65 protein-coding genes and 1 tRNA gene (1 of these 66 running past the window's edge) are annotated in these 52,997 nt (G+C 67.3%); 18 read left to right on the top strand and 48 right to left on the bottom strand.

Going from position 1 to position 52,997, the window contains the following annotated elements:
- A protein-coding gene (locus AC07ZS_RS15585; protein WP_494799437.1) for a pilin crosses the window boundary here: on the bottom strand, positions 1-177 show its 5' end (the start). Its footprint begins 789 nt before the window's first position; the window shows 177 of its 966 coding nt (coding positions 1-177); it begins with the start codon at positions 175-177; its stop codon lies beyond the left edge, outside the window.
- Positions 178-632: 455 nt separating this feature from the next.
- Here AC07ZS_RS15585 and AC07ZS_RS15580 point away from each other — a divergent pair, with 455 nt between their 5' ends.
- On the top strand, positions 633-1,598 hold the full coding sequence (locus AC07ZS_RS15580; RefSeq protein ID WP_494799436.1) for an AraC family transcriptional regulator: 966 nt from the start codon (positions 633-635) through the stop codon (positions 1,596-1,598).
- Between the two features lie 66 nt (positions 1,599-1,664).
- Positions 1,665-1,868 carry a putative motility protein gene (locus tag AC07ZS_RS15575; RefSeq protein ID WP_494799435.1) on the top strand — a complete coding sequence of 68 codons (204 nt, stop codon included), beginning with the start codon at positions 1,665-1,667 and terminating at the stop codon, positions 1,866-1,868.
- Between the two features lie 6 nt (positions 1,869-1,874).
- On the opposite strand, the gene AC07ZS_RS15570 is transcribed toward AC07ZS_RS15575, so the two are convergent.
- Entirely contained in the window at positions 1,875-2,774 is a 900-nt protein-coding gene (locus AC07ZS_RS15570; protein WP_494799434.1) for a LysR family transcriptional regulator, read from the bottom strand.
- A gap of 121 nt (positions 2,775-2,895) precedes the next feature.
- On the opposite strand from AC07ZS_RS15570, the gene AC07ZS_RS15565 reads away from it, so the two are divergent.
- On the top strand, positions 2,896-3,333 hold the full coding sequence (locus AC07ZS_RS15565; protein ID WP_494799433.1) for a PACE efflux transporter: 438 nt from the start codon (positions 2,896-2,898) through the stop codon (positions 3,331-3,333).
- Positions 3,334-3,347: 14 nt separating this feature from the next.
- Here the strand turns inward: AC07ZS_RS15565 and AC07ZS_RS15560 are convergent, their stop codons facing one another.
- The 6 genes from AC07ZS_RS15560 to AC07ZS_RS15535 form a co-directional block, all read right to left on the bottom strand.
- A complete protein-coding gene (locus AC07ZS_RS15560) occupies positions 3,348-4,163 on the bottom strand; it encodes a crotonase/enoyl-CoA hydratase family protein (RefSeq protein ID WP_494799432.1) in 816 nt (271 codons plus the stop codon).
- A gap of 3 nt (positions 4,164-4,166) precedes the next feature.
- The gene (locus tag AC07ZS_RS15555; RefSeq protein WP_494799431.1) at positions 4,167-4,796 is read right to left on the bottom strand and encodes a TetR/AcrR family transcriptional regulator; all 630 of its coding nucleotides are present in this window, start codon (positions 4,794-4,796) and stop codon (positions 4,167-4,169) included.
- 83 nt (positions 4,797-4,879) lie between these two features.
- Positions 4,880-5,851 carry a PDR/VanB family oxidoreductase gene (locus AC07ZS_RS15550; protein WP_494799430.1) on the bottom strand — a complete coding sequence of 324 codons (972 nt, stop codon included), beginning with the start codon at positions 5,849-5,851 and terminating at the stop codon, positions 4,880-4,882.
- A gap of 12 nt (positions 5,852-5,863) precedes the next feature.
- Complete coding sequence (locus AC07ZS_RS15545) at positions 5,864-6,655, bottom strand: SDR family NAD(P)-dependent oxidoreductase (RefSeq protein WP_494799429.1); 792 nt, start codon at positions 6,653-6,655, stop codon at positions 5,864-5,866.
- A gap of 6 nt (positions 6,656-6,661) precedes the next feature.
- A complete protein-coding gene (locus tag AC07ZS_RS15540) occupies positions 6,662-7,639 on the bottom strand; it encodes a Bug family tripartite tricarboxylate transporter substrate binding protein (RefSeq protein ID WP_494799428.1) in 978 nt (325 codons plus the stop codon).
- Between the two features lie 45 nt (positions 7,640-7,684).
- Positions 7,685-8,959, bottom strand: a complete 1,275-nt coding sequence (locus AC07ZS_RS15535; protein ID WP_494799427.1) for a Rieske 2Fe-2S domain-containing protein — start codon at positions 8,957-8,959, stop codon at positions 7,685-7,687.
- Between the two features lie 152 nt (positions 8,960-9,111).
- On the opposite strand from AC07ZS_RS15535, the gene AC07ZS_RS15530 reads away from it, so the two are divergent.
- Together AC07ZS_RS15530 and AC07ZS_RS15525 are read left to right on the top strand one after the other, a co-directional pair.
- Positions 9,112-9,861, top strand: a complete 750-nt coding sequence (locus tag AC07ZS_RS15530; RefSeq protein WP_494799426.1) for an IclR family transcriptional regulator — start codon at positions 9,112-9,114, stop codon at positions 9,859-9,861.
- A 47-nt stretch (positions 9,862-9,908) separates the two neighbouring features.
- Complete coding sequence (locus AC07ZS_RS15525) at positions 9,909-10,295, top strand: DUF1090 domain-containing protein (protein ID WP_494799425.1); 387 nt, start codon at positions 9,909-9,911, stop codon at positions 10,293-10,295.
- Between the two features lie 19 nt (positions 10,296-10,314).
- Here the strand turns inward: AC07ZS_RS15525 and AC07ZS_RS15520 are convergent, their stop codons facing one another.
- Together AC07ZS_RS15520 and AC07ZS_RS15515 are read right to left on the bottom strand one after the other, a co-directional pair.
- Positions 10,315-11,904: an MFS transporter gene (locus AC07ZS_RS15520; RefSeq protein WP_494799424.1), complete on the bottom strand. Its 1,590-nt coding sequence runs from the start codon at positions 11,902-11,904 to the stop codon at positions 10,315-10,317.
- A 52-nt stretch (positions 11,905-11,956) separates the two neighbouring features.
- Positions 11,957-12,862 (bottom strand): 3'-5' exonuclease, encoded by a 906-nt coding sequence (locus tag AC07ZS_RS15515; protein WP_494799423.1) that lies wholly within the window; start codon positions 12,860-12,862, stop codon positions 11,957-11,959.
- Here AC07ZS_RS15515 and AC07ZS_RS15510 point away from each other — a divergent pair.
- Positions 12,861-13,076, top strand: coding sequence for a hypothetical protein (locus AC07ZS_RS15510; protein WP_494799422.1), 216 nt, complete (start codon positions 12,861-12,863; stop codon positions 13,074-13,076). The genes AC07ZS_RS15515 and AC07ZS_RS15510 overlap by 2 nt on opposite strands.
- On the opposite strand, the gene AC07ZS_RS15505 is transcribed toward AC07ZS_RS15510, so the two are convergent.
- The 26 genes from AC07ZS_RS15505 to AC07ZS_RS15380 form a co-directional block, all read right to left on the bottom strand.
- A tRNA-Met gene (locus tag AC07ZS_RS15505) sits at positions 13,055-13,131 on the bottom strand. The two genes, AC07ZS_RS15510 and AC07ZS_RS15505, sit on opposite strands and share 22 nt — an antisense overlap.
- A 17-nt stretch (positions 13,132-13,148) precedes the next feature.
- Complete coding sequence (gene rplQ, locus AC07ZS_RS15500) at positions 13,149-13,544, bottom strand: 50S ribosomal protein L17 (protein WP_494799421.1); 396 nt, start codon at positions 13,542-13,544, stop codon at positions 13,149-13,151.
- Between the two features lie 88 nt (positions 13,545-13,632).
- Positions 13,633-14,619 carry a DNA-directed RNA polymerase subunit alpha gene (locus AC07ZS_RS15495; RefSeq protein ID WP_494799420.1) on the bottom strand — a complete coding sequence of 329 codons (987 nt, stop codon included), beginning with the start codon at positions 14,617-14,619 and terminating at the stop codon, positions 13,633-13,635.
- A 93-nt stretch (positions 14,620-14,712) separates the two neighbouring features.
- Positions 14,713-15,336, bottom strand: a complete 624-nt coding sequence (gene rpsD, locus AC07ZS_RS15490; protein WP_297396134.1) for a 30S ribosomal protein S4 — start codon at positions 15,334-15,336, stop codon at positions 14,713-14,715.
- Between the two features lie 150 nt (positions 15,337-15,486).
- Complete coding sequence (rpsK, locus tag AC07ZS_RS15485) at positions 15,487-15,891, bottom strand: 30S ribosomal protein S11 (RefSeq protein WP_159589453.1); 405 nt, start codon at positions 15,889-15,891, stop codon at positions 15,487-15,489.
- A gap of 18 nt (positions 15,892-15,909) precedes the next feature.
- Positions 15,910-16,275 (bottom strand): 30S ribosomal protein S13, encoded by a 366-nt coding sequence (rpsM, locus tag AC07ZS_RS15480; protein WP_137917294.1) that lies wholly within the window; start codon positions 16,273-16,275, stop codon positions 15,910-15,912.
- Between the two features lie 23 nt (positions 16,276-16,298).
- A complete protein-coding gene (rpmJ, locus tag AC07ZS_RS15475; RefSeq protein ID WP_009514917.1) occupies positions 16,299-16,412 on the bottom strand; it encodes a 50S ribosomal protein L36 in 114 nt (37 codons plus the stop codon).
- A 43-nt stretch (positions 16,413-16,455) separates the two neighbouring features.
- Entirely contained in the window at positions 16,456-16,674 is a 219-nt protein-coding gene (gene infA, locus AC07ZS_RS15470) for a translation initiation factor IF-1 (RefSeq protein WP_086118896.1), read from the bottom strand.
- A 7-nt stretch (positions 16,675-16,681) separates the two neighbouring features.
- The gene (gene secY, locus AC07ZS_RS15465) at positions 16,682-17,995 is read right to left on the bottom strand and encodes a preprotein translocase subunit SecY (protein WP_494799419.1); all 1,314 of its coding nucleotides are present in this window, start codon (positions 17,993-17,995) and stop codon (positions 16,682-16,684) included.
- A 23-nt stretch (positions 17,996-18,018) separates the two neighbouring features.
- A complete protein-coding gene (gene rplO / locus AC07ZS_RS15460) occupies positions 18,019-18,453 on the bottom strand; it encodes a 50S ribosomal protein L15 (RefSeq protein WP_488929435.1) in 435 nt (144 codons plus the stop codon).
- A 14-nt stretch (positions 18,454-18,467) separates the two neighbouring features.
- Positions 18,468-18,650, bottom strand: a complete 183-nt coding sequence (rpmD, locus tag AC07ZS_RS15455) for a 50S ribosomal protein L30 (protein ID WP_159589446.1) — start codon at positions 18,648-18,650, stop codon at positions 18,468-18,470.
- A gap of 11 nt (positions 18,651-18,661) precedes the next feature.
- Positions 18,662-19,180, bottom strand: coding sequence for a 30S ribosomal protein S5 (rpsE, locus tag AC07ZS_RS15450; protein WP_494799418.1), 519 nt, complete (start codon positions 19,178-19,180; stop codon positions 18,662-18,664).
- 18 nt (positions 19,181-19,198) lie between these two features.
- A complete protein-coding gene (rplR, locus tag AC07ZS_RS15445; RefSeq protein WP_204735156.1) occupies positions 19,199-19,564 on the bottom strand; it encodes a 50S ribosomal protein L18 in 366 nt (121 codons plus the stop codon).
- Between the two features lie 11 nt (positions 19,565-19,575).
- A complete protein-coding gene (gene rplF / locus AC07ZS_RS15440; protein ID WP_494799417.1) occupies positions 19,576-20,109 on the bottom strand; it encodes a 50S ribosomal protein L6 in 534 nt (177 codons plus the stop codon).
- 22 nt (positions 20,110-20,131) lie between these two features.
- Positions 20,132-20,527: a 30S ribosomal protein S8 gene (rpsH, locus tag AC07ZS_RS15435; RefSeq protein ID WP_494799416.1), complete on the bottom strand. Its 396-nt coding sequence runs from the start codon at positions 20,525-20,527 to the stop codon at positions 20,132-20,134.
- Positions 20,528-20,545: 18 nt separating this feature from the next.
- Entirely contained in the window at positions 20,546-20,851 is a 306-nt protein-coding gene (gene rpsN, locus AC07ZS_RS15430) for a 30S ribosomal protein S14 (protein WP_382153736.1), read from the bottom strand.
- Positions 20,852-20,859: 8 nt separating this feature from the next.
- Positions 20,860-21,399 carry a 50S ribosomal protein L5 gene (gene rplE / locus AC07ZS_RS15425; RefSeq protein ID WP_494799415.1) on the bottom strand — a complete coding sequence of 180 codons (540 nt, stop codon included), beginning with the start codon at positions 21,397-21,399 and terminating at the stop codon, positions 20,860-20,862.
- Between the two features lie 2 nt (positions 21,400-21,401).
- Positions 21,402-21,722: a 50S ribosomal protein L24 gene (gene rplX, locus AC07ZS_RS15420; RefSeq protein WP_066267894.1), complete on the bottom strand. Its 321-nt coding sequence runs from the start codon at positions 21,720-21,722 to the stop codon at positions 21,402-21,404.
- Between the two features lie 9 nt (positions 21,723-21,731).
- Positions 21,732-22,100, bottom strand: a complete 369-nt coding sequence (gene rplN / locus AC07ZS_RS15415) for a 50S ribosomal protein L14 (protein ID WP_009514936.1) — start codon at positions 22,098-22,100, stop codon at positions 21,732-21,734.
- Between the two features lie 175 nt (positions 22,101-22,275).
- Positions 22,276-23,871, bottom strand: coding sequence for a glycerol-3-phosphate dehydrogenase/oxidase (locus AC07ZS_RS15410; protein ID WP_494799414.1), 1,596 nt, complete (start codon positions 23,869-23,871; stop codon positions 22,276-22,278).
- Positions 23,872-23,940: 69 nt separating this feature from the next.
- A complete protein-coding gene (locus AC07ZS_RS15405; protein WP_494799413.1) occupies positions 23,941-25,674 on the bottom strand; it encodes an ABC transporter substrate-binding protein in 1,734 nt (577 codons plus the stop codon).
- A 92-nt stretch (positions 25,675-25,766) separates the two neighbouring features.
- A complete protein-coding gene (locus AC07ZS_RS15400) occupies positions 25,767-26,075 on the bottom strand; it encodes a DUF2160 domain-containing protein (protein WP_382153727.1) in 309 nt (102 codons plus the stop codon).
- 10 nt (positions 26,076-26,085) lie between these two features.
- Positions 26,086-26,898, bottom strand: a complete 813-nt coding sequence (locus AC07ZS_RS15395) for a carbohydrate ABC transporter permease (RefSeq protein WP_494799412.1) — start codon at positions 26,896-26,898, stop codon at positions 26,086-26,088.
- Positions 26,891-27,784, bottom strand: coding sequence for a carbohydrate ABC transporter permease (locus AC07ZS_RS15390; RefSeq protein WP_382153722.1), 894 nt, complete (start codon positions 27,782-27,784; stop codon positions 26,891-26,893). The genes AC07ZS_RS15395 and AC07ZS_RS15390 overlap by 8 nt, the downstream gene beginning before the upstream one ends.
- Positions 27,781-28,857, bottom strand: a complete 1,077-nt coding sequence (locus tag AC07ZS_RS15385) for an ABC transporter ATP-binding protein (protein WP_494799411.1) — start codon at positions 28,855-28,857, stop codon at positions 27,781-27,783. The genes AC07ZS_RS15390 and AC07ZS_RS15385 overlap by 4 nt, the downstream gene beginning before the upstream one ends.
- Positions 28,857-29,933: an ABC transporter ATP-binding protein gene (locus tag AC07ZS_RS15380; protein WP_494799410.1), complete on the bottom strand. Its 1,077-nt coding sequence runs from the start codon at positions 29,931-29,933 to the stop codon at positions 28,857-28,859. Before AC07ZS_RS15380 ends, AC07ZS_RS15385 begins: the two co-directional genes overlap by 1 nt.
- Before the next feature lie 165 nt (positions 29,934-30,098).
- On the opposite strand from AC07ZS_RS15380, the gene AC07ZS_RS15375 reads away from it, so the two are divergent.
- Genes AC07ZS_RS15375 through proC form a run of 3 tightly spaced genes read left to right on the top strand, consistent with a single transcriptional unit; the run spans position 30,099 to position 33,254 of the window.
- Positions 30,099-30,881: a DeoR/GlpR family DNA-binding transcription regulator gene (locus tag AC07ZS_RS15375; protein ID WP_494799409.1), complete on the top strand. Its 783-nt coding sequence runs from the start codon at positions 30,099-30,101 to the stop codon at positions 30,879-30,881.
- 26 nt (positions 30,882-30,907) lie between these two features.
- Positions 30,908-32,401 carry a glycerol kinase GlpK gene (gene glpK, locus AC07ZS_RS15370; protein ID WP_494799408.1) on the top strand — a complete coding sequence of 498 codons (1,494 nt, stop codon included), beginning with the start codon at positions 30,908-30,910 and terminating at the stop codon, positions 32,399-32,401.
- A gap of 22 nt (positions 32,402-32,423) precedes the next feature.
- The gene (gene proC, locus AC07ZS_RS15365; RefSeq protein WP_494799407.1) at positions 32,424-33,254 is read left to right on the top strand and encodes a pyrroline-5-carboxylate reductase; all 831 of its coding nucleotides are present in this window, start codon (positions 32,424-32,426) and stop codon (positions 33,252-33,254) included.
- A 147-nt stretch (positions 33,255-33,401) separates the two neighbouring features.
- On the opposite strand, the gene ubiA is transcribed toward proC, so the two are convergent.
- The 4 genes from ubiA to recG are packed head-to-tail and all read right to left on the bottom strand — an operon-like array spanning position 33,402 to position 37,905.
- Positions 33,402-34,256, bottom strand: a complete 855-nt coding sequence (gene ubiA / locus AC07ZS_RS15360) for a 4-hydroxybenzoate octaprenyltransferase (RefSeq protein ID WP_494799406.1) — start codon at positions 34,254-34,256, stop codon at positions 33,402-33,404.
- Positions 34,253-34,759 carry a Dps family protein gene (locus AC07ZS_RS15355; RefSeq protein WP_494799405.1) on the bottom strand — a complete coding sequence of 169 codons (507 nt, stop codon included), beginning with the start codon at positions 34,757-34,759 and terminating at the stop codon, positions 34,253-34,255. The genes ubiA and AC07ZS_RS15355 overlap by 4 nt, the downstream gene beginning before the upstream one ends.
- A 34-nt stretch (positions 34,760-34,793) precedes the next feature.
- Entirely contained in the window at positions 34,794-35,753 is a 960-nt protein-coding gene (locus AC07ZS_RS15350) for a hydrogen peroxide-inducible genes activator (RefSeq protein ID WP_494799404.1), read from the bottom strand.
- Between the two features lie 55 nt (positions 35,754-35,808).
- Positions 35,809-37,905 carry an ATP-dependent DNA helicase RecG gene (gene recG / locus AC07ZS_RS15345; RefSeq protein WP_494799403.1) on the bottom strand — a complete coding sequence of 699 codons (2,097 nt, stop codon included), beginning with the start codon at positions 37,903-37,905 and terminating at the stop codon, positions 35,809-35,811.
- 71 nt (positions 37,906-37,976) lie between these two features.
- On the opposite strand from recG, the gene queA reads away from it, so the two are divergent.
- Both queA and AC07ZS_RS15335 read left to right on the top strand, forming a co-directional pair.
- Positions 37,977-39,080, top strand: coding sequence for a tRNA preQ1(34) S-adenosylmethionine ribosyltransferase-isomerase QueA (queA, locus tag AC07ZS_RS15340; protein WP_494799402.1), 1,104 nt, complete (start codon positions 37,977-37,979; stop codon positions 39,078-39,080).
- A gap of 10 nt (positions 39,081-39,090) precedes the next feature.
- Positions 39,091-40,302 (top strand): PQQ-dependent sugar dehydrogenase, encoded by a 1,212-nt coding sequence (locus AC07ZS_RS15335; RefSeq protein WP_494799401.1) that lies wholly within the window; start codon positions 39,091-39,093, stop codon positions 40,300-40,302.
- Positions 40,303-40,315: 13 nt separating this feature from the next.
- Here the strand turns inward: AC07ZS_RS15335 and AC07ZS_RS15330 are convergent, their stop codons facing one another.
- Complete coding sequence (locus AC07ZS_RS15330; protein ID WP_494799400.1) at positions 40,316-41,584, bottom strand: MFS transporter; 1,269 nt, start codon at positions 41,582-41,584, stop codon at positions 40,316-40,318.
- A 188-nt stretch (positions 41,585-41,772) separates the two neighbouring features.
- Here AC07ZS_RS15330 and tgt point away from each other — a divergent pair, with 188 nt between their 5' ends.
- On the top strand, positions 41,773-42,939 hold the full coding sequence (gene tgt, locus AC07ZS_RS15325; protein ID WP_494799399.1) for a tRNA guanosine(34) transglycosylase Tgt: 1,167 nt from the start codon (positions 41,773-41,775) through the stop codon (positions 42,937-42,939).
- Here tgt and ygiD read toward each other — a convergent pair.
- From ygiD to AC07ZS_RS15300, 5 genes are all read right to left on the bottom strand, one after another.
- Entirely contained in the window at positions 42,936-43,826 is an 891-nt protein-coding gene (ygiD, locus tag AC07ZS_RS15320) for a 4,5-DOPA-extradiol-dioxygenase (protein ID WP_494799398.1), read from the bottom strand. The genes tgt and ygiD overlap by 4 nt on opposite strands.
- A gap of 103 nt (positions 43,827-43,929) precedes the next feature.
- A complete protein-coding gene (locus tag AC07ZS_RS15315) occupies positions 43,930-44,973 on the bottom strand; it encodes a double zinc ribbon domain-containing protein (RefSeq protein ID WP_494799397.1) in 1,044 nt (347 codons plus the stop codon).
- Between the two features lie 28 nt (positions 44,974-45,001).
- Positions 45,002-45,802, bottom strand: a complete 801-nt coding sequence (locus AC07ZS_RS15310) for a DUF2145 domain-containing protein (RefSeq protein WP_494799396.1) — start codon at positions 45,800-45,802, stop codon at positions 45,002-45,004.
- Positions 45,799-45,999, bottom strand: a complete 201-nt coding sequence (locus AC07ZS_RS15305; RefSeq protein WP_494799455.1) for a hypothetical protein — start codon at positions 45,997-45,999, stop codon at positions 45,799-45,801. The genes AC07ZS_RS15310 and AC07ZS_RS15305 overlap by 4 nt, the downstream gene beginning before the upstream one ends.
- A 127-nt stretch (positions 46,000-46,126) precedes the next feature.
- Positions 46,127-48,082, bottom strand: coding sequence for an MFS transporter (locus AC07ZS_RS15300; RefSeq protein ID WP_494799395.1), 1,956 nt, complete (start codon positions 48,080-48,082; stop codon positions 46,127-46,129).
- Positions 48,083-48,223: 141 nt separating this feature from the next.
- Here AC07ZS_RS15300 and AC07ZS_RS15295 point away from each other — a divergent pair, with 141 nt between their 5' ends.
- Positions 48,224-48,955 carry a helix-turn-helix domain-containing protein gene (locus tag AC07ZS_RS15295; protein ID WP_494799394.1) on the top strand — a complete coding sequence of 244 codons (732 nt, stop codon included), beginning with the start codon at positions 48,224-48,226 and terminating at the stop codon, positions 48,953-48,955.
- Positions 48,956-48,962: 7 nt separating this feature from the next.
- Positions 48,963-50,141: an MFS transporter gene (locus tag AC07ZS_RS15290; RefSeq protein ID WP_494799393.1), complete on the top strand. Its 1,179-nt coding sequence runs from the start codon at positions 48,963-48,965 to the stop codon at positions 50,139-50,141.
- 8 nt (positions 50,142-50,149) lie between these two features.
- On the opposite strand, the gene AC07ZS_RS15285 is transcribed toward AC07ZS_RS15290, so the two are convergent.
- Together AC07ZS_RS15285 and AC07ZS_RS15280 are read right to left on the bottom strand one after the other, a co-directional pair.
- The gene (locus tag AC07ZS_RS15285; RefSeq protein WP_494799392.1) at positions 50,150-50,314 is read right to left on the bottom strand and encodes a DUF1328 domain-containing protein; all 165 of its coding nucleotides are present in this window, start codon (positions 50,312-50,314) and stop codon (positions 50,150-50,152) included.
- A 109-nt stretch (positions 50,315-50,423) separates the two neighbouring features.
- Positions 50,424-51,056: a response regulator gene (locus AC07ZS_RS15280; RefSeq protein WP_494799391.1), complete on the bottom strand. Its 633-nt coding sequence runs from the start codon at positions 51,054-51,056 to the stop codon at positions 50,424-50,426.
- A 216-nt stretch (positions 51,057-51,272) separates the two neighbouring features.
- Here AC07ZS_RS15280 and AC07ZS_RS15275 point away from each other — a divergent pair, with 216 nt between their 5' ends.
- The 4 genes from AC07ZS_RS15275 (at position 51,273) to AC07ZS_RS15260 (ending at position 52,957) form a co-directional block, all read left to right on the top strand.
- Positions 51,273-51,512: a CsbD family protein gene (locus AC07ZS_RS15275; protein WP_494799390.1), complete on the top strand. Its 240-nt coding sequence runs from the start codon at positions 51,273-51,275 to the stop codon at positions 51,510-51,512.
- A gap of 20 nt (positions 51,513-51,532) precedes the next feature.
- Entirely contained in the window at positions 51,533-51,976 is a 444-nt protein-coding gene (locus AC07ZS_RS15270) for a BON domain-containing protein (RefSeq protein WP_494799389.1), read from the top strand.
- A gap of 105 nt (positions 51,977-52,081) precedes the next feature.
- Positions 52,082-52,393, top strand: a complete 312-nt coding sequence (locus AC07ZS_RS15265) for a BON domain-containing protein (protein WP_494799388.1) — start codon at positions 52,082-52,084, stop codon at positions 52,391-52,393.
- A gap of 162 nt (positions 52,394-52,555) precedes the next feature.
- Positions 52,556-52,957, top strand: coding sequence for a response regulator transcription factor (locus AC07ZS_RS15260; protein ID WP_494799454.1), 402 nt, complete (start codon positions 52,556-52,558; stop codon positions 52,955-52,957).
- The last annotated feature ends 40 nt before the right edge of the window (positions 52,958-52,997 follow it).

The raw sequence follows: 52,997 nt of genomic DNA, 5'->3' as shown, positions 1-52,997 counted from the left end.
GTCGGCCTTCTTGGGGCCGATGGCCGCGCGCCACAGGGGTTCGTCGGCTTTGAATGCCCCCACGGGATTGCTGCGGCCGATGTCGGGCGCTGTGGCCTTCGGTTCAATGCTGACACCACAGTGCCCGCAAAACCTGGCCGTGCTGTTGTTTTCCTTGCCGCATGCGATACAGAACATGAATCCCCCTCTTGTTTGTGGACTGGCGAATTTAAGGGGTTTTCAGGGGCCTCGTTCCCTCGCACCTATTCAGACGTGTGGACTTAGTGACAAATTGCCAGCGCATTTCTCCGGGCCTCGCCTATGCGATTTGCTTTGCCCTGAGTTTCATTCCAGGTCTCAACCTGATCGTGCTCATTCCATTGATCGTGCTCTTCATCCTTCACTGGGTGCAGGTCAACGCTGCGCGTCGCCTGGTCGCCGGATAAAGCCCGATTGCGCCATGTCCGATTCTCAATTCCGCTGGCTTCTGGCTCTGTGCCTCGCCATTCAATGCGACCGCGCTGGCCGACGCCTTTGAGCAGGAACCGGATGCTTGGCTATCGATTCGATTTCGTTCATATTCACGCGATATTGTTCGTTTTAACCAAACCCCCTGATACTGGCAGCCGTCCCAACCCGGAGGCAGTCCCATCATGGTCACGGAATGGTCCACCGACAGCGTGCCGGCCGCCACGCGCTTTGACGAATGGCGCGAGGCCTGCTGCGAGCACGTGTATGCGCTGACGCCCCAGCGCCAGCAGGAGGCCCAGCGCCAGCCCTTCCATGGCGCGATCGCGCGGCGCCAGCTCGGCGCGCTGGACGTGACCGACATCGTGTGCGATGGCCACCTGGTACAGCGCCGCGAGCAGGACATCGAGGAGCGCCCGAGCGACACCTACTACGTCTATCTGCAGCGCCAGGGCCGCGCGTGGTTCGAGCAGCAGGGCCAGCCCCGCTGCGTGGCCGAGGCGGGCGACATCGTGATCGCCGACCCGAACCTGCCCTTTCGCACCGGCACCGACGACGCGGTTTTCGACTTCCGACTCTGGCGCATCGCGCGCGAGCGCCTGCAGCCGCTGCTGGCCCTGTGCTCGGGCGAGCCGCTCCCCATGCGCCACATCGACCGCGCGCTGGCCGAGCGCGAGTTGATCGCAAGCTGGCTCGACGGCCTGTTGCGGCACCACGCAGGCCTGTCACCGACCAGCCGGGACATGGCGCTGGGCACGTTGTGCGCACTGGTGGCGGGCGCGGTGGGCGCCGGCGCCGATGCGCACGAGCCCACGCGGCTGGCGCGGCGCCGCGCGCTGTTGCTGCGCGTGCAGCAGCAGGTGGAGCAGCGTGCGACCGAGATGGACCTGACGCCCGAGCGCGTGGCACGGGCGTTCGGCGTGTCGCTGCGCACGCTGCACCAGCTGTTCTCGCTGTCGGACAGCAGTTTCCACGAGTACCTCACGCGTGCCCGGCTGGCGCGCGCGCACGCGCTGCTGCGCGACCCGGCGTCGCGCCACCTGGGCACGGCCGAGATCGGGTTCGCGGCGGGCTTCGGCGAGGTGTCGACCTTCTACCGGCGCTTCCGGCAGCGCTACGACATGGCACCGGGGGAGTTCCGCGCAGGCTGAGCGCGGGTCAAGTTCGGCGCGGCGCGGTCGATACAAGGGGCATCTCTTTTGACCCCTGGAAGCACCATGGACGTTTCTCCCGCCGCCCTTGTTCACGCCGTCGCCGACATGAAGCGCGACCAGGTGAGCAGCGAAGTCCAGATCCAGGTGCTCAAGAAGGCCCAGGACATCCAGTCGTCCAGCGCCATGGCGATGCTCAATGCCTTGCCCGCCGCCCTGCCGCTGGCCACGGACGGCGCGCTGGGCACCCAGGTCAACACCCTGGTCTGACGCTCGTCAGGCCGACCCGCTCGCGGCTTCCTGCCGCATCAGCTCGATGAAGCGTTTGGCGCCGAGGCCCATGGGCCGGTCGGTGTGCCAGACCACGTCCACCCACACGCGCAGCTGGTTGCTGATGTTGTTGAAGCGGATTTCCGTCAGCGTGCCCGCGGCCACCATGGGCCCGATGAGGCTGCGCGGCAGGTAGGCCCAGCCCAGGCCGGCCTGCACCAGGCTGAGCGTGGCGAGGTGGCTGTCGGTGCGCCAGATGTGGCGCGCCAACAGCAGGCGCGGATCGCGCCCGCGCGGGTCACGGCTCACCACGGCGATCTGGCGGATGTCGATCAGGTCGTTGAGCTGCAGCTGGCCCTGGCGCGCCTGCACCTCGGGGTGCGAGGGCGAGATGACGGCCACCAGGATTTCCTGGCCCAGCTCCTGAAAGCCCTCTCGCTCGTCGGTGCCCGGGCGCTCGAACACGAGCGCCAGCTGCGCATCGCCCGCGTGCAGCATGCGCAAGGCGTCGGCCTGCGGGGCGGACAACACTTCGACGATGAGCGCGGGGAACTCGCTGGCCAGCACGGCCAGCGGCTGGCTCCAGGGCGCGGACAGCAGCTCGGGCGCGATGGCGATGGTGAGCTGTCGCTCCAGCCCCTGGTGCAGGCCTTCGGCGTGGGCCTGCAGCTGGCGCAACTGGCTGGCGAGTTGCCGGGCCTGCGGCTCCAGCGCGCGGGCCACGTCGGTGGGCTTGGGTTCGCGCGCGCTGCGGTCGAACAGCACAAGGTCGAGTTCGGCTTCCAGGTGGGCAATCGTCATGCTGACCGCCGAAGGCACGCGCCCGAGCTGGCGCGCGGCAGCGGAAAACGAACCGGCATCGAGCACCGCGAGGAAGACGCGCACGTTGTCGCTGGAAAAGGCCATGGCCGCTAACTTATCAGATTTACTGAAAGTATCTGACTTTTATCGTCAGTCAAGTCGACCTACCATGCGTTCATTGCCTCAGCCAGACCGGCCCGGGGGCCAGGGAAATCGGAGTTTCGCCATGCAAGGCATCAAACGCAAAGTCGTCTACATCACCCTTTACGAGATCATCGCCATCACCATGTCCACCACGGGCCTGGCCCTGCTGTCGGGTGCCAACATGGGCCATGCGAGCGTGGCGGCCATCGCCGCTTCGGCGATCGCGGTGGTCTGGAACCTGGTCTACAACACCTTGTTCGAGCGCTGGGAGGCCCGCCAGGCCAAGCGCGGGCGCAGCGTGCTGCGCCGGGTGGCGCACGCCATCGGTTTTGAAGGGGGTCTGGTGATCACGCTGGTGCCGCTGTTCGCCTGGTGGCTGGACATCTCGCTCTGGCAAGCCTTCGTGCTGGACCTGGGCCTGATCGTGTTCTTCCTGGTCTACACCTTCGTGTTCAACCTGGCGTTCGACAAGATCTTCGGCCTGCCCGCCTCGGCCCAGCCCGCGCCGCAGGGGGCCTGAGCCCCCCGGTTTCATCAGATCTTGCTGAAATCGCCGCTGCGGCCCAGGCCAGAAGCGAAACGTGCAGCGCCGTCGGCCCCTTCCAGAAAGTGCGCCTCCACGCCGTTGTGCCATTCGCGGCGCATGGCGTCGCGCAGCGGCAGGCCGTAGGTTTCGTGCACGGTGCGGCGGTCGGCGCGCACGGCGGCCTGCGGAAAGCGCGCGATCTCCTGCGCCATGGCCTCGGCGGCTTCGCGCGCACCGCCCTCGTCCACCACCTTCTCGCACATGCCGATGGCCAGCGCTTCGGCGGCCGGCACCTTGCGGCCGGTGAGGATGATCTCCATCGCGCGGCCCTGGCCCACCAGGCGCGGCAAGCGCACGGAGCCGCCGTCGAGCAGCGGGATGCCCCAGCGCCGGCAATAGACGCCGAAGTAGGCGGTGTCGGCCATGACGCGGATGTCGCACCAGAGCGCGAGCTCCATGCCGCCGGCGACGGCCGGGCCTTCCACGGCGGCGATGACGGGTTTGGAGAGTTCGAGGCGTGTGGGCCCGAGCGGGCCGCGTGGGGCGTCGTTGGCGCCCATGGGGAAGGCCAGGCCACGCGCGATGTCGGCGTCGAACCGCTCGCGGTCGCCCAGGCTGCTGGCGTACTTCAGGTCCCAGCCGGCGCAGAAGGCGCCGCCCTCGCCCCAGAGCACGGCCACGGAGGCGCCGGGGTCCTTGTCGAAGGCCTGCAGCGCGGCCACGAGGGCGTCGGCGCTCTCGGGGTCCATCGCGTTGCGCGCCTCGTCAAACCGGCTGTGAATGATGGTCCAGACGGCGCCGTTCTTCTCGGTTCTCACGGTCATGTGTCATGTCTCCTGCTGTCCGGCGGCTCGCCGGCGGGTGGTCAATGAATGCTCGATGAGCTGCTTGGGGGAAAGCTTGGCGAATTGCAGGCGCCCGGCCTGGTGCAGCACCAGCGTGCCGATGAGCTGGGCGAAGGTGGCCATGGCCTCGGCGTCGGGCGGGCTGGTGCGGCTGCGCCGTTCGTGCGGCGAGAGCAGCACCAGGGTGTCCATCAGGGCCTTGTTGAGCGCGCGGTCGTGTTCCTTGCCGACGCCGAGTTTCTTCAGGCCGTTGAAGGCGTAGAGGCCGAGGTTCACCTCGTAGGGGCGCGCGAGGTAGTGGTCCAGAAAGGCTTTGGCGGCGCGCTCGTGCGGTCGGCCGGCGCCCGCGCCGCTGGCGGCGGCGGACACGTGGGCGTGCAGGTCGGCGAGCGAGGTGGCGAGCAGTTCGGCGTAGATCAGCTCCTTGCTGGCGAACAGCGGGTAGATGGCGCCGGTGGTGCAGCCGGCGCGCTGCGCGATCTGGCGCATGGTGGCGCCCTGCAGGCCGTGCTCGCCGAAGACCTCGCTGGCGGCGGCGAGGATGGCCACGCGCTTCATGTCGCGCACGCTGGACGCCCACGGGCCGGTGGAGCTGGAGGATGAAGGGTTCATGTAGCGCCGGCACGATTCAGTAACGTTGTTATATTACCGCCGCAAAAAGGGCCGCGCAAGGGCTGCGCGGCCGGTGGGTTCGTTCAGGCGTCGAGCACCAGACTGCCGGAGCGGCAGCGGGAGACGCAGATCATCATGGACTTGTTGGCCGCGCGTTCGCGCTCGGTCAGGATGAGGTCGTGGTGTTCCACGTCGCCGCAGATGACCTTGGTTTCGCAGGCGCCGCACACGCCTTCGCGGCAACTGTAGTCAGGGTTCACGCCGGCGTCGATCAGGGCGTCGAGCAGCACCACGCCGGGCGCGACCTGCACGGTCTTGCCGGACTTGCGCAGCTCCACGCGGTAGCCCTCGCTCGCGGTGGCAGCGGCCACGGGTGCACCGGCTGCGAAGCGCTCCAGGTGCACGTGGGGCTGGCCCAGTTGCGCGCAGGCGCGTTCGTAGGCGTCGAGCATGGGCGCGGGGCCGCAGGCGTAGAAGTGGGTGTCTTTCGGATGGCCGTCGAGCAGTTGCACGAGGTCGGGTGGGCCGCCTTGTTCGTCGTCGAAGTGGCAGCGCAGCGAGAGCATCGGGTGTGCCTGCACCAGGGTTTCGATCTCGGCCACGAAGGCGGCTTCGGCCCGGCTGCGCGCGCAGTAGATGAGCTGCGCCGGGCGCTGCAAGGCGGCCAGGCGCCGGAGCATGGCGAACACCGGCGTGACACCGATGCCGCCGGCCAGCAGCACGCTGTGCGGGGCGTCTTCCTGCAACCGGAAGTGGTTGCGTGGTGCGCCGACAGGGATGACCTGGCCCACGCGCAGCTGCTCGTGCACGTAGCGCGAACCGCCCCGGCTGTGCCGGTCGTTGAGCACGGCCACCACGCAGCGGTGGCGCTCGCCCGGGTTGGTGAGCGAGTAGCTGCGCACCAGGCCGTTGCCCAGGTGCAGGTCGATGTGGGCACCGGCCTCCACCATCGGAAAGTCGGTGGCCGGTGCCACGGGGCGCAGCTCGACGCTGACGATGCCCGTGGCTTCGTGCCGCAGGTTGAAGACCAGGGCCTGCAAGGTGGAGGACGACATGCCGGACACCACTCACATGATGTGCAGCCCACCGTCGACCATCAGCGTGGTGCCGGTGATGAAGGACGCCTCGCCCGAGGCCAGCCAGACGATGGGCCAGGCGATTTCTTCGGGCGACGCCCAGCGGCCGATGAGCGAGGTGTCCTTGCGCTCGGTCTTGAGCTGGTCGACGCTTTTGCCTGCGCCCTGCGCGCGGCCCACATGGAAGTCGGTCAGCGTGGAGCCGGGGCAGACGGCGTTGGCGCGCACGCCGTGCGGCGCTTCCTCGAAGGCCAGGCTGCGCGTGAACGCGAGCTGGGCCGCCTTGGTGGCGTCGTACAGCGCCATGCCCTTGCGACCGGTGACGGCGTAGCAGGACGAGACGTTGACGATGGCGCCCGCCCCGCTCTGCCGCAGGGCCGGCAGGGCCGCGCCGCAGTAGTTGGACATGCCGACCAGGTTCACGCCCACCATGGCCTGCCATTCGGCGGGCGTGGCGTGGGCGGCAGGGGTGTAGTTGCGCATGGCGGCGTTGTTGACCAGGATGTCCAACCCGCCCCATGCTTCGGCGCACTGTGCGACCGCCGCTTTCGCGGCGGCTTCATCGGCCACGTTGGCGGCCAGGGTGGCCACGCGCGCTTGCGGCATCGCCTGCAGGATGGCCGCCTGGGTGCGCGCCAGGGCGTCGCCGTCGGCGTCCACCAGCAGCACGGCCGCGCCTTCGCGGCAGAACAGCCGGGCGGCGGCGGCGCCGATGCCGGCGCCCCCACCGGTGATCAGCGCGGTCTTGCCCGCGAGTCGGGGTTCGCTGTGGTGTCCGCTCATCTCAGCTCACTCCGCCTTGGCACCGGTGGCCTTGATGACCTTGCCCCAGCGCACGATCTCGGTGCCGATCCAGTCGCTGAACTGCTTGGGCGAACTGGCGATGATCTCGAACTCCATCTCGTGCAGGCGCTTCTGGATCTCGGGCGACTGGAGGATGCGCACCATCTCGTCGTGGTAGCGGTTGATGATGGCGGGTGGCGTGCCGGCGGGTGCGAGCAGGCCGATCCACGAGGTGGCCTCGAAGTCCTTGAGGCCGGACTCGGCGAGCGTGGGCACGTCGGGCGTGCTGGGGAAGCGCTTGGTGCCGGTGGAGGCGAGCAGCTTGAGGCGGCCTTCCTTCACGAAACCCTGCACGTTGCCGGGCACGAAGAAGCCGGCCTGCACGTTGCCGGCGATCAGGTCGGTCACGGCCGGGCCCGCGCCCCGGTAAGGGATGTGGGTGGCGTGGAAGCCCGCCGCCGACTTCATCATTTCCATGGTGAGGTGCGAGGCGCTGCCCATGGCCACCGAACCGTAGCTGTACTTGGACGGGTTGGCCTTGGCCTTGGCGATGAAGTCCTTCACGTCGGTGAAGCCGGCGGCGGGGTTCACCACCAGGTACTGCGGCGACTTCACGGCCAGCGTGATGGGCGCGAGCTCCTTCATCGGGTCGTAGGGCATCTTGTCGAACAGCGTGACGTTGATGGCCAGCGGGCCGTTGTAGCCGATCAGCAGGGTGTGGCCGTCGGGCGCGGAGCGCGCCACTTCGAGCGCACCGATGTTGCCGCCCGCGCCGGGCTTGTTCTCGACCACGAAGGGCTGACCGAGGGCCTTCTGCAGCTCGGGGCCGATGAGGCGCGCGAGCACGTCGTTGGTGCTGCCGACGATGGGCACGATGATGCGCACGGGCTTGCTCGGGCGCCAGTCGGCGCCTTGCGCCCAGGCGGAGGTGGCCGCGCAGGCCGCGAGTGCGACGGCGGCCGCGAGTTTGAAATGGGACTTCATGGGTGTCTCCTGTGGTTGTCGTCGTGGGGTGAATCGAGCGGCCGCTCAGAGGCTGAAGACCGGCTTCTTCGTGGCGTCGGCGAGTTCCTCGCGGGCCCAGGCCACCGGGTCCTGCTCCTTGGGCAGCAGCACGCCGGCGGGGCGCACGTGTTGGGCGCCCGGGTCGAGCGCCGGCGGCGTCTGGCCCTGCTCCAGACCGAGCGCGGCTTCGTGCAGCATGCGCCGCGCCATGACGATGGCCTTGTCGGTGGGCAGCAGTTTTTCGGCTTCGTGGTCCTGGATGGTGCCCATGCTTTCCTGCAGCGAATAGTCCTGCGCGGAGAAGCCGAAGATGCCGCTGTAGGAGCGCTCTTCGCGCTGGGCCACGCGGTCCATGCCGTAGTCGTTGTCGCGGTTCTGCTTGGGGATGAAGCTGCCCGGCGCCTCGTACTCGACGTGGATGCCCTTGCCCTCTTCCATCGCGATGCGCTCTTCTTCGGTGAGCGGCTGGCCAGGTTGCCAGTTGATGCTCCAGGCCCAGCAGCTGTGGTCGTCGATCGGCACCCACACGTGGCCGCCCAGGGCGTGGTCGCCGAACGGGGCGATGAGGGTGAACCAGGGGAACAGCCACTGCGTGATGCGCCAGTAGTAGGAGTCGGGCTCGCCGTTGCGGCGGCCGAACAGGCTCAGGCCGAAGGGCGTCTGCTCGATCTCGAACTTCACATTGCCGTCGGCCTTGATGTAGTCCAGCGCCTTGACGCCCTGGTGCATGGGGTCGGTGTCGACCTCGAAGCGGTGCACGTAGGACACGTGGGCGGTGTCGATGCCGCCCTCCATGGCCTGCAGCCAGTTGCTGTATTGCAGGCGCTTGGAGACGAACACGTGCTCGGGCGGCAGCGTGCACCACTCCAGCTCGGGTGGTGCGGGCTGCTGGTCGGCCGGGCCCATGTAGGTCCAGACGATGCCGCCGCGCTCGACGCAGGGATAGCCCTTGATGTGCATGCGCGCGCAGGCCTGCGGCGCGGAAGGCACGTCCACGCATTGACCGTCGCCGTCGAACTTGACGCCGTGGTACGCACAGCGGATGCCGTTTTCTTCGTTGCGGCCGAAGTAGAGCGAGACGCCGCGGTGCGAGCAGAACTCGCCGATCAGGCAGGCCTTGCCGTCGGTGTTGCGAAAGGCCAGCAGCTTCTCGCCGAGCAGTTGCACACGCACCTGCGGCCCGTCGGCCTCGGGGATTTCGCTCGACGCCAGGGCCGGCACCCAGTAGCGGCGCATGAGGTTGCCCATGCGCGTGCCGGGACCGACGCGGGTGAGCGTTTCAGACATTTCCTTGTTCACAGGGGACTCCGTGGGGTGGGTTGTTTGTACGTCAGGTGAGACAGGTGTCCATTCTAGAAATGGCACTTGATCCATGTCAAAGAAAATGAGCAGCCTGTCCATCAGGCGGACGTATTTCATACAATGCGCCATCCGACACCCGGGAGATGGTGATGAGCAACGACAAGAGCAACGAGGGCGTGCGCGCCGTGGACCGCGCGCTGGACATCCTGATGGCCTTTCGCGCGGGCGACCGGCAGCTGAGCGCGAGCGAACTGCTCAAGCGCGTGGACCTGAGCCGCCCCACCCTGTACCGGCTGCTGCGCACGCTGGAGCTGCGCGGCTTCATCGTGTCCGCGGGCGAGCCGCAGCGTTTCCAGCTCGGCCCGTCGGTGGCGCATCTGGCGCACATGTGGACCTCGGGCCTGGACCTGGCCACGCTGTCACAGCCCATGATGCGGCGCCTGTGGGAGCAGACCGGCGAGACGGTGGCGCTGCTGGTGCACCACGGCGAGGAGCGGGTGTGCGTGGCGGAGATGCCGAGCGCGCAACCGCTGAGCTTCAAGCGCGGCGTGGGCCACAGCGAGAAGGTGATCCTGGGCGCGAGCGGGCGCGCCATTCTCGCGTTCGCGCCCGATGCGCTGCACTACATCGAGGGCCGCATTCCGAAGGCGCGCCAGAAGGCCTACCTGGACGAGCTGGTGCGCATTCGCGAAGCCGGCTACGCGATCAGCCGCGACGAGCTGATCCGGGGCGCGGTGGCGATCGCGGCGCCGTTTTTCTCGGCCGGCTCGAAGGTGGTGGGATCGCTCGCGGTGTACGGCCCGAGCGCGCGCGTGGACGATGCGCAGGTCAAGCGCATCGCGCAGGCGCTGCTGGAGGCGGCCCGCGATCTCTCGCAGAAGGCCGGCGCCGATCACTAGCGTCCGGGCCTATCATGGCCGCTTCATCCCCAAGGAAGGACCCGCCCATGAAAGCCATCGCCGCCCTGTGCTGCGCTTCTGCCCTGCTGGTGTTCGCCGCACCGACGTTCGCCGCCGAGCCCTCGCCCGCCTGCCAGGCCAAGCGCCGGAACATCGAGGCCCAGCTGGCCAACGCGATCGAGCACGGCCGCAAGCAGGAGGCGGCGGGGCTGAAGAAGGCCTTGCGCGCCAACCAGGCGCACTGCACGGAAGCGACGCTGGAGAAGGAGCGCAACGCGGACATCCGCCAGGCGCAGAAGAAGGTGGCCGAGCGCGAGAAGAGCCTGCGCGAGGCCGAGCAGAAGGGCGATCCGAAGAAGCTGGCCGAGCGCCAGGCCAAGCTGGACGAAGCGCGCCGCGAACTGACCGAGGCGGAACAGCCGATCCCGCGCTGACAGGCGCGCGGGCCGTCCTTCAGACGGTGGTTTCCATCAAGGAACGGGTGACGCGCGGCGGTTCGTCACCGAGGTGAAAGGCCAGCTTGCGGTCCCGCAGCGCCACGTCGGCGGCGGTGACGCGATCGAAGCGCCGCAGGTGGTCCGTCCAGGATTCGTCGACGATGACCTCGACGAAACGGCCGGGCTCGTTGATGTCGTGCAGCAGCTCCCAGGACAGCGCGCCATGGCGCAGGCGGCTGCGCCGGCTTTCGTTGAGCATGAGGAGCCGGAATTCCGCCGCCCGGGCCGGGTCGACGCGGTACTCGACATGCACCATCACATGCCCGTGGCGAGGCGGCTCGGGGATCGACGGTGCGGGGAAGATGCGCTTGGGGGTGAGGTCGTCTTCCAGCCCGGCGTCGGGCATCAGGCGGTTGACCAGGGTCATGGCGGCGATGCCGCTGACGGCGGCGATGCCCAGGCAGATCGGCACGCTGGTCCAGGTCGCCACCTGGCCCCAGAGCGCCGCACCCGCCGCACTGCCGCCCATGATGGCCATCTGGTAGATCGACATGCCGCGCGCCCGCACCCAGTCGGGCAGGCCCATCTGGATCGACACGCTGAGCGTGTTGGCCACGGTGATCCAGGCCGCGCCACCGAGGAACATGGCGGGCACGGCGATCCAGAGCTGGTGGGTCACCGCCATCACCGCCATGGCGGTGGCCTGCACCGCGGCCCCCCGCCAGACCAGGCCATCGCGCGAGTAGCGCCGGCGCAGGCGGGGCAGGAAGGCGGTGGACACGATGGCCCCGCCGCCCATGGCCGCGAGCAGCAGGGTGAAGGTGCCGGCGCCGCCGTCCTGCATGCCGCGCGCGATCAGGGCCAGCAGCGCCATCAGCGCGGTGGAGTGGAAGAAGAAGATGGAGATGCGCAGCAGCACGCCCTTGAGCAGGTACGACTGCGCCACGTACTGCAGGCCCACGCGCATCGCCGAGCCCAGGCGCTCGCGGCCCAGCGGGTTCGGGATGTGCTCGCGCTTCCAGCGGCTGATGATGACCGCCGCGCCGATCGACAGCAGCGCGTTGAACAGAAAGACCCAGGCGCTGCCGGCGCTGGCGATCAGCGCACCGGCGGCCAGCGGGCCGATGATGCGCGAGGCGTTCATCGACACGCCGTTGAGCCCGAGCGCCGCCGGCAGCTGCGACCGGGGCACGAGCTCGGGCACGATGGCCGAGAAGACCGGCCAGCGCATCGCCATGCCGATGCCGTTGGCGAAGATCAGCACCAGCAGCAGCGGCGGCGTCATGATGTCCAGGAAGATGACGGCGCTCAGCAGGGTGGCCACCGCCGCCACCCACAGCTGGGTGAAGAGGAAGTAGCGCTTGCGGTCCAGGTTGTCGGCCAGCGCGCCGCTGGGCAGGCCGAGCAGGAACACGGGCAAGGTGGCAGCCGTCTGCACCAGCGCCACCCAGAGCGGCTTGGTGGTCAGCGAGGTCATCATCCAGGCTGCCGCCACCTCGCTCATCCACATGCAGATGTTGGCCATGAGCCAGGTGGTCCACAACATGCGGAACACCGGCAGGCGCAAGGGCGCTATGGGCGAGAGGCTGTCGTCGGCTTGGGGCATGGGTTCACTGTAAAGGACAGGGAGAGTCTGTCGGGCCCGGAAAGCGGAATTTCTACAGCGCTGTTGGAGACACCACTCCGGGTCTGGCCGAGTAGCGCACGAGGCCATCCAGGGCCTCGACCTCCACGCGCGCGTTGCGCCGCCCGCCGTAGACCTCCGCCTTGAGCCATTCCAGCTCGGCGTCCAGGCGTTCCTGGTCGGCCAGGGTGCAGTACCAGACCTTGGCATCGCCGTCCCAGCGGTAGCCCCGGGCCTTGAGCAGGTCCTTGGACTCGAACGGCGAGCCGGTGGCGCGCAGCTTGAAGCTGGGCCGGGACGCCACCGCGATCAGTTGGCCCAGGCCGGTGAGCGGACCCTCGCCCAGCGGTCGCGAGAGCACCTGCAGCAGGGCATGGCAGTCCACCTGCGCGCGGTGGGCGTCGTAGAACCAGCCATGGTTCTGCGCCAGCGCGCTCAGCTTGGACGATTCGGCGCCGAGGGCTTTCCAGTCGATGTCGGCGAAGGAGCAGGCCCAGTTCCTGGCCGCGAAACCGGGGAAACGCGCCTCCACGAAGGGACGGTCGAAGCCGGCGTTGTGCGCCACGATCAGGTCGGCCTGGGCCACCAGAGCTTGAACCTGCGCGTCGTCCAGCCGATGGCCCGCAACCATCTCGTCGCTGATGCCCGTCACCTCTTTCGCCACCGCGGGAATCGGCATACCAGGGTCTTCAAAACCCTCGAAGAGCGTCACCAGCCCGAAGGGCAGGCCCGAGGCGAGGTCCACATCCACCAGCAGCATGGCCAGCTCGATGATCTTGTCGGCCTGGTGCGAAAGGCCGGTGGTTTCGGTGTCGAGCACCAGCACCCGCCGACTCCCTCCCGGCGTCTGCGCGGCCGGTGGCGGGGGACCGAAGTCCGAGATGGGGACAAGGCGGCGCAGGACGCGGTAGTCCGGGTCCTGCTCCAGGCGTTGCGCCATGTCCTCGAGCGTCAGTGCGGTGCTGCGCGGCGTGCGAGATGCACGTGCACGAGGGGCGATGGACGGAGCAGGTACAGGCGTTGGCGTTGGTTCGCCCGGCGCGTCAAATTCGAAGCTGAATTGGTTCATCGGCGCAAACAAAAAAGCCCACGTTACCGTGGGCTTCAGTGACAAGCAAGCGCTTGATTTAGTTGGTTGCGGAGGCAAGATTTGAACTTGCGACCTTTGGGTTATGAGCCCAACGAGCTACCAGGCTGCTCCACTCCGCGTCAAGCCTTGTATTCTATCACGCTTTATCAGCGTCAGCTGCCGGAGCAGCTTCTTCAGCGCGATCCACCAGTTCGACCAGTGCCATCGGCGCATTGTCGCCCACGCGGAAACCCATCTTCAGAATGCGGGTGTAGCCGCCCGGACGCGCCTTGAAGCGCGGGCCCAGTTCGTTGAACAGCTTCACGACCACGTCGCGGTCGCGCAGGCGGTCGAAGGCCAGGCGGCGGTTGGCCAGCGTGGGTTCCTTGGCCAGGGTGATCATGGGTTCGACCACACGGCGCAGCTCTTTGGCCTTGGGCACCGTGGTCTTGATGGCTTCGTGCGTGAGCAGCGAGTTCATCATGTTGCGCAGCATGGCGAGGCGGTGCTCGCTGGTGCGGTTCAGTTTGCGAAGTCCGTGTCCGTGACGCATTTTTTCATCCTTTCAGTGTTTTGCCCCCAGCCGTATCAGGTACTGGGAGTTGGTCCGGGTCTGGCCTCCATGGCCAGACGCTGCGGTCTCAGTGCTTGTCCAGGCCGGCGGGCGGCCAGTTTTCAAGCTTCATGCCCAAGGTCAGGCCGCGCGAGGCAAGCACTTCCTTGATTTCGTTGAGCGACTTGCGACCCAGGTTGGGGGTCTTGAGCAGCTCGTTCTCGGTGCGCTGGATCAGGTCACCGATGTAATAGATGTTCTCGGCCTTCAGGCAGTTGGCCGAGCGCACGGTCAGTTCCAGCTCGTCCACAGGGCGCAGCAGGATCGGGTCGAATTGCTGCGAGCTGCGTTGAGCAGGCGCGTCGAAGGCCGACAGTTCCACGCCTTCGAGCTGCGCGAACACCGCGAGCTGTTCGACCAGGATCTTGGCCGAAGCGCGAACCGCCTCTTCCGGGCCGATGGAGCCGTTGGTCTCGATCTCGAGCACCAGCTTGTCCAGGTCGGTGCGCTGCTCGACGCGGGCGCTTTCCACGGTGTAGCTCACGCGCTTGACGGGCGAGAACGACGCATCGAGAACGATGCGGCCGATGGAGCGCGTCTGGTCGTCGTTGCGACGCAGGCTGCCCGGCACATAGCCGCGGCCCTTTTCCACCTTGATCTGCATGTCCAGCTTGGCGCCGGCCGACAGGGTCGCGATGGCGTGGCCCGGGTTGACGATCTCGACGTCGTGCGGCGTCTGAATGTCTGCAGCCGTCACGACACCTTCGCCGTCCTTGCGCAGGCTCAGCGTGACCTCGTCGCGGTTGTGCAGCTTGAACACCACGCCCTTGAGGTTCAGGAGCATGTTGACAACGTCTTCTTGCACGCCGTCGATCGACGAGTATTCGTGCACGACACCAGCGATGGTGACTTCGGTCGGCGCGTGGCCGGTCATGGACGACAGCAGAACCCGACGCAGGGCGTTGCCCAGCGTGTGGCCGTAGCCGCGCTCGAACGGCTCGAGCGTGACTTTGGCGCGATTGGTCGAGACTTGCTCGACGTTGATGGTCTTGGGCTTCAGCAGATTGTTCAGCATTCAAACTTCCTTCAGGACCCTCGGCTCGTTACACCGATAAGGCAGACGGAGCATGGCCCGACCGCACCGCGAGGATGCCGGCCGGGAACGGAATTAACGGGAATACAGTTCGACGATCAGCGATTCGTTGATGTCGGAGCCGAACTCGTCACGGTCAGGCGACTTCTTGAACACGCCTTCGACCTTGTCGGTCGACACGTCGACCCAGGCCGGGAAGCCAATCTGCTTGGCCAGTTCGAGCGCTTCAATGACGCGACCTTGCTTCTTGGACTTCTCGCGCACCGCGATCACGTCACCGGCCTTCACCGAGTACGACGGGATGTTGACCGACTGGCCGTTCACCGTGATCGCCTTGTGCGACACGATCTGGCGGGCTTCGGCGCGGGTGGAGGCAAAACCCATGCGGAACACCACGTTGTCCAGGCGCGCTTCGAGCAGGAACAACAGGTTCGCACCGGTGTTGCCACGGCGGCGGTCGGCTTCGGCGAAGTAGCGGCGGAACTGGCGTTCCAGCACACCGTAGGTGCGCTTGACCTTCTGCTTCTCGCGCAGCTGCACGCCGAAGTCGGAGGTGCGCTGGCCCGAGGTGCGGCCGTGCTGGCCGGGCTTGGAGTCGAATTTGGCCTTGTCGCTGATGGAGCGGCGGGCGCTCTTGAGCAACAGGTCGGCGCCTTCACGGCGGGAGAGTTTGGCCTTGGGGCCGAGGTAACGTGCCACGTTGGTTTCCTTGTATCACTGCCGCAACCGGTTGTTGCGGGAGCCATCCCGACAGGGAGATGGCGGTGGGCTTAGCAAAAATGCCACCGCAGGCGACTGCGGTGGCGCTCGAAAAAAGCCTTCAATTATACCGCGATCCGCGGTAGCGCATCAGATGCGGCGGCGCTTCTGCGGACGGCAGCCGTTGTGCGGCACCGGCGTCACGTCGGAGATCGAGTTGATGCGGATGCCCAGGGCGCCCAGGGCGCGCACCGAGGATTCGCGGCCAGGACCGGGGCCCTTGATCTCGACGTCCAGGTTCTTGATGCCTTGCTCGATGGCGGCGCGGCCAGCCACTTCCGATGCCACCTGGGCAGCGAAAGGCGTGGATTTGCGCGAGCCCTTGAAGCCCTGGCCACCCGACGACGCCCAGGACAGTGCGTTGCCCTGGCGGTCGGTGATGGTGATGATCGTGTTGTTGAACGAGGCGTGCACGTGTGCAATGCCGTCGGCAACGTTCTTGCGGACTTTCTTGCGAACGCGTGCGGCTGCGCTGCTGGAGGGAGACTTGGCCATGAGGGTCCTTCTAACCGTTTATTTTTTCAGCGACTGGGCAGCCTTGCGGGGACCCTTGCGCGTACGGGCGTTGGTCTTGGTGCGCTGACCGCGCAGCGGCAGACCACGGCGGTGGCGGAAGCCACGGTAGCAACCGATGTCCATCAAACGCTTGATGTTCATGGTGGTTTCACGACGCAGGTCACCCTCGATCGTGAACGTACCGACCTGGTCGCGCACCTTTTCGAGTTCCGCGTCGCTCAGATCCTTGATCTTCTTGGCGTAGTCGATGCCGCAGGCTTCGCAGATCTTGCGAGCGCGGGTGCGACCGATGCCAAAGATTGCCGTCAAGCCGATTTCGGCGTGCTTGTGCGGCGGAATGTTGATGCCTGCAATACGAGCCATGTTGGGTCCTCTTAACTAACCAATCAGCCTTGACGCTGCTTGTGACGCGGATCGGTGCAAATGACTCGCACGACACCATGCCGCTTGATGATCTTACAGTTGCGGCACATTTTCTTGACCGAAGCCGAAACTCTCATTCTCTTCTCCTAGATATTCCTAAAACATTCAACAACTGACCATTCACTTCGAGCGGAAGACGATTCGCGCTCGGGTGAGGTCGTAGGGCGTGAGCTCTACCTTGACCTTGTCCCCCGGCAGGATCCGGATGTAATGCATCCGCATCTTGCCGCTGATGTGTCCCAGCACCACATGACCGTTTTCGAGCTTGACCCTGAAGGTCGCATTGGGGAGGTTTTCAATCACCTCACCTTGCATCTCGATCACATCGTCCTTGGCCATAAGATGTTCAAGGGGAGGTTTTGAAACTGGCCTTCTTGAGCAGCGATTCGTATTGCTGCGACATCATGTAGTTCTGTACCTGGGCCATGAAGTCCATGGTGACCACCACGATGATCAACAGGGAGGTGCCGCCAAAATAGAACGGCACGTTGTACTTCAGGATCAGGAACTCGGGCAGTAGACACACGGCGGTGATGTAAACAGCGCCTGCCAGTGTCAGCCTCAACAAAATCTTGTCGATGTAGCGTGCGGTCTGATCACCCGGGCGGATGCCTGGAATGAAAGCGCCGCTCTTCTTCAGGTTGTCGGCCGTCTCGCGGCTGTTGAACACCAGTGCGGTGTAGAAGAAGCAGAAGAAAACGATGGCTGCGGCGTACAAGGCCACGTAGATCGGCTGTCCCGGCGACAGGGCCGAAGCGATGTCACGCAGCCAGCGGGTCGAGTCACCGGTGCTCACCCAGCTCACCACCGTGGTGGGCAGCAGGATGATGGACGAGGCGAAGATCGGCGGGATCACGCCAGCCATGTTCAGCTTGAGCGGCAGGTGGGAAGACTGGCCGCCGTACACCTTGTTGCCCACCTGACGGCGTGCGTAATTCACCAGGATCTTGCGCTGACCGCGCTCCACGAACACCACGAAGTAGGTGACCAGGATCACCAGCGCGATGATGAAGATCGACACCAGGATGTTCATGGCACCGGTGCGCACCAGCTCCAGCAGACCGCCAATGGCGCTCGGCAGACCGGCCGCGATACCCGCGAAGATCAGGATCGAGATGCCGTTGCCCAGACCACGCTCGGTGATCTGCTCACCCAGCCACATCAGGAACATGGTGCCGGCCACCAGGCTGACCACGGCCGTCAGGCGAAAGCCCATGCCGGGATCGATCACCAGACCGGGCGAACCTTCCAGGGCCAGGGCAATGCCCATCGCCTGAAAAATGGCCAGAGCCAGCGTGCCGTAGCGCGTGTACTGCGTGATCTTGCGGCGACCAGCCTCGCCCTCTTTCTTCAGCTGCTCGAACGTGGGCACCACGTAGGTCATGAGCTGCATGATGATCGAGGCCGAGATGTACGGCATGATCCCCAGCGCGAACACGGTGAAGCGCGAGAGCGCCCCGCCCGAGAACATGTTGAACAGGCTGAGAATGCCGCCCTGCTGTCCCTGGAACAATTGCGCCAGTTGCGCGGGGTCAATGCCGGGCACGGGGATGTGCGCCCCGATGCGGTAGACCACCAACGCCAACAACAGGAACACCAGCCGGCGACGCAGGTCGCCGAACTTTCCGGTTTTGGCCAGGGACGTGGATCCAGTTGCCACAGGAAGTTCCCGTTCGAGTCCGATCAGGCCGCCAGCGAGCCGCCAGCGGCTTCGATGGCTTGCTTGGCACCCGCGGTCGCGGTGATGTCCTTGAGGGTCACGGCACGCGTGATCTCACCGGTCTTGATCACCTTGACGCGCTTGGCCAGGTGGGGCACGAGGCCTGCCTGCTTGAGCACGAGCATGTCGACATCGGCCACTTCGAGGGCGTTGAGGTCGCTCAGCGTGACTTCAGCGTTGAACTGCAGCTGAGCGGACTTGAAGCCACGCTTGGGCAGACGGCGCTGCAGCGGCATCTGCCCGCCTTCGAAACCAACCTTGTGATAGCCGCCCGAACGGGACTTCTGACCCTTGTGGCCACGACCCGCGGTCTTGCCCAGGCCCGAACCGATGCCGCGGCCGACACGGCGCTTGGCATGCTTGGCGCCTTCGGAAGGCTTGATGGTGTTGAGTTGCATGTCAGTGACTCCGATCAGACGATTTTGACCAGGTAGCTGATCTTGTTGATCATGCCGCGCACAGCGGGCGTGTCCTGCAGCTCGCTGACGCTGTTGAGCTTGCGCAGGCCCAGGCCACGAACGGTGTCGCGGTGGGATTGCTTGGTTCCAATGGGGCTGCGCACCAGTTGAACCTTGACGGTGTTTTGAGTGGTCATGATCGCTCCAATCAACCCAGGATCTCTTCGACGGACTTGCCACGCTTGGCAGCCACGTCGGAGGGGGTCGTCGAATTCTTCAGTGCGTCCAGCGTGGCGCGCACCAGGTTGTAGGGGTTGCTCGAGCCATGGCTCTTGGCCACGACGTCGGTGATGCCCAGCACTTCAAACACTGCGCGCATCGGGCCGCCGGCGATGATGCCGGTACCCTTGGAGGCCGGCAGCATCATGACGTTGGAGGCGCCGTGCTCGCCGTGCACGCTGTGGTGCAGCGAACCGTTCTTGAGCGACACCTTGATCATGTTGCGACGGGCCTGCTCCATGGCCTTCTGCACGGCCACCGGCACTTCACGCGCCTTGCCCTTGCCCATGCCCACGCGGCCATCGCCATCACCGACCACGGTCAGCGCTGCGAAGCCGAGAATGCGACCACCCTTGACCACCTTGGTCACGCGGTTGATCGCGATCATCTTCTCGCGCAGACCGTCTTCGTTCGCTTCTTTGTTGATGTTTGCCGTAAATTTAGCCATTTTGTGTATTCCGTTTGATCAGAACTGCAGACCGGCTTCACGGGCCGCGTCTGCCAGGGCTTTCACCCGGCCGTGGTAAGCAAAACCGGAACGGTCAAACGCCACTTTCTCGATGCCGGCGGCCTTCGCCTTTTCGGCGATGCGCTTGCCCACCAGGGCAGCAGCAGCGGTGTTGCCACCCTTGCCAGCACCACCGATCTGGGCACGCACTTCGGCTTCGGCGGTCGATGCAGCGGCCAGCACACGGCTGCCGTCGTCGGAGATGACGCTGGCGTAGATGTGCAGGTTGGTGCGGTTCACGCTCAGGCGCACGGCGCCTTGTTGCGCAATGCGGATGCGCGTCTGGCGGGCGCGGCGGAGACGTTGCTCTTTTTTGGTCAACATGATCCTGGTCCTTATTTCTTCTTGGTTTCCTTGATCACGACCTTCTCATCCGCATAACGGATGCCCTTGCCCTTGTAAGGCTCGGGGGGGCGAACGGCTCGCACCTCGGAAGCGATCTGGCCCACGCGCTGGCGATCGGAACCCTTGATCAGGATTTCGGTCGGCGTCGGGGTTTCCACCTTGATACCGGCAGGCATGTCCATCACCACGGGGTGCGAGAAGCCGACCGTCAGGTTGAGCTTGGCGCCTTGTGCCTGGGCCTTGTAACCCACGCCCAGCAGCGTCAGCTTCTTCTCGAAGCCCTTGCTCACACCATTGACCATGTTGTTGACGAGCTGGCGCATCGTGCCGGACATGGCATTGGCTTCGCGCGATTCGTCCACGGGGACGAAAGTCAGCGTGCCAGCCTTGTTCTCGAACTTGACCAGTGCGTTCAGCGTCAGCGCCATGGCACCCAGGGCGCCCTTGACGTTGATCTGGTTGTCCTTGACCGAGACTTCCACCCCAGCTGGGACGGTGATCGGCAGTTTTCCAATACGTGACATTAATTTCTCCTCAATGCCCGCATCAGGCGACGTAACACAGGACTTCGCCACCGACACCGGTAGCGCGTGCCTTGCGGTCGGTCATCACGCCCTGGGGCGTGGTGACGATCGCCACGCCCAGGCCGTTCTGGACCTGGGGAATGGCGTTGCGGCCACGGTAGACGCGCAGGCCGGGACGGCTCACGCGCTCGATGCGCTCGATCACGGGACGACCGGCGTAGTACTTGAGGGAAATCTCAAGTTCGTTCTTGCCGTCGGCGCTCTTGACCTGGAAGCCGTCGATATAGCCTTCGTCCTTCAGGACTTGGGCAATCGCGGTCTTGACCTTGGAAGCCGGCATCGTCACGACGGCCTTTTCGACCATCTGTGCGTTACGGATGCGGGTCAACATGTCAGCAATAGGATCACTCATGCTCATTTGTGGTTCTCCTAATGCTTACCAGCTGGCTTTGGTGATGCCGGGGATTTCACCGGCAAACGCCATTTCACGAACCTTGGCACGGGCCAGGCCGAAGTGGGCGAAGGTACCGCGCGGGCGACCGGTGATCTCGCAGCGGTTGCGCTGGCGGGTCGGGTTCGCGTTGCGGGGCAGCTTCTGCAGCGCCAGACGGGCTGCATCGCGTTCTTCTTCGCTCTTCTTGGCGTCGTTGGACGTCGCCTTCAGTTCGGTGTATTTCTTGGCGAACTTGGCGGCGAGCTTCTCGCGCTTGAGTTCACGTTGGAGTAGTGCTTGTTTAGCCACGCGCCACCTCAGTTCTTGAACGGGAAACGGAAACCGGCCAGAAGAGCCTTGCACTCTTCGTCGTTCTTGGCGGTCGTCGTGATGCTGATGTTGAGACCGCGCAAGGCATCGACCTTGTCGTACTCGATCTCAGGGAAAATGATCTGTTCCTTGACGCCGACGTTGTAGTTGCCGCGACCGTCGAACGAACGGCCGGAGATACCACGGAAGTCGCGCACACGGGGCAGCGCCACGGTGACGAAACGGTCCAGGAATTCGTACATGCGCGCGCCGCGCAGGGTGACCATGCAGCCGATGGCTTGCTGTTCACGGATCTTGAAACCCGCGATGGCCTTGCGGGCCTTGGTCACCACCGGCTTCTGGCCAGCGATCTTGGTCAGGTCGCCCACGGCGTTGTCCATGACCTTCTTGTCGGCCACGGCTTCGCTCACACCCATGTTGAGCGTGATCTTGGTGATGCGCGGCACTTCCATCGTCGACTTGTAGCCGAACTTCTTCACGAGGTCCGGAGCGATGGTGTCGCGGAAAACTTCTTGCAAACGTGCCATGGTCATGCCACCTTGATTTCTTCGCCGCTGGACTTGAAGACGCGCACTTTCTTGCCGTCGGCCAGGAGCTTGATACCCACGCGATCCGCCTTGCCGGTGGCGCCATTGAAGATGGCGACGTTGGACTGGTGGATGGGCATGGTCTTTTCGATGATGCCGCCGGTGATGCCCTTCATGGGGTTCGGCTTGGCATGCTTCTTGACGAGGTTCACGCCTTCGACAACCAGACGGCTGTCGTCGCTGCGCTGCAGCACCTTGCCGCGCTTGCCCTTGTCGCGACCGGCAATCACGATGACTTCATCGCCACTACGAATCTTGTTCATGATGAGTCCTCAGAGAACCTCGGGTGCCAGCGACACGATCTTCATGAACTTCTCGGTGCGCAGTTCGCGCGTGACCGGTCCGAAGATGCGGGTGCCGATGGGCTCCAGCTTGGCGTTGAGCAACACTGCTGCGTTGCCGTCGAATTTGATCAGAGCGCCGTCCTGACGACGGATGCCCTTGGCGGTGCGGACCACCACAGCGTTGTAAACCTCGCCTTTTTTGACGCGGCCACGGGGCGCTGCTTCCTTGATGCTGACTTTGATGACGTCGCCCACGCTGGCGTAACGACGCTTGGAGCCGCCGAGCACCTTGATGCACATCACGGACTTGGCGCCCGTGTTGTCAGCAACATCGAGTCGAGATTGCGTTTGAATCATTTGATTTAAGTCCCAACTTGAATCCCCCCAGCCACCACGGCCAGGAGCGATCAGTCTTGGGCCCGTCGTCGAAGGTTTGCCGGGCATTGCACCCAGCTCACCCTCTTCGGTGGGCAGATAGCTCTTCGCCTTTTCAAGCGAAGCCGCGAATTATGGCATGGATGCGCAGCCCTCGTCAACTGCCAGATGAAGACACTGGCAAATAGCGGGCGCAAAGAGCCAGGAAAGCCGGCATCTCCGGGTCGCTGCCGGGCAGCTCTTCGGCCAGGATCGCCGCGACGGCAGGCGCCAGGCGCGCCGCCTCGGCCGCATCCAGGAACAGCACCCGCCAACGCCGGGCCAGCACGTCCTCCACCGTCTGGGCGTATTCCAACCGGGCGGCGTAGCGCACCATGGCCTCGGTCAGGCCGGCGCCGAGCAGGTTCGTGCGCCCCGGGCAGGCCTCCACCTCGGGCGCCTCGGTGCCATATAAGTGAAGACCGGGCGCCGCATGCAAGGGGGTGACCGGGCTGGCGGTGGCGCCGGCGCCCAGCAGCACGTGGCCGGCGCTCAGCCCGCCGGCACGGTGCGGCAGCAGGCGGCTGGCAAAGCAGCGGTCGAGCACGTCCTCGGCCATGGCACGGTAAGTGGTCCATTTGCCACCGGTGACGGTGACCAGGCCATTGGCGTCCACCACGATGGTGTGTTCCCGTGACAACACCTTGGTACCGCCCTCGGCCGCCTCGGGCGCCGCCACCAGGGGGCGCAGGCCGACCCAGAGGCTGCGGATGTCCTCGCGGCGCACCGGCCGGCTCAGCGCCTGGCTGGCTTCACTGAGGATGAATTCCAGCTCCTCGGCAAAGGCGTCCGGCTCGCGCGGCAGGTCGCGGCGGGGGGTGTCGGTCGTGCCCAGCACCAGCTTGCCGAGCCAGGGCACGGCGAACAGCACCCGGCCATCGCGGGTCTTGGGCACCAGCAGGGCATGGCCGCCGGGCAGGAAGTCGCGGTCCACCACCACGTGCACGCCCTGGCTGGGGCTGACCATGTGGGAGGGCGTGCCGCCCTGGTTCACCGGCGGCCGGGTGCGGTCGCGCAGGGCATCCACCCAGACGCCCGTGGCATTGACCACGCAACGGGCCTGCAAGGGGAAGGTGGCGCCGCCGCGCCGGTCGGTCACGTCCAGCACCGACATCGGCTGATCGGCGCCCGCGAGCTGGCGCACCGCCGTGACCTCGGCGTAATTCAGCACACGGGCACCCGCCGCCTCGGCGCTGCGCGCCAGCGCGAGCGCCAGGCGGGCGTCGTCGAACTGGCCGTCCCAGTACTTCACCCCGCCCCGCAGGCCACCGGACTTGACGCCGGGCAAGGCCTGCAGCACCTCCTCCCGGCCGAGAAACTCGGTGCGCCCCAGGCCCGCGCTGCCGGCCAGCAGGTCGTACAGCTTGAGGCCGAGGCCATAGAACGGCGTCTGCCACCAGCGGTAGGACGGCATGACGAAGGGCAGCGGCTGCGCCAGGTGGGGCGCGATGCGCAGCACCGTGGCGCGCTCGGCCAGGGCTTCGCGCACCAGGGCCAGGTTGCCCTGCGCCAGGTAACGCACCCCGCCGTGCAGCAGCTTGGTGGAACGGGACGAAGTGCCACCCGCGAAATCGTGCGACTCCAGCAGCACCACGGAGAAACCGCGCAGCGCCGCATCGAGCGCCACCCCCAGGCCGGTGGCGCCGCCACCGATCACCGCGAGGTCGTAGACGCCATGGCGGGACAGCGATTCAAGCAGTTCTGCGCGTTTCATGGGGGAGTGGATGGTCCTCCGCACCGAGGCGGCGCGGAGGACGGTTGCTACAAAAGCCGATGCATCACATCAGCGGACCTTGCCATTCTTCCATGCGTTGAGCAGCTGGTCGTAGGCGATGGTCTCTCCCTTGGGCTTTTCGTTGGCCAGCTTCTTCCAGGGCGCGGCCTTGTCGCTCAGGTACTTGTTGGGATCACCCTTGGGGTTGAGCTTGGGCGCGCAACGCTCCATGCCGGCGCGCTCCAGGCGGCTCATGACCTGGTCCATCTGCTCGGCCAGGTTGTCCATGGCGGCCTGGGGCGTCTTCTCGCCGGTCACGGCCTGGGCCACGTTCTGCCACCAGAGCTGCGCGAGCTTGGGGTAGTCGGGCACGTTGGTGCCAGTGGGCGTCCAGGCCACGCGGGCCGGGCTGCGGTAGAACTCGACCAGGCCGCCCAGCTTGGGCGCGAGGTCGGTCATGGCCTTGCTCTGGATGTCGCTCTCGCGGATCGGGGTCAGGCCCACGATGGTCTTCTTCAGCGAGGTGGTCTTGGCGGTCACGAACTGCGCGTACAGCCAGGCCGCCGCGGTCTTGTTTTCATCATGGCCGTTGAAGAACGACCAGGAGCCCACATCCTGGTAGCCGTTCTGCATGCCCTGCTTCCAGTACGGACCGTTCGGGCCGGGCGCCATGCGCCACTTGGGTGTGCCGTCGGCGTTGACCACCGGCAGCCCGGGTTTGGTCATGTCGGCGGTGAAGGCGGTGTACCAGAAGATCTGCTGCGCGATCTGGCCCTGCGCGGGCACAGGGCCGGCTTCGCCGAAGGTCATGCCGGTGGCGTCCTTGGGCGCGTACTTCTTCATCCAGTCGATGTACTTGGTGAGGGCGTAGACGGCGGCCGGCGAGTTGGTGGCGCCGCCGCGCGAGACGCTGGCGCCCTGCGGGTTGCAGCCGTCGGCCGAGGCGCGGATGCCCCATTCGTCCACCGGCTTGCCGTTGGGGATGCCGATGTCGGCGGTGCCGGCCATGGACAGCCAGGCGTCGGTGAAGCGCCAGCCCAGCGACGGGTCCTTCTTGCCGTAGTCCATGTGGCCGTAGATCGGCTTGCCGTCGATGGTCTTGACGTCGTTGGTGAAGAACTCGGCGATGTCTTCGTACGCGCTCCAGTTCAGCGGCACGCCCAGGTCGTAGCCGTACTTGGCCTTGAACTTGTCCTTCAGGTCCTTGCGGTCGAACAGGTCGGCGCGGAACCAGTAGAGGTTGGCGAACTGCTGGTCGGGCAGCTGGTAAAGCTTCTTGTCGGGCGCGGTGGTGAAGCTGGTGCCGATGAAGTCCTTGATGTCCAGGCCGGGGTTGGTGTACTCCTTGCCCTTGCCGGCCATGTAGTCGGTCAGGTTCATCATCTTGCCGTAGCGGTAGTGCGTACCGATCAGGTCGGAGTCGCTGATCCAGCCGTCGTAGATGGACTTGCCCGACTGCATCGAGGTCTGCAGCTTCTCGACCACGTCGCCTTCCTGGATCAGGTCGTGCTTGACAGTAATGCCAGTGATCTCGGCGAAAGCCTTGGCCAGCGTCTTGCTCTCGTACTCGTGCGTGGTGATGGTTTCCGACACCACCGAAATCTCTTTCACGCCCTTGGCCTTGAGCTTGGCGGCCGCGTCGATGAACCACTTCATCTCGGCCGCCTGCTGGGCCTTGGTGAGGGTGGAGGGCTGGAACTCGCTGTCGATCCACTTCTTGGCGGCGGCCTCGTCGGCCCACGCGGGCAAGGCTCCCATGGCCAACAACGCGGCCATGGCCAGGGTGGTGTGTCGCAATTTCATGTTGTCTCCTCTAGCGGTGCGCTTCCCCGGTGTGTGAGAGATCTCGGCCCCGGGGAAGCATTGGGCCGAATCCACGAAGAAAAACGGCGCGGTCAGCCCTTGCGCATCACCAGCACCAGCCAGCCCATGGAGAGCACGAAGGCGATCCAGATGCTGGGCTCCTGCTCGAGCGAGAACCACTGAGCGAACCAGCCCGCCAGGCCGATGAAGGCCAGGTTGATGTAGGCCGCGCCCAGCAAGCCGATGAACAGGCGGTCGCCGCGCGAGGTGACCATGGGCAGGAAGCCTTTGCGCTCGATCGTCGGCGCTTTGACCTCCCACAGCGTCATGCCCGCGAGCATGAGCGCGATGCAGGTGAAGAACACCGCCACCGGCGTCGTCCAAACCATCCACTGGAACATGTCGATCTCCTCAGACGCGACCCATCGCGAAGCCCTTCGCGATGTAGTGCCGCACAAACCAGATGACGATGGCGCCCGGCACGATGGTGAGCACGCCGGCCGCGGCCAGCGTGGCCCAGTCCATGCCGCTGGCGCTCACCGTGCGCGTCATCGTCGCCACGATGGGCTTGGCGTTCACGCTGGTGAGCGTGCGCGCCAGCAGCAGCTCGACCCAGCTGAACATGAAGCAGAAGAACGCCGCCACCCCCACCCCGGCCTTGATCAGCGGCAGGAAGATCGTGAAGAAGAAGCGCGGGAAGCTGTAGCCGTCGATGTAGGCCGTCTCGTCGATCTCGCGCGGAATGCCGCTCATGAAGCCTTCCAGGATCCACACCGCCAGCGGCACGTTGAACAGCAGGTGCGCCATGGCCACGGCGATGTGCGTGTCCATCAGGCCCAGCGTGGTGTAGAGCTGGAAGAAGGGCAGCAGGAACACGGCCGGCGGCGTCATGCGGTTGGTGAGCAACCAGAAGAACACGTGCTTGTCGCCCAGGAAGCGGTAGCGCGAGAACGCGTAGGCCGCCGGCAGCGCCACGGTGAGCGAGATCACGGTGTTGATGCCGACGTAGATCAGGCTGTTGATGTAGCCCGAGTACCAGGACGGGTCGGTGAAGATGGTCCGGTAGTTGGCCCAGGTGAACTCGGCCGGCCACAGCGTGAAGGACGAGAGGATTTCCTGGTTGGTCTTGAAGCTCATGTTGACCATCCAGTAGATGGGCAGGAGCGCGAAGATCAGGTAGGCGATGAGGAACAGCGTCCTCGCCCGGAAGCGGCGCTTATCCATGACCCTGCTCCTTCTCCGACGTGCCCAGGCTCTGCATCCAGTTGTAGAGCACGAAGCAGAACAGCAGGATGATGAGGAAGTAGATCAGCGAGAACGCCGCCGCCGGGCCGAGGTCGAACTGGCCGACCGCCTTGGTGGTGAGGTACTGCGAGAGGAAGGTGGTGGCGTTGCCGGGGCCGCCGCCGGTGAGCACGAAGGGCTCGGTGTAGATCATGAAGCTGTCCATGAAGCGCAACAGCACCGCGATCATCAGCACGCCGCGCATCTTGGGCAGCTGGATGTAGCGGAACACCGCCCACTTGCTCGCGCCGTCGATGCTGGCGGCCTGGTAGTAGGCGTCGGGGATGCTGCGCAGCCCCGCGAAGGCCAGCAGCGCCACCAGCGGCGTCCAGTGCCACACGTCCATGATCAGCACCGTCCACCAGGCGTGCACCGGGTTGCCGGTGTAGCTGTAGTCCATGCCGGCCCACTGCAGGAAGTAGCCCATGAGGCCGATGTCGGCGCGGCCGAAGATCTGCCAGATGGTGCCCACCACGTTCCACGGGATCAGCAGCGACAGCGCCACCAGCACCAGCACAGCCGACGATTTCCAGCCCTGCGCCGGCATGGACAGCGCCAGCGCGATGCCCAGCGGGATCTCCACCAGCAGCACCGCGAGCGAGAACTGGATCTGCCGCCACAGCGCCAGGTGCAGCTCTTCATCGCGCATCACCGCAGCGAACCATTCGGTGCCCACGAACACGCGCCGGTCGGGCGAGAGCACGTCCTGCACCGAGTAGTTCACCACCGTCATCAGCGGCAGCACGGCCGAGAAGGCCACGCAGAGGATCACCGGCAGCACCAGCCACCAGGCCTTCTGGTTCACGGGTTTGGTCGTATTGCTCATGCGATCAGCACCTCGTCCTTGTAGAAGCAGGTGTGCCGCCCCAGCACGCGCAGTTGCACGGTCTCGCCCACCGCCGGCGCGGTGGCCTCGGGCGCCAGCCGGCACTTGAGGCGGTGCCCGCCCGCCTCGCAGCTCACCATCACGTAGGTACCGATGTCCTGCACGCGCGTCACCGTCGCGGGCAGCGTGTCGGGCTCACCGGCCTGGCCGATCGCCAGGTACTCGGGGCGGATGCCGAGCTGGACCGGCCCTTCGGGCAGCACCTGGCCGTTGGTCAGCGCCAGCGGATGCTCCAGCACCACCACGCCGCCGCGCACACTGGTCGCGGGCAGGAAGTTCATGCCGGGCGAGCCGATGAAGTGGCCCACGAAGGTGTGCGCCGGCCGCTCGAACAGCGCCGCCGCCGCGCCCACCTGCACGGCGCGCCCGCGCGTCATCACCACCACCTCGTCGGCGAAGGTCAGCGCCTCCACCTGATCGTGCGTCACGTAGATCAGCGTGAGCTTGAGTTCGTGGTGGATCTGCTTGAGCTTGCGCCGCAGCTGCCATTTCAGGTGCGGGTCGATCACGGTCAGGGGCTCGTCGAACAGCACGGCCGACACGTCCGAGCGCACCAGGCCCCGACCGAGCGAGATCTTCTGCTTCTGGTCGGCGGACAGGCCGGCGGCGCGCTGATCGAGCTGGTGGCTCATCTCCAGCATCTCGGCGATGCGGCCCACGCGGTCCTTGATCTCGGCCTCGGGCACCTTGCGGTTGCGCAAGGGGAACGCGAGGTTCTGCGCCACGGTCATGGTGTCGTAGATCACCGGGAACTGGAACACCTGGGCGATGTTGCGCTGCTGCGGGCTCTGGCGCGTCACGTCCACGCCGTTGAAGCGCACCGTGCCCTGCGAAGGCACCAGCAGGCCCGACATGATGTTGAGCATGGTGGTCTTGCCGCAGCCCGAAGGCCCGAGCAGGGCGTAGGCACCGCCGTCCTCGAAGGTCATCTGCAGCGGCAGCAGCGCGTAGTCCTCGTCCGCCTTCGGGTTGGGCCGGTAGGCGTGCGCCAGATCGAGTTCGATGCGCGCCATCAGCCCACCCTCCCCGGCCGCTTCGGCGCCTGCACCAGCGGGCCCTCGGCATCGAAGACGAACAGCTGGTCGGGCAGCAGGTACAGCGTGATGGGGTCGCCCAGCGGGCAGTCGTGCACGCCGGTGAGCTGGGCCACCAGGTCGCCCACCGCCGTGTGCACGTGCACGAAGGTGTCCGAGCCCGCGATCTCGGCCAGCTCCACGCGCCCGGGCACCGCCACGTCGCCGGGCCGCTGCACCACGCGCAGGCCACCCGCGCGCAGGCCAAGCGTGAGCCGCGCGGGCGCGTCGGCCGGCAAGGCCAGGGGCCAGACCTCGCCGCCTTGCACCCGCACCCCGCCAGCGACCGCGTCCGCGGCCATCAGGTTCATGGGCGGGTCGCTGAAAGCGCGCGCCACGCGGATGCTCTTCGGCGCATGGAACACCTCGGCCGTGGGGCCGTACTGCAGCAGTTCGCCCGCGTCCATCACCGCCGTGTGCCCGCCGAGCAGCAAGGCCTCGCCCGGCTCGGTGGTGGCGTAGACCACGGTGGAATCGCTGGTGGCGAACAGGTGGGTGAGCTCCTCGCGCAACTCTTCGCGCAGCTTGTAGTCCAGGTTGACCAGGGGTTCGTCGAACAGCATGAGCGGTGCCTGCTTGGCCAACGCCCGCGCCAGCGCCACACGCTGCTGCTGGCCGCCCGAGAGTTCGGCCGGCAGGCGGTCCAGGAAAGGCTCGATGTGCAGGCGCGCGGCCAGCTCGCGCACGCGCTGGTCCACACCGCGCTCGCCACGCAGGCGCATGGGCGAGGCGATGTTCTGCGCCACCGTCATCGAGGGGTAGTTGACGAACTGCTGGTAGACCATGGCCACGTTGCGCTGGCGCACCGGCACCCGCGTCACGTCCACCCCGTCGGCCAGCACCCGGCCCACGCTCGCCGTGTCCAGGCCCGCCATCACCCGCATCAGGCTGGTCTTGCCGGCCTGGGTGGCGCCCAGCAACACCGTCACCTCCCGCGGCGCCAGGCTCAGGCTCAGGGGATAGAGGTGGGCGGTTGGCCCCACGGTTTTGCCCACGTGCTCCAGTGACAGCTGCATTCGGATTCCGATGTGAAAAAGCGCACACCCGAAAGCAGGCGGCGATTCGTTTCGCCGATTATGCTGTTCGTTTATGTTCCTTTTTATTCGGTACTTACCCTGAGAAGGCGCACAAGGGAATTCCGTTATGTTCGGGTGGCCTTTTCACCCACGACCCGCCGCCCGATGAACCTGAACCCCCGCCACACCCAGCTGCTCGACGAAGTGCGCGCCCACGGTCCGCAGACCATCGAAGCCCTGGCCGAGCGCTTCGGCGTCACGCTGCAGACCGTGCGCCGCGACGTGCAGCGCCTGGCCGAGGCGGGCCTGCTTTCGCGTTTTCACGGCGGGGTGCGGCAGCCGGGCTCGACCACCGAGAACATCGCCTACCGCCAGCGCCAGGCCATGCAAGCCGACGCCAAGACGCGCATCGCCCGCGCCGTCGCCCGGCGAGTGCCCAACGGCTGCTCGCTGATCATGAACATCGGCACCACCATCGAGGCCGTGGCGCGCGAGCTGCAGCACCACCGGGGGCTGCGCGTGATCACCAACAACCTGCACATCGCCTCGCTCATGAGCACCAACCCCGACTGCGAGGTGATCGTGGCCGGCGGCCTGGTGCGCGGCGCCGACCAGGGCATCGTGGGCGAGGCCACGGTGGACTTCATGCGCCAGTTCCGGGTCGACATCGGCCTGATCGGCATCAGCGGCATCGAGGCCGACGGCACGCTGCGCGACTTCGACTACCGCGAGGTGAAGGTGGCGCGCGCCATCGTCGAGCAGTCGCGCGAGGTCTGGCTGGCCGCCGACCACAGCAAGTTCAACCGCCCTGCCATGGTCGAGCTGGCCCGGCTGGACGACATCGACGTGGTGTTCACCGACCTGGCGCCGCCGTCGCCGTTCGACGAGCTGCTGGCCCAGGCCAACGTCGAGTGCGTGCGCGCCGGTGTCGACACCGACAACGCCTGACCACCGCTGTTCTCCCGGAAGACGCCATGACCTACCTGCTCGCCCTCGACCAGGGCACCTCCAGCTCGCGCAGCATCGTGTTCGACCGCCAGGGCCGCGTGGTCACCATGGCGCAGCGCGAGTTCCGCCAGATCTACCCGCAGCCCGGCTGGGTCGAACACGACCCGCGCGACCTCTGGCAGACCCAACTGGAAACCGCGCGCGAGGCATTGAAGCAGGCGAAGCTGCGCGCCGACCAGATCCAGGCCGTGGGCATCACCAACCAGCGCGAGACCACGCTGGTGTGGAACCGCCAGACCGGCGAGCCCGTGTACAACGCCATCGTCTGGCAGGACCGCCGCGCCGAAAGCACCTGCGCTGAATTGCGCGAACGCGGAGCGAGCGATACCGTGCTGCAGAAGACCGGCCTGCGCATCGACGCCTACTTCTCCGGCACCAAGCTCAAGTGGATCCTGGACAACGTGCCCGGGGCGCGCGAGCAGGCCGAACGCGGCGAGCTCGCCTTCGGCACCGTGGACAGCTGGCTGATCTGGCAGCTCACCGGCGGCGAGCGCCACGTCACCGACGTGAGCAATGCCTCGCGCACCATGCTCTTCAACGTCCACACGCGTGAGTGGGACGACGAGCTGCTCGCCCTGCTCGACATTCCCAAGCGCCTGATGCCCGAGGCCCTGCCCTCCAGCGCGGCGTTCGGCCGCATGAAGGCCGAGTGGCTGGGCGCTCCGCTGGAGATCGGCGGCGTGGCTGGCGACCAGCAGAGCGCGCTCTTCGGCCAGGCCTGCTTCACCGCCGGCATGGCCAAGAACACCTACGGCACCGGCTGCTTCATGCTGATGCACACCGGCGAGCGTTTCCAGGTCAGCGAGAACGGCCTCATCACCACGGCCACCGCTCAACCACCGGGGCCACAACAGTACGCGCTGGAAGGCAGCGTCTTCATCGGCGGCGCCGTGGTCCAGTGGCTGCGCGACGGCCTGAAGGCGATCCCCTCCAGCAGCGAGGTGCAGTCGCTCGCCGAGAGCGTGCCCGACGCCGGCGGCGTGGTGCTGGTGCCGGCCTTCACCGGCCTGGGCGCGCCCTACTGGCAGCCCGAGGCGCGGGGGAGCATCACCGGCCTCACGCGCGGCACCACCATGGCCCACATCGCGCGCGCCGCGCTGGAGAGCATCGCCTTCCAGAGCGCGGCCCTGCTCGACGCCATGAGCCGCGACGCGGTGGCCGCGGGCGGTGTGCCGGTGAGCGAACTGCGCGTGGACGGCGGGGCCTGCGCGAACAACCTGCTGATGCAGATCCAGGCCGACCTGCTGGGCATCCCGGTGGTGCGGCCGGCGGTGATCGAGACCACAGCGCTCGGTGCGGCCTACCTCGCCGGCCTGCACAGCGGCGTGTACGGCGGGCTGGACGAGCTCTCGAAACAATGGCGCGCCGAACGCACCTTCCACCCCACGCTCTCGCGCGAACGCGCGGCCGAAAAAATGGCGCAGTGGGAGCACGCGGTGCGCCAGACCGTCGCGCCCTGATCCCACGCGCGACAATGGCGCAATGAGCAACACCTCCACCCACCCCACCATCACCTTCATCGGCGGCGGCAACATGGCCAGCGCCATCGTCGGCGGCCTGGTCCGCCAGGGCCACCCTGCCAGCGCCCTGCAGATCGTCGAACCCTGGGACGAGCAACGCGCGAAGCTGGCGCAGCAGTTCCCCGGCGTCAGCGTGCTGCCGGCGGCCGGCCCGGCGCTGCGGCCCTCGGGCCTGGTGGTCTGGGCCGTGAAGCCGCAGACCTTCAAGGAAGCGGCGCTGGCCAGCGCGCCGCACCTGAAGGACGCGCTGCACCTGAGCGTGGCCGCCGGCATCACCAGCGAGAGCATGGCCGGCTGGCTGCAGACGCAGCGCATCGTGCGCGCCATGCCCAACACCCCGGCCCTGGTCGGCCTGGGCATGACCGGCCTGTTCGCCCGCGCGGGCGCCAGCGAGGCCGACCGCGCGCTGGTGGAGGCCGTGGTGAAGACCACCGGCGACCTGGTGTGGGTGGCGCAGGAAGCCCAGCTCGACGCCGTGACCGCGCTCTCCGGCTCGGGCCCGGCCTACGTGTTCTATTTCCTCGAAGCCATGCGCGACGCGGGTACCCGCATGGGCCTGCCGCCCGAGGTGGCCTACCAGCTCGCGGTGGGCACCTTCGTCGGCGCGGCCACCCTGGCCCAGCGCTCGGACGATCCGCCGCAGACGCTGCGCGAGCGCGTCACCTCCAAAGGCGGCACGACCTACGCGGCGCTCACGTCAATGGACGCGGCGGGCGTGAAAGCCAAGTTCGAAGAGGCGCTGTTCGCGGCACAGAAACGCGCCGAGGAGCTTGGGCGCGAGTTCGGGAAGTAAACGTTACGTTGTTGCTCTCGCTGCTCGCGGACACGGCGTGCTCTGCGCAGCGGGGTAAAGAAGGAGCCCCGGCGAAGCCGGGGCGGGGGACACCCGCGGAGCAGAGCACACCGCGACCGCCGGCACGCGAGGTCCCACGATCGAAACTCAAAGCAACCCGAGCACCACACCCACAAACACGGTGAAGCCCAGCCAGTGGTTGAGCCGGAAGGCCTTGAAGCAGCCGTCGCGCGTGCGGTCCTTGATCAAGCTGAAGTGCCAGACCACCTGGGCCAGCGCCACCACCAGCATGGCGCCCCAGACCCAGGGGTTCACCACCGCCCACAGCGCGACCGTCCAGATCGCCAGGAACACCAGATAGAAACTCGTGACAGCGGGCACATCGGCCCGGCCCAGCGTGATGGCCGAGGTCTTCATGCCGATGCGCAGGTCGTCGTCGCGGTCCACCATGGCGTACTCGGTGTCGTAGGCCAGCACCCAGAACAGGTTGCCCACCAGCAGCACCCAGGCCAGCAGCGGCACCTGCGACTGCACCGCCGCGAACGCCATCGGCACGCCGAAGCTGAAGGCCACGCCCAGCACCGCCTGCGGCATGGAGACATAGCGCTTGGCGTAGGGGTAGATCAGCGTGATCGCCAGCGCGGCGAACGACATCAGCACCGTGAGCGTGTTGGTCGTGAGCACCAGACCAAAGGCCGCCAGCGCCAGCACGGCCCCCACCGAGAGCGCCTCGCGCGTGGAGACCTTGCCCGAGGTGACCGGGCGCTGCGCGGTGCGCTTGACGTGTTTGTCGAAATCGCGGTCGGCCACATCGTTCACGCAGCAGCCGGCGCTGCGCATGAGGATGGTGCCGAGCACGAACACCGCCAGCAGGTGCCAGCCCGGGAAACCGCCCGCCGCCACCCACAGCGCGGCCAGCGAAGGCCAGAGCAGCAGCAGCCAGCCCGCGGGGCGGTTCCAGCGGATCAGGTCCAGGTAGAGGGAGAGGCGCTCGGCGATCACGCGTCTTCGAGGAGCGAGCGCAGCATCCAGGCGGTCTGCTCGTGCACCGTCAGGCGCTGGGTCAGCAGGTCGGCGGTGGGCTCGTCGCCCGCCTTCTCCACCACGGGGAACAGCTGGCGCGCCGTGCGCGCCACCGCCTCGTGGCCCTGCACCAGGATGCGCACCATCTCCAGCGCCTTGGGTGGCGTGGCCGGCACATCGGGCACCGAGCTGAGCTTGCCGAACTGCGCGTAGCTGCCCGGCGCCGCATGGCCCAGAGAGCGGATGCGCTCGGCCACCGGATCGACCGCGTTCCACAGCTCGGTGTACTGCGTCATGAACATGGTGTGCAGCGACGTGAACATTGGACCCGTCACGTTCCAGTGGAAGTTGTGCGTGGTCAGGTACAGCGTGTAGGTGTCGGCCAGCAGCTGGGACAGGCCCTTGGCGATGGCGGCGCGGTCCTTCTCGCCGATGCCGATGTTGATGGCGGGGGCGCTGACGGCGCCTCGGGGTTTGGCCATGGTGTGCTCCTTGGGGATGGTGGAAGGGGAAAAACTAGGACAGGCGTTTGACGCCCGGCAGTTCGCAGGCGTAGATGGCGTTGCGCAGCTCGGCGATGGCCTCGTAGCGCGTGAAGCTGCGCCGCCAGGCCAGCACCACGCGCCGCGTGGGCGCCTCGCCCTGGAAGGGCAGGTAGCGCACGTAGGACGAATCGCCGAAGTCCTGGCCCGGCGCGGTCGCGCCCTCCAGCGCGGACGACGGCACCGACAGGCGCGGCACCAGCGTCACGCCCATGCCCGCGGCCACCATGTGCTTGATGGTCTCCAGCGACGAGCCCTCGAAGCTCTTGCGGATGCCTTCGGCGTCGTTCGAGAAGCGCGCGAACTCGGGGCAGACCTCCAGCACGTGGTCACGGAAGCAGTGGCCGGTGCCCAGCAGCAGCATGGTCTCGCGCTTGAGCTCTTCGTTGGTGATGTGCTCCTGCTTCGCCAGCGGATGGGTGTGCGGCACGGCAGCCAGGAAAGGCTCGTCGTACAGCGGCGCGATGGCGAGGTTGGTGTCGGGAAAAGGTTCGGCCAGGATGGCGCAGTCGATCTCGCCCAGGCGCAGCTGCTCCAGCAGCTTGACGGTGAAGTTCTCCTGCAGCATCAGCGGCATCTGCGGCGTGCGGTCGATGACGTGGCGCACCAGGTCGGGCAGCAGGTACGGGCCGATGGTGTAGATCACCCCCAGCCGCAGCGGCCCGGCCAGCGGGTCCTTGCCGCGCTTGGCGATCTCCTTGATGGCCGCGGCCTGCTCCAGCACGGTCTGCGCCTGGCGCACGATCTCCTCGCCCAGCGGCGTCACCGCGATCTCGGTGGCGTTGCGCTCGAAGATCTTGAGCTCGAGTTCCTCTTCCAGCTTCTTGATGGCCACCGACAGCGTGGGCTGGGACACAAAGCAGGCCTCGGCGGCCTTGCCGAAGTGCCTCTCCCTCGCCACGGCCACGATGTACTTGAGTTCGGTGAGCGTCATGGGGTGCTATTTTGCGCCCGCGGCCCGCAGCGTGCCGGGCGCCTCAGCCAATCACTCAGGCTTTCAGGTATTCGGCCTTGCCGCCAAGCCAGCGCGCGATGTGCTTTTCGGCCGCCGCCGGGTACTGGGCGAGCATCACCGGCGCGGCCTCGCGCGCCCAGTCGAGCAGGTGGCCGTCGGTGGCCAGGTCGGCGAAGCGCAGCAGCGGTGCGCCCGACTGGCGCGCGCCCAGGAACTCGCCGGGGCCCCGGATCTCCAGGTCGCGGCGCGCGATCTCGAAGCCGTCGCTGGTGTCGGCCATGGCCCGCAGGCGCTCGCGCGCGGTCTCGCCCAGTCGCCCGCCGTCGGGCGGCGTGTACATCAGCACGCAGGCCGAAGCCGCCGCGCCGCGCCCCACGCGCCCGCGCAGCTGGTGCAGTTGCGACAGGCCGAAGCGCTCGGCGTGTTCGATCACCATCAGCGAGGCATTGGGCACGTCCACGCCGACCTCGATCACGGTGGTGGAGACCAGCACGCCCATCTGCCCGCCGGTGAACAGCGACATCACGGCCTTCTTCTCGGCCACCGGCATGCGCGAATGCAGCAAGCCCACCAGCACGCCGGGCAGCGAAGCGCTCAACTCGGCGTGCGTGGCCGTGGCGTTGGACAGGTCGATCGCCTCGCTCTCCTCGATCAGCGGGCAGACCCAGTACACCTGTCGCCCCTGCGCGAGCTGGCCGCGGATGCGCTCGATCACCTCGGCGCGGCGGCTGTCGGCCACCACCTTGGTGACGATCGGCGTGCGCCCAGGCGGCAGTTCGTCGATGGTGGAGACGTCGAGGTCGGCGTAGTAGCTCATCGCCAGGGTGCGGGGAATCGGCGTGGCGGTCATCATGAGCAGGTGCGGCTCCTGTTCGGTGCCGTCCGCCGCCACCCCCACCTTGCTGCGCAGCGCGAGCCGCTGTGCGACACCGAAGCGGTGCTGCTCGTCGATGATGGCCAGCGCGAGGTGCTTGAACACCACCTGGTCCTGAATGACGGCGTGCGTGCCCACCACCAGCGCGGCCTCGCCGCTGGCGATCAGGACCAGCATCTCGCCACGCTGCTTTTTCTTCTGGCTGCCGGTGAGCCAGGCCACGCGCTTGCCCAGGGGCGCGAGCAGGGGCTCGAGCCAGCCGATGAGCTTGGCGAAGTGCTGCTCCGCCAGGATCTCGGTCGGGGCCATCAGCGCGCACTGCCAGCCCGCGTCGATGGCGATGGCGGCGGCCAGCGCGGCCACCACCGTCTTGCCCGAGCCCACGTCGCCCTGCAGCAGCCGGTGCATGGGCACCTGGCGCAGCAGGTCGCGCGCGATCTCCTCGCCCACGCGGCGCTGCGCGCCCGTGAGCGCGAACGGCAGCGCGCCCAGCAACTGCTCGTGCAGGCCGCCCGGCGCGGCGCGCAGGACCGGCGCGCGCAGGGCCGCGCGCTCCTGCTTGGCGGTGAACTGCGAGAGCTGCTGCGCCAGCAGCTCCTCGGCCTTGAGGCGCTGCCAGGCCGGATGGCTGCGGTCTTCGAGCGCGTCGAGCGAGACGTCCGGCCCCGGGTGGTGCAGGTACTGCAGCGCGTCGCGCAGCGTCCAGGTGCCGCGCACCACGGCCTGAAGGCCGCCCAGCAGCGCGGGCGGCAGCGTCTCGCTCAGGTCGGCGCGTTTCAGGCCACCGGCCGCGGCCTTGCGGATGTAGGCCTGCGGCAGCTGCGCGCTGGTGGGGTAGACCGGCGTAAGCGCATCGGGCAGTTCGCCGCCGGCCAGGTGGAACGCGGGATGCACCATGCTCCAGCCCGCGAAGCCGCCGCGCAGCTCGCCGCGCACCCGCACCCGGGCCCCCACCGCCAGCGTCTTCTGGTGCGCCGGGTAAAAGGTGAAGAAGCGCAGCGTGCAGGTGTCGGTGCCGTCGTCCAGCGTCACCAGCAACTGGCGGCGCGGGCGAAAACTGATCTCGCTGTGCGTCACCGTGCCCTCGATCTGCGCCAGCTGGCCGTCGCGCGCGCCGCGCAGGCTCACGATGCGGGTCTCGTCCTCGTAGCGCAGCGGCAGGTGCAGGGCCAGGTCGATGTCGCGCACCAGCCCGAGCTTGTGCAAGGCCTTCTGGGGCGCAGACAGGGGCTTGCGGTCGGGATTGGCATCGGGCATGGGACAATTCTGCCCGGTTCCCATCCGACTTCCTTTCACTTGGCACGGGCCTTGTTCGGCCCTCAAGCAGCATGACCTCTTCTTCTCCCGACACCGTCGCGCGCTCCTTCACCGTCGCCGACTTCGACTTCCACCTTCCCCCCGAGCTGATCGCCCAGCACCCCGCGCCCGAGCGCAGCGCCTCGCGCCTGCTCGACGGCACCGGCGCCGCGCCGGTGGACCGCGTGTTCCGCGAGCTGCCCGGCCTGCTCAACGAAGGCGACCTGCTGGTGTTCAACGACACGCAGGTCGTCAAGGCGCGCCTCTTTGGCCAGAAGGCCAGCGGCGGCCAGCTGGAAATGCTGATCGAGCGCGTGCTGCTGCCGCACGAGGCCAGCGACGGCACGGCGCACGAGGTGGTGGCCCACCTGCGCGTGAGCAAGAAGCCCCAGCCCGGCGGCCGGCTGTTCATGGCGGGTGGCCTCAAGAGCGGCGGGTTCGACGCGGTCTTCCTGGGCCGCTGGCCCGACGAGCAGGGCCAGCTGTTCCGCTTCCGCCTGCACGGCCCGGCCGGAGAAACGCCCTACGAGCTGATGGCGCGCCACGGCCACGTGCCGCTGCCGCCCTACATCACCCACGCTGACGAGGCCGACGACGAGCGCCGCTACCAGACCGTGTTCGCGCGCGTGCCCGGCGCGGTGGCCGCGCCCACCGCCGCCCTGCACTTCGACGAGGCCGTGCTGGCCGCGCTGGCCGCGCGCGGCGTGCGCCGCGCCAGCGTCACCCTGCACGTGGGCGCGGGCACGTTCGCGCCCATGAAGGCCGGGCGCATCGAAGACCACGTGATGCACCACGAGCGCTACGCCATCCCGGCCGAGACGCTGCAGGCCATCGCCGATTGCCGCGCGCGCGGCGGCCGCGTGGTGGCCGTGGGCACCACCACCGTGCGCACGCTGGAGAGCTGGGCGAAGTCCGACGAGACCCAGGGCGACACCAACATCTTCATCACGCCGGGCTTTGCCTTTCAAGTGGTGGACCTGATGGTGACCAACTTCCACCTGCCGCAGTCCACGCTGATGATGCTGGTGAGCGCCTTCGCGGGCTACGACCGCATTCGCGCGCTGTACGACCACGCCATCGCACAGCGCTACCGGTTCTTCAGCTACGGCGACTCGATGCTGCTGCTGCGGTCCTGAGAAACTCGCCGTGCGCGCCCTCCTCCTCGCCCTGTTGCTGCTACCGGCCGCCGCGTCGGTCGCCCAGCCGCTCTATGCCACGAAGGGCCGCTGCGACGGCCATCCGGGCATCGCGCTGAAGGTGCCCGAAGGCTGGTGCGCCGGCCTGGTGGCCGATGCGAGTGACGGCCTGCGCATGCCGCGCCGCCTGCTGGCCGTGGCGCCGCACCGCTTCTGGATCGTGGACATGGGCAACTGGGAGCCTCGCCGGGGCCGCTTGCTGGAACTGCGCACCGACCTCGCGCGCGGCCAGCCCGGGCGGGTGCGCGTGCTCGCCAGCGGCCTGGACCGCCCGCACGGCCTGGCCCTCGGTCCGGACGGCCGCGTCTACGTCGGCGAAGCCGGCACCGTGTGGCGCACGCCGGTGGGCGAGACCGTGCAGCGGCAGGACGTGATCACCGGCCTGCCCAGCGGTGGCGCACACCCCCTCAAGGAACTGGCCTTCACGCCCGACGGCCGGCTGCTGGTCAACCTGGGCTCGGTCACCGACGCCTGCCGGGGCGACGACCAGCAACAACCCCAGCCCTGCCCGGAGCTCACCGGCCCGCAACCGCGCGCGGCGGTCTACGTCGCCAGCTTCCACGGCGCCGACTTCGCGCTGCAGAGCTTCCGCCCCCTGGCCACCGGTCTGCGCAACTCGCTCGGCCTGGCCTCCACGACCGCGCGCGACGGCAGCGTGCGCCTGTGGCAGGCGGAGAACTCGATCGACTACACCGACGCGGCGCTGCCCGCCGAGGAACTCAATGAACTGAAGGACGGCGCGTCCTACGGCTGGCCCTACTGCGTGAGCGATGCGCGCGGCAAGGCAGTGCCCGCGCGCGGCTACGAAGGCCGGGCGCGCTGCGCCGCGCACACGGCGGCCCTCGCGGTCTGGCCGGCGCACGTCGCGCCATTGCAGTTGCTGACCTCACCCAAGGGCATGGACGGCGGCCCCTTCGCCGGTCGCCTGCTCGCCGTGTGGCACGGCTACCGCACGGGCGGTCACCGCATCGTGGCGTGGCGGCTCGACGAAGACGGCCGCCCCGGCCGCACACGCGAAGACCTGGTGAGCGGCTGGCACGCGCAAGCGGGGGTGCGCCCGCTGGGCACACCCGCCGGCATCAGCTTCGACGCCGAAGGCCGCCTGTGGATCGTCGAAGACCGCAACCGCAGCGTGATCGTCATCGCGCCGCTGGCGCCCTGAACACTCGCCGGGTTCAGGCGACCTTCGCCAGGTCGATGGACATGGTTTCGCGCGAAGAGATCAGCGCCGCGAGCGTGAGCACGCCGTTGGCGGCGAGGTAGATGCCCACGCCGACCAGGCCGTGGTTCCTGTTCAGGTCGATGGCGATCAAGGTGGGCACCGACGCCCCCACGATGGAGGCCAGGTTGTAGGCCATCGACGCGCCGGAGTAGCGCACCTCGGTGGGAAACAGCTCGGGCAGCAGCGCCGCCATCGGCCCGAAGGTGCAGCCCATGAGCACCATGCCCAGCACGATGAAGACCAGCACCGACACCGGCGTGCCATGGGTCAGCAGCGCCGGCATCACCGCGCCGAACGCCATGATGGCGACCGTCACGCCGATCAGCCAGCGGCGACGGCCCAGGCGATCGGCCAGGTGGCCGGAGAGCAGGCAGAAGATGCCAAAGACCACCGCGCCGATCAGCAGGATGCCGGTGAAGGTGTTGGCCGGAATGCCCAGGCCCATCGGATGCCCGGCCTCGGACAGCACCGCCGGGCTCTTGGAGTACACCTGCACGAAGGCCGTCATCAGGTAGAACAGCACGTAGGTCGTGGTCATGATCAGGGTGCCCTGCAGCAGGCGGCCGCCGTGGCGCGTGAACACCGCGCTGACCGGCGCCTTGAGCTGGCGACCCGATGCCTCGACCTCCTTGAACACCTGGCTTTCGTGCAAGGTCATGCGCACGTACAGGCCCACGATCACCAGCACCAAGGACAGGATGAAGGGAATGCGCCAGCCCCACTCGACCATGGCTTCGGGCCCGATGGCCCAGGTGATGCCGAAGAACACGCCGTTGGCCGCAAACAGACCGATCGGCGCCCCCAGTTGCGGGAAGCTGCCGAAGAGGCCGCGCTTGCCCTTGGGTGCGTTTTCCGTCGCCACCAGCGCCGCGCCACCCCATTCGCCGCCCAGGCCGATGCCCTGCCCGATGCGGAACAGGCACAGCAGCAGTGGCGCGGCCACGCCGATCTGCGCGTAGCTCGGCAACAGGCCGATGGCCACGGTCGACAGGCCCATGGTCATGAGCGAGGCCACCAGGGTGCGCTTGCGCCCGATGCGGTCGCCGTAGTGCCCGAACAGCGCCGAGCCGATGGGCCGGGCGATGAAGGCCAGCGCCAGGGTGGACAGCGACAGCAACAGGCCCACAGTCGGGTCGCCCTGCGGGAAGAACTGGTGGCTGAAGACCAGCACCGCGGCCGCGGCGTAGATGTAGTAGTCGTAGAACTCGATGGCCGTGCCCACCAGGGAGGCGATAGCGACTTTTCGGGGGGAATTGACCGGAACGGGAGCCGCCGGTGCCAGGGACGCAGACATCAGATCCTTTCGCGCGCAGGCGGCAACCTGGGCAGCGCAATATCAGGGAAAACCCTGATTTTAGGCTTTCAAGCGCTTTTCTATGGGCAGCAGGGTCGCTTTGAGACAATCCCCCCATGCTCCAGTTTGAACTGCTCAAGACCGACGGCCATGCGCGCCGCGGCCGACTCACCCTGAACCACGGTGTCGTCGAAACCCCCATCTTCATGCCGGTGGGCACCTACGGCACCGTCAAGGGCGTGATGCCACAAAGCCTGCACGACATGGGCGCCCAGATCATCCTGGGCAACACCTTCCACCTGTGGATGCGCCCGGGCCGCGAGGTGATGCAGAGCTTCGGCGGCCTGCACGCCTTCGAGCAGTGGCACAAGCCCATATTGACGGACTCAGGCGGCTTCCAGGTCTGGTCGCTCGGCGCCATGCGCAAGATCACCGAAGAAGGCGTGACCTTCGCCTCGCCGGTGAACGGCGACAAGCTGTTCATGTCGCCCGAGGTCAGCATGCAGATCCAGACCGGGCTGAACAGCGACATCGTGATGCAACTCGACGAGTGCACGCCCTACGAGACCAACGGCCACCTCACCACCGAGGCCGAAGCGCGCAAGAGCATGGAGATGAGCCTGCGCTGGGCCAAGCGCTCGCAGGACGAGTTCGCGCGGCTGGAGAACCCCAACGCGCTGTTCGGCATCGTGCAGGGCGGCATGTTCGAGCACCTGCGCCAGGAGTCGCTCGACGCGCTCGTGGCCATGGACTTCCCCGGCTACGCCATCGGCGGCGTGAGCGTGGGCGAACCCAAGGAACAGATGCTGCAGATCATGGCGCACACGCCGCACCGCCTGCCCGCGCACAAGCCGCGCTACCTGATGGGCGTGGGCACGCCCGAGGACCTGGTGCAGGGCGTGGCCGACGGCGTGGACATGTTCGACTGTGTCATGCCCACACGCAACGCGCGCAACGGCACCCTGTTCACGCGCTTCGGCGACCTGAAGATCCGCAACGCGCGCCACAAGACCGACCACCAGCCGCTGGACGCCACCTGCACCTGCCATGCTTGCGCCGGAAAAAGCGGCGTGAGCTGGGCCGACGGCGGGCGCGACGGTTTCAGCCGCGCCTACCTGCACCACCTGGACCGCTGCGGCGAGATGCTCGGCCCCATGCTGACCACCATCCACAACCTGCACTACTACCTGAACCTGATGCGCGAGGTGCGCGAAGCGCTGGACGCGGGCACGTTCAGCGCCTTCCAGGCGAAGTTCAAGGCCGACCGCGCACGCGGGGTCTAGCCGAACTGCAGGCAGCGCATGCTCAGCGTGCCACTGTGGAACGCCTCGAAGACGTGCTTCGGTACCTGACCCGCGTCGGCCGCGCCAAGCGCATAGAGGAACGGCCAGTAGTGGTCCGGCGTGGGCACCGCCATGCGCGCGGACATGTCCAGCCCGATGTAGTCCTGCAATGACTTGTCCTCGCGCTGGTCCAGCGCGCGCTTGACGCGGTCGTCGAAGGCCTGGGCCCAGGGGCGGCTGGCCGCCGCCTGCTCCGGCGTGTCGCGGTCGGTGGCGCGCAGGTTGTGCACGATGTTGCCGCTGCCGATGATCAGCACGCCCTGCTCCCGCAAGGCCTGCAGCTCGCGGCCCAGCGTGTAGTGGAAGGCGGCCGGCTTGTCGTAGTCGATCGAGACCTGGAACACCGGCACGTCGGCCTTGGGAAACAGGTGGTGCAGCACCGTCCAGGTGCCGTGGTCCAGGCCCCATTCGGTGGTCGGCACACTGGGGTTGCTGCGGATCAGTTTGGCGGCGGCGCGGGCCAGCTGGGGATGGCCCTTGGCCGGGTACTGCATCTCATGCAGTGGCCGGGGGAAGCCCCCGAAGTCGTGGATCGTCGGCGGCACCTCGTTGACCGTGACACCTGTCGCCCCGCTCGTGAGCCAATGGGCCGACACCACCAGGATCGCGCGCGGCGTGGCCAATCTTTTTCCCCAGGCCCCCAGTTCTCGGGTGAACCGGTTGTCCGAGATCGCGTTCATCGGGCTGCCGTGGCCGATGAACAGCACCGGCTGGCGCCGCGCGGGGCTGGCGGCCTGGGCCGCAGGCACCGTGGTGCCGAGGGACAGCAGCGCGGCAGACAGCGCGCTCAGGGAGGTGGATTCGAGAAAAAGACGGCGGGAGAACATGGGGTGGCAACAGGTGGGGAACGGTCGGCGCTCTCGGCAGAAGGCCCCTCGTAGAGAGGGGCACGCCCGACTTGGTTCCCGCGCCGCTCCCGGAAAACCGTGCTCAGACCTTCGGCGCCGCCGGTTCGCCACACGAGTAGCAGTACCGCGCGAACGCGCTCTTGCGCGCCTGGCAGGCCATGCAGTGGTTGTGCAGGCCCATGCCGCAGTGGGGGCAGAAGTCGTTCTTCGGGTCCTTCAGATCCACCGCGCGCTCGCAGCCCGGGCACACGCCCTTGGCCAGGCGGGTCTGCGCGAGGTCGTAGTCCAGCTCCTGGCGGCGCTGCCGGTCGGGCAGGGCCTCGGCCTGCTGCTGGCGCTCCAGGTAGCGCTGCAGCGCCTGGATCGCGTAGCGCCCGCCGACCACCGTGAGCACGATGCCGACGATGTAGCGCACATAGCCACCGTAGCTCGGCAGGTAGGGCACGAGCTCGACGAAAAACGCGAACAGAGCGAAGAAGATGAAGCCCCAGACAAAGGGCCAGTACGTGCTCTTGCGCTGTTTCGCGAACAGCCAGCCCGCCACCACCAGCAAGGGCAAGGTGAGCGCCAGCCGATAGAGGAACACGCGCAGCTCCTGCGCGCGCTGCGCCGACTCGTAAGACTGGCGCGCGTCTTCCTGCATCTGCTGCAGTTCATCCTGGGCGCGCTGCTGCACCTGCCGCGCGTCAAGCGCTGCCTGGCGTTGTGACTCCACCGCCGCGAGCGCCTCGCGCTCGGCCTGGCGGTAACCGTCGAGCTGGCGCGTGCGCTCGATCAGTTCCGGGTCCTGCTCGGGTCGCTGCGTGGCCTGGCGGGTGTTCAGCCAGTTGCCGAAGGTGTCGCGTGCCGCGCGGTGGTTGGCCTGCGCGGCCTGGTGTTGAAGCTGTGCCTGATCGAGGGCGTCCTGGGCATCGCGCGCCCGGCGTTGCGCGGTCTCGATGACCTGCCGGACCTGCGGTGCACGCTGCGGGTCCAGAAAGTCGTCGAGCGTGCGCTGCTGCTCGACCTGCGGCAGGTCGCCCACGATGGTGCTGCCCAGCCCCACCAGAAACCACGCGAACACAAAGGCCACCAGCCAGAGGCCCCGGTGAAACCACTTCTCCGACCAACGCAATGCCTTGCCCATGTTCAATCCTCCAGAAAGTCGCATCGTTTCACAAAGCCAGCGCCTGCGGCGCGGACGCCATGCCGCTGCGCGCGAGCCATTCGAACACCGAGTCCACCGTCACCGTCTCGATGCGGTCGGAAAACCGCTTCTCGTTCGGATGGTCGTCGAAGGCCACGTTGGCCGTGCCGGCGCGCGCACCGAGCCGCGTGAACGCACCCAGCTTGAGCGTGGTCGGCTGGTAGCCCTTGAAACGCAGCCAGGCCTGGGCCTGCTCGCGGGTGGCCACGCCGGGCTCGGTCGCCATGGCCAGGGTTTCGATCGCCCACTGGTTGGACTGCTGGTAGCGCTGGCCCCAGACATAGCTCACCAGGTTGTAGGGCTGCGCATGCAGGGCCACGGCGCGCCGGGGGTCGTTGAGCAGCTCGAACAGCGGGGCCTGCAGGGCCGGTGCCGGCACCATCCAGGCGGCTTCCTGGCGCCACAGGTCGTCCAGGAAGAACTCGCCCAGGCCCTGGCGGTACAGGTCGCCGGTGGCGGTGCCGCACTGGTTGAGCTTGTGCAGCACGCGCCAGGGCCCCTGCGCGGTCTTGTAGGCCCAGCCCAGGTGCGAGTAGCGCAGCTGGTACTTGCTCAGGTCCTGCCCGGCGCGGGCCAGGACCACCACGCGCGCGCCGCTTCGGGCGTGCTCGGCATCCAGCGCCTGCGCGGTGCGCTGCGCCAGCGCCATGCCCTGTTCGATGGTGTGCGCGGTGAGCGGCTTCTGCTCGCAGGAGCGGCCGGCATGGGCCGCGGTCATGAGCACGAAGGCGGCGGCCAGCGCGCCGGTGAAACGCAGCGCGGTCTTCATTGCGTCACCCGTTCGTTGTGCAGCAGGGCGCGGCCCAGCTCGTTGGGGATGAAGGCCAGCACCTCGCCCGCGGCCGAGAGCAGCACACCGGTACCAATCACGCTGACCGCCACCACGGTACCCACGCCGACCCACACCTGCAGCTGCCAGGCACGGGTGTCGCGCATCACGGTGAGGGAAGAACGGTTCGAGGCCATGTGGAAACCCTTGGGGTTGTTGAGGTGCCGCGATGGTGCAGCGGCACCCCCTGAAAGGACCCGGGAAACTCGACCTGTATCGAAAAATGGCTGATCAGGTATCGTTTTTCGATACCTTACACCCCCATCAGCGCAGCAGCTGGGCGACGCGCGCCTGCAAGCTCTCGGGCGTCACGGCCGAAGACGGCATCGGCTCACCCACGTTCAGCCCGACGCGGTTGAACAGCCCGCGCCGGAACGGCCGCACCATGGCGGTCTTCTCGCCGTGGCGCACCTCGACCCGGCTGAAGAACGAGCCCCAGAGGTTGGTCAGCGCCATCGGGATCACCGGCACCCGCAGGCCGTCGGCCTCGGCGCGTTCGAGAATCTTCATCACGCCGCCCTTGAACGGCTGCAGCTGGCCGTCGGCCGTGATGCCGCCCTCGGGGAAGATGGCCAGCAGATCGCCCTCGCGCAACACGGCGGCGGCGGCCTCGAACGCGGCCTCGTAGGCCGCCGCGTCCTCCTTCTGCGGCGCGATCGGAATCGCCTTGGCCAGCCGGAACAGCGCGCCCAGCACCGGCACGCGGAAGATCCGGTGGTCCATCAGGAAGCAGATCGGGCGCGGGCTTGCGGCCATGAGCAGCACCGCGTCGACAAAACTCACGTGGTTGCAGACGATCACGGCCGCACCGTCGGTGGGGATGTGCGCGTCGCCTGTGACCTTGAAGCGGTACACGCAGCGCGAGGCCACCCAGGCCACGAAGCGCAGCAGGTACTCGGGCACCAGCATGAAGATGTAGAACGCCACCACCGCGTTGGCCAGGCCCACCAGCAGGAACATCTGCGGGATCGTGAAGCCCGCGCCGAGCAGGGCACCCGCGATGAGCGCGCTGGCGATCATGAACAGCGCGTTGAGGATGTTGTTGGCCGCGATGATGCGCGCGCGGTGCGTGGGCTGGCTGCGCATCTGGATCAGCGCGTACATCGGCACGCTGTACAGGCCGGCGAACAGGCTGAGCAGGGTCAGGTCGGCCAGCACGCGCCAGTGGCCCGGCACCGCCATGAACTGCGCCACGCCCTGGCTGGCCACCGGCGGCAGGCCGCGCGAGGCGAAGTACAGGTCGATCGAAAACACACTCATGCCGATGGCACCGAGCGGCACGAGGCCGATCTCCACATGCCGGCGCGAAAGCACCTCGCACAGCAGCGAGCCGGTGCCGATGCCGACCGAGAACACGATGAGCAGCAGCGAGGCCACCTGCTCGTTGCCGTGCAGCACCTCCTTGGCGAAGCTGGGGAACTGGCTCAGGAAGACCGCGCCGAAGAACCACATCCAGCTGATGCCCAGCACCGAGCGGAACACCACCGTGTTGCCGTGCGCCAGTTTCAGGTTGCGCCAGGTCTCGGTGAAGGGATTCCAGTTGATCTTCAGGCCGGGGTCGGTGGCCGGCGTGGCGGGCACGTAGTGCGCCGTGACCCGGCCGAGGATGGCCAGGGCCACGCAGCTGAAGCCGACGTGGTGCGCGCCGATCTCGGGCACAGCGATGATGAGACCGCCGGCCAGGTTGCCCAGCAGGATGGCCACGAAGGTGCCCATCTCCACCATGCCGTTGCCGCCGGTGAGCTCGCGCTCGCCCAGGTGGTGCGGCAGGTAGGCGAACTTCACCGGGCCGAACAGCGTGGAGTGCAGGCCCATGAGAAAGGTGCAGGCCAGCAGCAGCACGATGTTGGTGGTGAAGAAGGCCCAGGCGGCCAGAGCCATGATGAGCACCTCCAGCCGCTTGACGAAGACGATCAGCGTCTTCTTGTCGTGTTTGTCCGCGAGCTGGCCGCTGGTGGCCGAGAACAGCAGGAAAGGCAGGATGAACAGGGCGCCGATCACCAGCCCGGCCAGGGTGGGCGGCAGCCAGGCCACCTGCAGCTGGTAGGTGACCAGCACGGTGAAGGCGAACTTGAACAGGTTGTCGTTCGCCGCGCCGAGGAACTGGGTCCAGAAGAACGGGGCGAAACGGCGCTGCCCCAGCAGGGCGAACTGGCCGCCTTCGTGGGCGGGGGCGTGCGAGGGGTCGGCCACGGCGGACGTGGCGGTGGGTGAGCTCATGTGGATCTCCTCCTGTCGGGCTTGTGCGGCGCATTCTGCCGCACGGCGCAGTGTGGGGTGCAAGACCCCGCCCCGGCTCACATTCCGATACAGTCGAACCATTCCAACCTCCAAGTACCGCATCACGATACCACCTCACCCATGAGCACCACCGCCGACCTCGTTCTTGCGCTCAAAAAGGAGCTCAAGGCTGCGCAGATGACCTACGCCGACCTCGCGCAGGCGATCGGCATGGCGGAGTCCAGCGTCAAGCGCATGCTGGCGGGAGGCGATATGTCGCTCTCGCGCGTGGACGAGATCTGCCGCGCACTCAAGCTGGATTTCGCGGAGCTTTCGCGGCGCGTGGCCGACACCCAGCCGCTGCTGCGCGAGATGACGCAGGAGCAGGAACGCGCGGTGGTGGCGGACAAGAAGCTGCTGCTGGTGGCCATCTGCGTGCTCAGCCAGTGGACCCTGGAGCAGATGACCTCGCAGTACCGGCTGAGCGAGGCCGAGTGCGTGAAGTACCTGGCGCAGCTCGACCGCATCGGCATCATCGAGCTGCGCCCGCTCAACCGATACCGCCTCAAACTCGCCAAGACCTTCCGCTGGCGCCCACACGGCCCGGTGATGAACTACTTCCGCGAGCACGCCCTGCTCGACTACTTCGCCGGCGGCTTCGACGGCAGCGGCGAGGGCGTGATGCTGGTGCATGGTTCGGTGAGCCGCACGCTGGCGCCGGGCTTCCTGGAGCGCCTGCAGCGCGTGGCGCAGGACTTCGCGCAGCAGCACCAGACCGACCAGAAACTCAGCGACAAGGACCGCGAGGGTTACACGCTGGTGCTGGCCATGCGCAGCTGGGAGTTCGAGGCCTTCACGCAGTTGCGTCGCTGAGGCTGGCATGAGCAGCCCGGCGCCCCGCCACATCCTGCCGGTGCTGGTGCTCGCCCAGTTCCTGGGCACCTCGCTCTGGTTCGCGGTCAATGCCGTCATGCCCGACCTGCAGCGCGAACTGGGCTGGCCCGTCAGCACACTCGGCACGCTCACCTCGGCCCTGCAGTTCGGCTTCATCGCCGGCACGCTGGTTTTTGCGCTGCTGGCCATCGCCGACCGGTTCGCGCCGCGCCTCGTGTTTCTCCTGTGTTCGCTGGCCGGCGCGGCCTGCACGGTGGGCGCCTGGTGGATGGTGCGCGACCAGACGGCGCTGCTGGCCTGGCGGTTCGCCACCGGCTTCTTTCTGGCGGGCATCTACCCGGTGGGCATGAAGATCGCCGCGCAGTGGTACACGCGCGGCCTGGGCGGCGCGCTCGGTCTGCTCATCGGCGCACTGGTGCTGGGCTCGGCCAGCGCCCACGCGCTGCGCGCGCTCAGCGGCGCCCTGCCCTGGCCCACGCTCATGCTCGGCGTGGCCGCGCTGGCCGCCGGGGGCGGCCTGCTGCTGTTCTTTGGCACCGGCGACCCGCCCGGAGCCCCCCGGCGCGCCGCCACGCTGCAATGGCGCGCCCTGGCCACGCTGTGGACGGACGCGCGGGTGCGCAGCTCGGTGCTCGGTTACTTCGGCCACATGTGGGAGCTCTACACCATGTGGGTGATGGTGCCGCTGGTGCTGGCCACACGCCTGCAAGGGACCGACCTGTCGTGGGCGGCGTTCCTGGTGCTGGGCGCGGGCGCCATCGGCTGCGCGGGCGGAGGTTGGCTGGCCCCGCGCTGGGGCAGTGCGCGGGTCGCCGGCACACAGCTGGCGCTCAGCGGCGCCTGCTGCCTGGCCGCCCCCTGGGCCCTGGGCGCACCGGCCGCCCTTTTTTACGGCTGGCTGCTGCTCTGGGGCATCACCGTCGCGGGCGACTCACCGCAGTTTTCCACCCTGACGGCGCGCAACGCGCCACCCCAGGCCGTGGGCAGCGTGCTCACGCTCACCAACAGCATCGGCTTTGCGATTTCGATTGCCAGCATCCTGCTGTTCGTCTCTCTGGCCGATCGAGTGCGGCTGGGCGCGCTGCTGCCCTGGCTGGCGATCGGGCCCGCGCTCGGGCTGTGGGCCTTGCGCCCCCTCTGGCGCGAGGACGCCCGTCCCATCTGACCGGTCCGTCAACGCTTGCGGACCAAGCCGATCACGATCGAGACCAGCGCCATCACCAGGAAGATCACGAAGAGCAGCTTGGCGATGCCGGCGGCGCTGGCGGCAATGCCGCCAAAGCCCAAAACGGCGGCGATCAGGGCGATGACGAAGAAAACCACGGCGTAGTGCAGCATGTCGGGCTCCTGTGTTGTGATGGCTCCACTGTAGGGACGCCGTGCCGGGAAAGCTGCAAGCCCGAATGCCATCCGGGCGTAGGACGGCACCGACAGATCGTCGGCCGGCTTACTGGATCAGCCCGTTCTTCAAGGCGTAGTAGGTGAGGTCGCTGTTGCTCGTGAGCTTGAGCTTTTCCAGCACGCGCGTGCGGTAGGTGCTCACGGTCTTGATGCTCAGGAACATGGACTCGGCCATGTTGCCGATGGTCTCGCCCTTGGCCAGGCGCAGGAACACCTGCAGCTCGCGTTCGGACAGCAGCTCGTGGGGCGGGCGCTCGGCGTCGCCCGCCGCGTTGTCGGCGAGCAGCTCGGCCACGGCCGGGCTGATGTAGCGCCGCCCGCGCGCCACGGTGCGGATGGCGGTGACGATGTCGTCGGGCGCGCAGTCCTTGTTGAGATAGCCGCTGGCGCCGTAGCGCAGCAGGGTGGTGGCGTACTGGGCCTCGGGGAAGCCACTGAGGATGAGCACCGGCAGGTCGGGGAAGCGCGCCTTGATGGCCTGCAGCGCGTCCACGCCGCTGTGGTCGGGCATGGAGATGTCCATCAGCAGCACATCCACCTCGCCGCCGCGCGCGAGATCGAGGGCCTCCCGGCCATTGTTGGCCTCGCCCGTGACCTTCAGGTCCACGTGTTCGCTCAGGAACTGGCGCAGGCCCGACCGCACGATGGCGTGGTCATCAACGATTCCGACTTTGATCATGGTGTCCTTGTGCTTCCTTGTTCTCTTGGGGGCCGAAGCAATTTAACAGGCTCACCGACAGAGAGCAGTCAGACGGCTCCTACATCCCCGCCCCGCGCATCGGCCCAGTCCTACACCGGCTCGGCCCGCCGCCCGACATCCGGCGCGCGGCCGATTTCCTAAAGTCAATCCACGGTCTTCCGACCGCTACCTGCAACCCAACCACAAGGAGTCGCCATGAACTGGGATCGCATTGAAGGCAACTGGAAACAAGTCAAGGGCAAGATGGTCGAGCAGTGGGGCAAGCTCACTGATGACGACTTTGACGTCGTCGCCGGGCGCCGTGAGCAGCTGACCGGAAAGATCCAGGAACGCTACGGCGTGGCCAAGGACGAAGCCGAACGCCAGGTGGCGGACTGGGAACGCCGCGTCACCGACGACTGGTTCGAGAAGCCGAACGCCCGCAAACCGCACTGACCTCATTCAAGGAGCACATCATGATGAAACGCAACACCCGACTCGCGGCGCTCGCCGCCGCCGCCATGGCCGCCAGCCTGATCGTGGCCTGCGGCCAGAAGGAAGACGAGACCGTGGGCCAGCGCATGGACAACACGGTGGAACAGACGCAGGCGGCCGGCGCCGAGCTGCGCACCGATGCCAACAACGCCGCTCAGGACATGAAGGCCGCCGGCAACGAAGCTGCCGACAAGATCGCCATGGGCGCAGCCGACGTGGCCATCACCGCCAAGGTGAATGCGGCGCTGGCAGGCGACTCGCAACTGAGTGCCTTGAAGATTGACGTGGACACCACCAACGGTCACGTCGAACTCAAGGGCACCGCCCCCGACCCCGCCGCCCGCGACCGTGCCACCGTGCTGGCCGCCGCCGTCGAAGGCGTGGTCAAGGTGGAAAACCGCCTGACCGTCGAGGCCAAGGGCTGATCGGCCTGCCTCTCATCCTGTTTTGAATGACCACCACACACGACCGGCGAGCCCCCACACACAGGCTCGCCGGTTGTTCCAAGAACCCCAACTGAGGAGAATGTCATGAAACTGTCCCACGCCCTTCTGGCCATCGCCGCCGCCACCGCCGTTGTTCAAGTGACGGGCTGCGCCGTGGCCCGCGACCAGCAGACCGTCGGCGCCTACGTCGACGACGCCACCATCACCACCCGGGTGAAGGCCGCGTACGCCAAGGACCCGACCGTGGCCGCCACCTCCATCAACGTCGAAACGCTCAACGGCACGGTGCAGCTCTCGGGCTTCGCCAAGTCCGCAGGCGAAAAGAGCATGGCCGAGCGCCTGGCGCGCGACGTGAACGGGGTGAAATCCGTCAAGAACGACATCGTGGTCCGCTGACCCGTGCGACGGCCGGGATGTGTAGGAATGCACCTACACGAAAATCAGCGGCCTGGAGAGCACAGGCGCGCTCAGACGCGGCATGATGGCATCGTCTGAGCGCCACCGAATATGCTTACCATCGCGCCGGACATCTTTGAAACGCTCACGCCCGCCTGCCCCATGTCGCCGCTCAGAACCTACATCGTCGAGGACAACAAGGTCATCTATGAAAACCTGGTGTCCACGCTGGAAGAGCTGGCCAATGTGGAGGTGGTCGGGCACGCCCGCGACGAAGAGACGGCGGTGCAATGGCTGAGCCAGGGCGACCGCTTCGACCTCATGATCATCGACATCTTCCTGGTCACCGGCTCCGGGCTGGGGGTGCTGAAGGCGGCGCAGGAGTCCAATGTGCCGGCACGCCGGGTGGTCCTCACCAACTACGCCACCCCTGACATCCGCAAACGCTGTGCCCTGCTGGGGGCCGACCGCGTCTTCGACAAGTCTTGCGAGCTGGATGACCTGATCGCGTATTGCGAACGCATCGCCGACGGCTCGGCGACCGCCCCTGGCGGGCTTCAATAGGAACGGTTCAACCCCGCAATGCACCCACCCCCCCCCCCGC

It is taken from the genome of Hydrogenophaga sp. GW456-12-10-14-TSB4, from assembly GCF_059424305.1.
Note: the sequence above shows the minus strand (reverse complement) of the source record. Positions and strands in the feature narration are given on the sequence as shown.

Bases quoted from the DNA above. Each gene is read 5' to 3' on its own strand.
- AC07ZS_RS15580 (WP_494799436.1), top strand. From the start codon at position 633: ATGGTCACGGAATGGTCCACCGACAGCGTGCCGGCCGCCACGCGCTTT.
- AC07ZS_RS15575 (WP_494799435.1), top strand. From the start codon at position 1,665: ATGGACGTTTCTCCCGCCGCCCTTGTTCACGCCGTCGCCGACATGAAG.
- AC07ZS_RS15570 (WP_494799434.1), bottom strand. From the start codon at position 2,774: ATGGCCTTTTCCAGCGACAACGTGCGCGTCTTCCTCGCGGTGCTCGAT.
- AC07ZS_RS15565 (WP_494799433.1), top strand. From the start codon at position 2,896: ATGCAAGGCATCAAACGCAAAGTCGTCTACATCACCCTTTACGAGATC.
- AC07ZS_RS15560 (WP_494799432.1), bottom strand. From the start codon at position 4,163: ATGACCGTGAGAACCGAGAAGAACGGCGCCGTCTGGACCATCATTCAC.
- AC07ZS_RS15555 (WP_494799431.1), bottom strand. From the start codon at position 4,796: ATGAACCCTTCATCCTCCAGCTCCACCGGCCCGTGGGCGTCCAGCGTG.
- AC07ZS_RS15550 (WP_494799430.1), bottom strand. From the start codon at position 5,851: ATGTCGTCCTCCACCTTGCAGGCCCTGGTCTTCAACCTGCGGCACGAA.
- AC07ZS_RS15545 (WP_494799429.1), bottom strand. From the start codon at position 6,655: ATGAGCGGACACCACAGCGAACCCCGACTCGCGGGCAAGACCGCGCTG.
- AC07ZS_RS15540 (WP_494799428.1), bottom strand. From the start codon at position 7,639: ATGAAGTCCCATTTCAAACTCGCGGCCGCCGTCGCACTCGCGGCCTGC.
- AC07ZS_RS15530 (WP_494799426.1), top strand. From the start codon at position 9,112: ATGAGCAACGACAAGAGCAACGAGGGCGTGCGCGCCGTGGACCGCGCG.
- AC07ZS_RS15525 (WP_494799425.1), top strand. From the start codon at position 9,909: ATGAAAGCCATCGCCGCCCTGTGCTGCGCTTCTGCCCTGCTGGTGTTC.
- AC07ZS_RS15520 (WP_494799424.1), bottom strand. From the start codon at position 11,904: ATGCCCCAAGCCGACGACAGCCTCTCGCCCATAGCGCCCTTGCGCCTG.
- AC07ZS_RS15510 (WP_494799422.1), top strand. From the start codon at position 12,861: ATGTCCTCGAGCGTCAGTGCGGTGCTGCGCGGCGTGCGAGATGCACGT.
- AC07ZS_RS15515 (WP_494799423.1), bottom strand. From the start codon at position 12,862: ATGGCGCAACGCCTGGAGCAGGACCCGGACTACCGCGTCCTGCGCCGC.
- rplQ (WP_494799421.1), bottom strand. From the start codon at position 13,544: ATGCGTCACGGACACGGACTTCGCAAACTGAACCGCACCAGCGAGCAC.
- AC07ZS_RS15495 (WP_494799420.1), bottom strand. From the start codon at position 14,619: ATGCTGAACAATCTGCTGAAGCCCAAGACCATCAACGTCGAGCAAGTC.
- rpsK (WP_159589453.1), bottom strand. From the start codon at position 15,891: ATGGCCAAGTCTCCCTCCAGCAGCGCAGCCGCACGCGTTCGCAAGAAA.
- rpsM (WP_137917294.1), bottom strand. From the start codon at position 16,275: ATGGCTCGTATTGCAGGCATCAACATTCCGCCGCACAAGCACGCCGAA.
- rpmJ (WP_009514917.1), bottom strand. From the start codon at position 16,412: ATGAGAGTTTCGGCTTCGGTCAAGAAAATGTGCCGCAACTGTAAGATC.
- infA (WP_086118896.1), bottom strand. From the start codon at position 16,674: ATGGCCAAGGACGATGTGATCGAGATGCAAGGTGAGGTGATTGAAAAC.
- rplO (WP_488929435.1), bottom strand. From the start codon at position 18,453: ATGCAACTCAACACCATCAAGCCTTCCGAAGGCGCCAAGCATGCCAAG.
- rpmD (WP_159589446.1), bottom strand. From the start codon at position 18,650: ATGACCACTCAAAACACCGTCAAGGTTCAACTGGTGCGCAGCCCCATT.
- rpsE (WP_494799418.1), bottom strand. From the start codon at position 19,180: ATGGCTAAATTTACGGCAAACATCAACAAAGAAGCGAACGAAGACGGT.
- rplR (WP_204735156.1), bottom strand. From the start codon at position 19,564: ATGTTGACCAAAAAAGAGCAACGTCTCCGCCGCGCCCGCCAGACGCGC.
- rplF (WP_494799417.1), bottom strand. From the start codon at position 20,109: ATGTCACGTATTGGAAAACTGCCGATCACCGTCCCAGCTGGGGTGGAA.
- rpsH (WP_494799416.1), bottom strand. From the start codon at position 20,527: ATGAGCATGAGTGATCCTATTGCTGACATGTTGACCCGCATCCGTAAC.
- rplE (WP_494799415.1), bottom strand. From the start codon at position 21,399: ATGGCACGTTTGCAAGAAGTTTTCCGCGACACCATCGCTCCGGACCTC.
- rplX (WP_066267894.1), bottom strand. From the start codon at position 21,722: ATGAACAAGATTCGTAGTGGCGATGAAGTCATCGTGATTGCCGGTCGC.
- rplN (WP_009514936.1), bottom strand. From the start codon at position 22,100: ATGATTCAAACGCAATCTCGACTCGATGTTGCTGACAACACGGGCGCC.
- AC07ZS_RS15410 (WP_494799414.1), bottom strand. From the start codon at position 23,871: ATGAAACGCGCAGAACTGCTTGAATCGCTGTCCCGCCATGGCGTCTAC.
- AC07ZS_RS15405 (WP_494799413.1), bottom strand. From the start codon at position 25,674: ATGAAATTGCGACACACCACCCTGGCCATGGCCGCGTTGTTGGCCATG.
- AC07ZS_RS15400 (WP_382153727.1), bottom strand. From the start codon at position 26,075: ATGTTCCAGTGGATGGTTTGGACGACGCCGGTGGCGGTGTTCTTCACC.
- AC07ZS_RS15395 (WP_494799412.1), bottom strand. From the start codon at position 26,898: ATGGATAAGCGCCGCTTCCGGGCGAGGACGCTGTTCCTCATCGCCTAC.
- AC07ZS_RS15390 (WP_382153722.1), bottom strand. From the start codon at position 27,784: ATGAGCAATACGACCAAACCCGTGAACCAGAAGGCCTGGTGGCTGGTG.
- AC07ZS_RS15385 (WP_494799411.1), bottom strand. From the start codon at position 28,857: ATGGCGCGCATCGAACTCGATCTGGCGCACGCCTACCGGCCCAACCCG.
- AC07ZS_RS15380 (WP_494799410.1), bottom strand. From the start codon at position 29,933: ATGCAGCTGTCACTGGAGCACGTGGGCAAAACCGTGGGGCCAACCGCC.
- AC07ZS_RS15375 (WP_494799409.1), top strand. From the start codon at position 30,099: ATGAACCTGAACCCCCGCCACACCCAGCTGCTCGACGAAGTGCGCGCC.
- glpK (WP_494799408.1), top strand. From the start codon at position 30,908: ATGACCTACCTGCTCGCCCTCGACCAGGGCACCTCCAGCTCGCGCAGC.
- proC (WP_494799407.1), top strand. From the start codon at position 32,424: ATGAGCAACACCTCCACCCACCCCACCATCACCTTCATCGGCGGCGGC.
- AC07ZS_RS15355 (WP_494799405.1), bottom strand. From the start codon at position 34,759: ATGGCCAAACCCCGAGGCGCCGTCAGCGCCCCCGCCATCAACATCGGC.
- AC07ZS_RS15350 (WP_494799404.1), bottom strand. From the start codon at position 35,753: ATGACGCTCACCGAACTCAAGTACATCGTGGCCGTGGCGAGGGAGAGG.
- recG (WP_494799403.1), bottom strand. From the start codon at position 37,905: ATGCCCGATGCCAATCCCGACCGCAAGCCCCTGTCTGCGCCCCAGAAG.
- queA (WP_494799402.1), top strand. From the start codon at position 37,977: ATGACCTCTTCTTCTCCCGACACCGTCGCGCGCTCCTTCACCGTCGCC.
- tgt (WP_494799399.1), top strand. From the start codon at position 41,773: ATGCTCCAGTTTGAACTGCTCAAGACCGACGGCCATGCGCGCCGCGGC.
- ygiD (WP_494799398.1), bottom strand. From the start codon at position 43,826: ATGTTCTCCCGCCGTCTTTTTCTCGAATCCACCTCCCTGAGCGCGCTG.
- AC07ZS_RS15315 (WP_494799397.1), bottom strand. From the start codon at position 44,973: ATGGGCAAGGCATTGCGTTGGTCGGAGAAGTGGTTTCACCGGGGCCTC.
- AC07ZS_RS15310 (WP_494799396.1), bottom strand. From the start codon at position 45,802: ATGAAGACCGCGCTGCGTTTCACCGGCGCGCTGGCCGCCGCCTTCGTG.
- AC07ZS_RS15305 (WP_494799455.1), bottom strand. From the start codon at position 45,999: ATGGCCTCGAACCGTTCTTCCCTCACCGTGATGCGCGACACCCGTGCC.
- AC07ZS_RS15300 (WP_494799395.1), bottom strand. From the start codon at position 48,082: ATGAGCTCACCCACCGCCACGTCCGCCGTGGCCGACCCCTCGCACGCC.
- AC07ZS_RS15295 (WP_494799394.1), top strand. From the start codon at position 48,224: ATGAGCACCACCGCCGACCTCGTTCTTGCGCTCAAAAAGGAGCTCAAG.
- AC07ZS_RS15290 (WP_494799393.1), top strand. From the start codon at position 48,963: ATGAGCAGCCCGGCGCCCCGCCACATCCTGCCGGTGCTGGTGCTCGCC.
- AC07ZS_RS15285 (WP_494799392.1), bottom strand. From the start codon at position 50,314: ATGCTGCACTACGCCGTGGTTTTCTTCGTCATCGCCCTGATCGCCGCC.
- AC07ZS_RS15280 (WP_494799391.1), bottom strand. From the start codon at position 51,056: ATGATCAAAGTCGGAATCGTTGATGACCACGCCATCGTGCGGTCGGGC.
- AC07ZS_RS15275 (WP_494799390.1), top strand. From the start codon at position 51,273: ATGAACTGGGATCGCATTGAAGGCAACTGGAAACAAGTCAAGGGCAAG.
- AC07ZS_RS15270 (WP_494799389.1), top strand. From the start codon at position 51,533: ATGATGAAACGCAACACCCGACTCGCGGCGCTCGCCGCCGCCGCCATG.
- AC07ZS_RS15265 (WP_494799388.1), top strand. From the start codon at position 52,082: ATGAAACTGTCCCACGCCCTTCTGGCCATCGCCGCCGCCACCGCCGTT.
- AC07ZS_RS15260 (WP_494799454.1), top strand. From the start codon at position 52,556: ATGTCGCCGCTCAGAACCTACATCGTCGAGGACAACAAGGTCATCTAT.